Source organism: Alcanivorax sp., from assembly GCF_017794965.1.
Classification (GTDB): domain Bacteria; phylum Pseudomonadota; class Gammaproteobacteria; order Pseudomonadales; family Alcanivoracaceae; genus Alcanivorax.
Genome location: NZ_CP051240.1, coordinates 170,934 through 225,806 on the forward strand (window position 1 = coordinate 170,934; position 54,873 = coordinate 225,806).

59 protein-coding genes and 1 riboswitch (2 of these 60 running past the window's edge) are annotated in these 54,873 nt (G+C 59.5%); of the genes, 28 read left to right on the forward strand and 31 right to left on the reverse strand.

Going from position 1 to position 54,873, the window contains the following annotated elements; translation table 11 throughout:
• The 3 genes from speA to HF945_RS00800 form a co-directional block, all read left to right on the forward strand.
• On the forward strand, positions 1–1,037 hold the 3' portion of the coding sequence (gene speA / locus HF945_RS00790) for a biosynthetic arginine decarboxylase (protein ID WP_290523931.1). The gene continues 847 nt to the left of window position 1, outside the view; only the last 1,037 of its 1,884 coding nucleotides appear in the window; the start codon falls outside the window, past its left edge; the stop codon is at positions 1,035–1,037.
• Between the two features lie 425 nt (positions 1,038–1,462).
• Positions 1,463–1,807 (forward strand): Rieske (2Fe-2S) protein, encoded by a 345-nt coding sequence (locus HF945_RS00795; RefSeq protein WP_290523932.1) that lies wholly within the window; start codon positions 1,463–1,465, stop codon positions 1,805–1,807.
• Positions 1,807–2,259, forward strand: a complete 453-nt coding sequence (locus HF945_RS00800; protein WP_290523933.1) for a DUF4112 domain-containing protein — start codon at positions 1,807–1,809, stop codon at positions 2,257–2,259. The genes HF945_RS00795 and HF945_RS00800 overlap by 1 nt, the downstream gene beginning before the upstream one ends.
• A 167-nt stretch (positions 2,260–2,426) precedes the next feature.
• Here the strand turns inward: HF945_RS00800 and HF945_RS00805 are convergent, their stop codons facing one another.
• Positions 2,427–3,095, reverse strand: coding sequence for a DUF523 domain-containing protein (locus tag HF945_RS00805; protein ID WP_290523934.1), 669 nt, complete (start codon positions 3,093–3,095; stop codon positions 2,427–2,429).
• 41 nt (positions 3,096–3,136) lie between these two features.
• Between HF945_RS00805 and HF945_RS00810 the strand changes: the two genes are divergently transcribed.
• The gene (locus HF945_RS00810) at positions 3,137–4,087 is read left to right on the forward strand and encodes a 2-hydroxyacid dehydrogenase (protein ID WP_290523935.1); all 951 of its coding nucleotides are present in this window, start codon (positions 3,137–3,139) and stop codon (positions 4,085–4,087) included.
• Positions 4,088–4,269: 182 nt separating this feature from the next.
• Here HF945_RS00810 and HF945_RS00815 read toward each other — a convergent pair whose 3' ends face one another.
• A complete protein-coding gene (locus HF945_RS00815) occupies positions 4,270–5,076 on the reverse strand; it encodes an SDR family NAD(P)-dependent oxidoreductase (RefSeq protein ID WP_290523936.1) in 807 nt (268 codons plus the stop codon).
• A gap of 94 nt (positions 5,077–5,170) precedes the next feature.
• Between HF945_RS00815 and HF945_RS00820 the strand changes: the two genes are divergently transcribed.
• Positions 5,171–5,590, forward strand: coding sequence for a secondary thiamine-phosphate synthase enzyme YjbQ (locus HF945_RS00820; protein ID WP_290523937.1), 420 nt, complete (start codon positions 5,171–5,173; stop codon positions 5,588–5,590).
• 252 nt (positions 5,591–5,842) lie between these two features.
• Here the strand turns inward: HF945_RS00820 and HF945_RS00825 are convergent, their stop codons facing one another.
• From HF945_RS00825 to HF945_RS00835, 3 genes are all read right to left on the reverse strand, one after another.
• On the reverse strand, positions 5,843–6,526 hold the full coding sequence (locus tag HF945_RS00825; protein WP_290523938.1) for a DUF2057 domain-containing protein: 684 nt from the start codon (positions 6,524–6,526) through the stop codon (positions 5,843–5,845).
• Positions 6,527–6,591: 65 nt separating this feature from the next.
• Entirely contained in the window at positions 6,592–6,930 is a 339-nt protein-coding gene (locus HF945_RS00830; protein ID WP_290523939.1) for a hypothetical protein, read from the reverse strand.
• A complete protein-coding gene (locus HF945_RS00835) occupies positions 6,927–7,226 on the reverse strand; it encodes a BPTI/Kunitz domain-containing protein (protein WP_290523940.1) in 300 nt (99 codons plus the stop codon). Before HF945_RS00835 ends, HF945_RS00830 begins: the two co-directional genes overlap by 4 nt.
• Before the next feature lie 131 nt (positions 7,227–7,357).
• Between HF945_RS00835 and HF945_RS00840 the strand changes: the two genes are divergently transcribed.
• A complete protein-coding gene (locus HF945_RS00840; protein ID WP_290523941.1) occupies positions 7,358–8,038 on the forward strand; it encodes a hypothetical protein in 681 nt (226 codons plus the stop codon).
• A 147-nt stretch (positions 8,039–8,185) separates the two neighbouring features.
• On the opposite strand, the gene HF945_RS00845 is transcribed toward HF945_RS00840, so the two are convergent.
• Both HF945_RS00845 and HF945_RS00850 read right to left on the reverse strand, forming a co-directional pair.
• Complete coding sequence (locus HF945_RS00845) at positions 8,186–8,704, reverse strand: mechanosensitive ion channel domain-containing protein (protein WP_290523942.1); 519 nt, start codon at positions 8,702–8,704, stop codon at positions 8,186–8,188.
• 21 nt (positions 8,705–8,725) lie between these two features.
• Entirely contained in the window at positions 8,726–9,367 is a 642-nt protein-coding gene (locus HF945_RS00850) for an MBL fold metallo-hydrolase (protein WP_290523943.1), read from the reverse strand.
• 258 nt (positions 9,368–9,625) lie between these two features.
• Between HF945_RS00850 and HF945_RS00855 the strand changes: the two genes are divergently transcribed.
• Positions 9,626–10,456: a mechanosensitive ion channel domain-containing protein gene (locus tag HF945_RS00855; RefSeq protein ID WP_290523944.1), complete on the forward strand. Its 831-nt coding sequence runs from the start codon at positions 9,626–9,628 to the stop codon at positions 10,454–10,456.
• A gap of 144 nt (positions 10,457–10,600) precedes the next feature.
• On the opposite strand, the gene HF945_RS00860 is transcribed toward HF945_RS00855, so the two are convergent.
• Positions 10,601–11,968, reverse strand: a complete 1,368-nt coding sequence (locus HF945_RS00860) for a cytochrome P450 (RefSeq protein ID WP_290523945.1) — start codon at positions 11,966–11,968, stop codon at positions 10,601–10,603.
• A 154-nt stretch (positions 11,969–12,122) separates the two neighbouring features.
• On the opposite strand from HF945_RS00860, the gene moaB reads away from it, so the two are divergent.
• From moaB to cobU, 5 genes are all read left to right on the forward strand, one after another.
• Positions 12,123–12,635, forward strand: coding sequence for a molybdenum cofactor biosynthesis protein B (gene moaB, locus HF945_RS00865; protein WP_290523946.1), 513 nt, complete (start codon positions 12,123–12,125; stop codon positions 12,633–12,635).
• Positions 12,632–13,867: a gephyrin-like molybdotransferase Glp gene (gene glp / locus HF945_RS00870; protein ID WP_290523947.1), complete on the forward strand. Its 1,236-nt coding sequence runs from the start codon at positions 12,632–12,634 to the stop codon at positions 13,865–13,867. The genes moaB and glp overlap by 4 nt, the downstream gene beginning before the upstream one ends.
• 215 nt (positions 13,868–14,082) lie before the next feature.
• Positions 14,083–14,613: a heme NO-binding domain-containing protein gene (locus HF945_RS00875; protein ID WP_290523948.1), complete on the forward strand. Its 531-nt coding sequence runs from the start codon at positions 14,083–14,085 to the stop codon at positions 14,611–14,613.
• Positions 14,614–14,730: 117 nt separating this feature from the next.
• Positions 14,731–15,312, forward strand: coding sequence for an alkylphosphonate utilization protein (locus HF945_RS00880; RefSeq protein ID WP_290525367.1), 582 nt, complete (start codon positions 14,731–14,733; stop codon positions 15,310–15,312).
• Positions 15,309–15,833 carry a bifunctional adenosylcobinamide kinase/adenosylcobinamide-phosphate guanylyltransferase gene (gene cobU / locus HF945_RS00885; protein WP_290523812.1) on the forward strand — a complete coding sequence of 175 codons (525 nt, stop codon included), beginning with the start codon at positions 15,309–15,311 and terminating at the stop codon, positions 15,831–15,833. The genes HF945_RS00880 and cobU overlap by 4 nt, the downstream gene beginning before the upstream one ends.
• 182 nt (positions 15,834–16,015) lie before the next feature.
• Here the strand turns inward: cobU and HF945_RS00890 are convergent, their stop codons facing one another.
• Together HF945_RS00890 and cobT are read right to left on the reverse strand one after the other, a co-directional pair.
• A complete protein-coding gene (locus HF945_RS00890) occupies positions 16,016–16,612 on the reverse strand; it encodes a histidine phosphatase family protein (RefSeq protein WP_290523813.1) in 597 nt (198 codons plus the stop codon).
• Between the two features lies 1 nt (position 16,613).
• Positions 16,614–17,672 carry a nicotinate-nucleotide--dimethylbenzimidazole phosphoribosyltransferase gene (gene cobT / locus HF945_RS00895; RefSeq protein WP_290523814.1) on the reverse strand — a complete coding sequence of 353 codons (1,059 nt, stop codon included), beginning with the start codon at positions 17,670–17,672 and terminating at the stop codon, positions 16,614–16,616.
• A 172-nt stretch (positions 17,673–17,844) separates the two neighbouring features.
• Positions 17,845–18,077, forward strand: a riboswitch (cobalamin riboswitch).
• A gap of 105 nt (positions 18,078–18,182) precedes the next feature.
• Between cobT and HF945_RS00900 the strand changes: the two genes are divergently transcribed.
• From HF945_RS00900 to HF945_RS00915, 4 genes are read left to right on the forward strand one after another with little or no spacing between them, the layout of a single operon-like run.
• Positions 18,183–20,003 carry a TonB-dependent receptor gene (locus tag HF945_RS00900; RefSeq protein WP_290523815.1) on the forward strand — a complete coding sequence of 607 codons (1,821 nt, stop codon included), beginning with the start codon at positions 18,183–18,185 and terminating at the stop codon, positions 20,001–20,003.
• Positions 20,004–20,039: 36 nt separating this feature from the next.
• Positions 20,040–20,921, forward strand: coding sequence for a cobalamin-binding protein (locus HF945_RS00905; RefSeq protein WP_290523816.1), 882 nt, complete (start codon positions 20,040–20,042; stop codon positions 20,919–20,921).
• On the forward strand, positions 20,908–21,888 hold the full coding sequence (locus HF945_RS00910; protein WP_290523817.1) for an iron ABC transporter permease: 981 nt from the start codon (positions 20,908–20,910) through the stop codon (positions 21,886–21,888). The genes HF945_RS00905 and HF945_RS00910 overlap by 14 nt, the downstream gene beginning before the upstream one ends.
• The gene (locus HF945_RS00915) at positions 21,888–22,652 is read left to right on the forward strand and encodes an ABC transporter ATP-binding protein (protein WP_290523818.1); all 765 of its coding nucleotides are present in this window, start codon (positions 21,888–21,890) and stop codon (positions 22,650–22,652) included. Before HF945_RS00910 ends, HF945_RS00915 begins: the two co-directional genes overlap by 1 nt.
• A gap of 118 nt (positions 22,653–22,770) precedes the next feature.
• Here the strand turns inward: HF945_RS00915 and HF945_RS00920 are convergent, their stop codons facing one another.
• Complete coding sequence (locus tag HF945_RS00920) at positions 22,771–23,259, reverse strand: peptidylprolyl isomerase (RefSeq protein ID WP_290523819.1); 489 nt, start codon at positions 23,257–23,259, stop codon at positions 22,771–22,773.
• Positions 23,260–23,441: 182 nt separating this feature from the next.
• Here HF945_RS00920 and moaA point away from each other — a divergent pair, with 182 nt between their 5' ends.
• Both moaA and can read left to right on the forward strand, forming a co-directional pair.
• Complete coding sequence (moaA, locus tag HF945_RS00925; protein ID WP_290523820.1) at positions 23,442–24,455, forward strand: GTP 3',8-cyclase MoaA; 1,014 nt, start codon at positions 23,442–23,444, stop codon at positions 24,453–24,455.
• Between the two features lie 47 nt (positions 24,456–24,502).
• Complete coding sequence (can, locus tag HF945_RS00930; RefSeq protein ID WP_290523821.1) at positions 24,503–25,150, forward strand: carbonate dehydratase; 648 nt, start codon at positions 24,503–24,505, stop codon at positions 25,148–25,150.
• 448 nt (positions 25,151–25,598) lie between these two features.
• On the opposite strand, the gene HF945_RS00935 is transcribed toward can, so the two are convergent.
• The 8 genes from HF945_RS00935 to HF945_RS00970 all read right to left on the reverse strand — a co-directional run bounded on the left by HF945_RS00935 (position 25,599) and on the right by HF945_RS00970 (position 33,594).
• The gene (locus HF945_RS00935; protein ID WP_290523822.1) at positions 25,599–26,336 is read right to left on the reverse strand and encodes a copper resistance protein B; all 738 of its coding nucleotides are present in this window, start codon (positions 26,334–26,336) and stop codon (positions 25,599–25,601) included.
• Complete coding sequence (locus HF945_RS00940; RefSeq protein ID WP_290523823.1) at positions 26,336–28,228, reverse strand: copper resistance system multicopper oxidase; 1,893 nt, start codon at positions 28,226–28,228, stop codon at positions 26,336–26,338. The genes HF945_RS00935 and HF945_RS00940 overlap by 1 nt, the downstream gene beginning before the upstream one ends.
• A gap of 37 nt (positions 28,229–28,265) precedes the next feature.
• A complete protein-coding gene (locus HF945_RS00945) occupies positions 28,266–28,643 on the reverse strand; it encodes a hypothetical protein (protein ID WP_290523824.1) in 378 nt (125 codons plus the stop codon).
• A gap of 22 nt (positions 28,644–28,665) precedes the next feature.
• Positions 28,666–29,325 carry a LysE family translocator gene (locus HF945_RS00950; protein ID WP_290523825.1) on the reverse strand — a complete coding sequence of 220 codons (660 nt, stop codon included), beginning with the start codon at positions 29,323–29,325 and terminating at the stop codon, positions 28,666–28,668.
• Positions 29,326–29,526: 201 nt separating this feature from the next.
• Positions 29,527–30,021, reverse strand: a complete 495-nt coding sequence (locus tag HF945_RS00955; protein WP_290523826.1) for a DUF411 domain-containing protein — start codon at positions 30,019–30,021, stop codon at positions 29,527–29,529.
• Between the two features lie 68 nt (positions 30,022–30,089).
• Positions 30,090–30,452 carry a cupredoxin domain-containing protein gene (locus HF945_RS00960; protein ID WP_290523827.1) on the reverse strand — a complete coding sequence of 121 codons (363 nt, stop codon included), beginning with the start codon at positions 30,450–30,452 and terminating at the stop codon, positions 30,090–30,092.
• Positions 30,449–31,099: a class I SAM-dependent methyltransferase gene (locus HF945_RS00965; RefSeq protein WP_290523828.1), complete on the reverse strand. Its 651-nt coding sequence runs from the start codon at positions 31,097–31,099 to the stop codon at positions 30,449–30,451. Before HF945_RS00965 ends, HF945_RS00960 begins: the two co-directional genes overlap by 4 nt.
• Positions 31,096–33,594, reverse strand: coding sequence for a heavy metal translocating P-type ATPase (locus HF945_RS00970; RefSeq protein WP_290523829.1), 2,499 nt, complete (start codon positions 33,592–33,594; stop codon positions 31,096–31,098). Before HF945_RS00970 ends, HF945_RS00965 begins: the two co-directional genes overlap by 4 nt.
• Positions 33,595–33,818: 224 nt before the next feature.
• Between HF945_RS00970 and HF945_RS00975 the strand changes: the two genes are divergently transcribed.
• Complete coding sequence (locus HF945_RS00975; protein ID WP_290523830.1) at positions 33,819–34,403, forward strand: hypothetical protein; 585 nt, start codon at positions 33,819–33,821, stop codon at positions 34,401–34,403.
• A gap of 398 nt (positions 34,404–34,801) precedes the next feature.
• Here HF945_RS00975 and HF945_RS00980 read toward each other — a convergent pair whose 3' ends face one another.
• Together HF945_RS00980 and HF945_RS00985 are read right to left on the reverse strand one after the other, a co-directional pair.
• On the reverse strand, positions 34,802–35,743 hold the full coding sequence (locus tag HF945_RS00980; protein WP_290523831.1) for a hypothetical protein: 942 nt from the start codon (positions 35,741–35,743) through the stop codon (positions 34,802–34,804).
• Positions 35,740–36,393 carry an HAD family hydrolase gene (locus HF945_RS00985; RefSeq protein WP_290523832.1) on the reverse strand — a complete coding sequence of 218 codons (654 nt, stop codon included), beginning with the start codon at positions 36,391–36,393 and terminating at the stop codon, positions 35,740–35,742. Before HF945_RS00985 ends, HF945_RS00980 begins: the two co-directional genes overlap by 4 nt.
• 281 nt (positions 36,394–36,674) lie before the next feature.
• On the opposite strand from HF945_RS00985, the gene HF945_RS00990 reads away from it, so the two are divergent.
• From HF945_RS00990 to HF945_RS01000, 3 genes are read left to right on the forward strand one after another with little or no spacing between them, the layout of a single operon-like run.
• Entirely contained in the window at positions 36,675–37,220 is a 546-nt protein-coding gene (locus tag HF945_RS00990) for an RNA pyrophosphohydrolase (RefSeq protein ID WP_290525363.1), read from the forward strand.
• Positions 37,213–39,492 carry a phosphoenolpyruvate--protein phosphotransferase gene (gene ptsP, locus HF945_RS00995; RefSeq protein ID WP_290523833.1) on the forward strand — a complete coding sequence of 760 codons (2,280 nt, stop codon included), beginning with the start codon at positions 37,213–37,215 and terminating at the stop codon, positions 39,490–39,492. The genes HF945_RS00990 and ptsP overlap by 8 nt, the downstream gene beginning before the upstream one ends.
• A 2-nt stretch (positions 39,493–39,494) precedes the next feature.
• Positions 39,495–40,940 carry a M20/M25/M40 family metallo-hydrolase gene (locus HF945_RS01000; protein ID WP_290523834.1) on the forward strand — a complete coding sequence of 482 codons (1,446 nt, stop codon included), beginning with the start codon at positions 39,495–39,497 and terminating at the stop codon, positions 40,938–40,940.
• Positions 40,941–40,944: 4 nt separating this feature from the next.
• On the opposite strand, the gene HF945_RS01005 is transcribed toward HF945_RS01000, so the two are convergent.
• Positions 40,945–41,697 carry an NRDE family protein gene (locus tag HF945_RS01005; protein ID WP_290523835.1) on the reverse strand — a complete coding sequence of 251 codons (753 nt, stop codon included), beginning with the start codon at positions 41,695–41,697 and terminating at the stop codon, positions 40,945–40,947.
• A 167-nt stretch (positions 41,698–41,864) separates the two neighbouring features.
• Here HF945_RS01005 and HF945_RS01010 point away from each other — a divergent pair, with 167 nt between their 5' ends.
• From HF945_RS01010 to HF945_RS01025, 4 genes are all read left to right on the forward strand, one after another.
• Positions 41,865–42,668, forward strand: coding sequence for a sulfite exporter TauE/SafE family protein (locus HF945_RS01010; RefSeq protein WP_290523836.1), 804 nt, complete (start codon positions 41,865–41,867; stop codon positions 42,666–42,668).
• Positions 42,669–42,674: 6 nt separating this feature from the next.
• Positions 42,675–43,472, forward strand: a complete 798-nt coding sequence (gene lgt / locus HF945_RS01015) for a prolipoprotein diacylglyceryl transferase (protein WP_290523837.1) — start codon at positions 42,675–42,677, stop codon at positions 43,470–43,472.
• Between the two features lie 12 nt (positions 43,473–43,484).
• Complete coding sequence (locus tag HF945_RS01020) at positions 43,485–44,318, forward strand: thymidylate synthase (protein ID WP_290523838.1); 834 nt, start codon at positions 43,485–43,487, stop codon at positions 44,316–44,318.
• A 71-nt stretch (positions 44,319–44,389) separates the two neighbouring features.
• Positions 44,390–44,899 (forward strand): dihydrofolate reductase, encoded by a 510-nt coding sequence (locus HF945_RS01025; RefSeq protein WP_290523839.1) that lies wholly within the window; start codon positions 44,390–44,392, stop codon positions 44,897–44,899.
• Between the two features lie 409 nt (positions 44,900–45,308).
• Here HF945_RS01025 and HF945_RS01030 read toward each other — a convergent pair whose 3' ends face one another.
• From HF945_RS01030 to HF945_RS01040, 3 genes are all read right to left on the reverse strand, one after another.
• Complete coding sequence (locus HF945_RS01030; RefSeq protein WP_290523840.1) at positions 45,309–45,731, reverse strand: OsmC family protein; 423 nt, start codon at positions 45,729–45,731, stop codon at positions 45,309–45,311.
• Positions 45,732–45,817: 86 nt separating this feature from the next.
• On the reverse strand, positions 45,818–46,513 hold the full coding sequence (locus HF945_RS01035) for a hypothetical protein (protein WP_290523841.1): 696 nt from the start codon (positions 46,511–46,513) through the stop codon (positions 45,818–45,820).
• A gap of 85 nt (positions 46,514–46,598) precedes the next feature.
• Complete coding sequence (locus HF945_RS01040) at positions 46,599–47,105, reverse strand: DUF6231 family protein (RefSeq protein WP_290523842.1); 507 nt, start codon at positions 47,103–47,105, stop codon at positions 46,599–46,601.
• A 299-nt stretch (positions 47,106–47,404) separates the two neighbouring features.
• Between HF945_RS01040 and HF945_RS01045 the strand changes: the two genes are divergently transcribed.
• Positions 47,405–47,581: a hemin uptake protein HemP gene (locus tag HF945_RS01045; RefSeq protein WP_290523843.1), complete on the forward strand. Its 177-nt coding sequence runs from the start codon at positions 47,405–47,407 to the stop codon at positions 47,579–47,581.
• A 254-nt stretch (positions 47,582–47,835) separates the two neighbouring features.
• Positions 47,836–48,798: a hypothetical protein gene (locus tag HF945_RS01050; protein WP_290523844.1), complete on the forward strand. Its 963-nt coding sequence runs from the start codon at positions 47,836–47,838 to the stop codon at positions 48,796–48,798.
• Positions 48,799–49,415: 617 nt separating this feature from the next.
• On the opposite strand, the gene HF945_RS01055 is transcribed toward HF945_RS01050, so the two are convergent.
• The 6 genes from HF945_RS01055 to dapF form a co-directional block, all read right to left on the reverse strand.
• Positions 49,416–49,730, reverse strand: a complete 315-nt coding sequence (locus HF945_RS01055) for a YqcC family protein (protein WP_290523845.1) — start codon at positions 49,728–49,730, stop codon at positions 49,416–49,418.
• A gap of 8 nt (positions 49,731–49,738) precedes the next feature.
• Complete coding sequence (locus HF945_RS01060; protein WP_290523846.1) at positions 49,739–50,446, reverse strand: HAD family hydrolase; 708 nt, start codon at positions 50,444–50,446, stop codon at positions 49,739–49,741.
• Positions 50,447–50,539: 93 nt separating this feature from the next.
• Positions 50,540–51,523 carry an IS110 family transposase gene (locus HF945_RS01065; RefSeq protein ID WP_290522779.1) on the reverse strand — a complete coding sequence of 328 codons (984 nt, stop codon included), beginning with the start codon at positions 51,521–51,523 and terminating at the stop codon, positions 50,540–50,542.
• Between the two features lie 806 nt (positions 51,524–52,329).
• A complete protein-coding gene (xerC, locus tag HF945_RS01070) occupies positions 52,330–53,283 on the reverse strand; it encodes a tyrosine recombinase XerC (protein ID WP_290523949.1) in 954 nt (317 codons plus the stop codon).
• Between the two features lie 6 nt (positions 53,284–53,289).
• The gene (locus HF945_RS01075) at positions 53,290–54,015 is read right to left on the reverse strand and encodes a DUF484 family protein (protein ID WP_290523950.1); all 726 of its coding nucleotides are present in this window, start codon (positions 54,013–54,015) and stop codon (positions 53,290–53,292) included.
• 38 nt (positions 54,016–54,053) lie between these two features.
• A protein-coding gene (gene dapF, locus HF945_RS01080; protein ID WP_366492366.1) for a diaminopimelate epimerase crosses the window boundary here: on the reverse strand, positions 54,054–54,873 show its 3' portion. Its footprint extends 29 nt past the window's final position; the window shows 820 of its 849 coding nt (coding positions 30–849); its start codon lies beyond the right edge, outside the window; the stop codon is at positions 54,054–54,056.

Here is a 54,873-nt window from a genome sequence, read left to right on the forward strand (position 1 = left end):
ACGTGGGTGGCGGCCTGGGAGTGGATTATGAAGGTACCCATTCACGGTCCTACTGCTCCATGAACTATGGGGTGGCGGACTATGCCCGGCATATCGTGCAGACCCTGCAGCAGCAGTGTCAGCAGCGTGGATTGCCCGAGCCGCACATCATTTCTGAATCCGGCCGTGCGCTGACGGCTCACCATGCGGTGTTGCTGGTCAATATCACCGATCAGGAATCCCAGTCGTCGGTGACAGTTGCTGCTCCTGTCGACAGTGATGCTGCCGAGCTGCATCTGCTTTGGGGGCTGCAGCAGCAGTTGCAGGGCGACAATGCCGGCAATCTGTTGGAGCGTTTCCCTGAAGTAGTGGGTGCCTGGCAGGATATCCATCAGCGTTACCTGGCAGGGGATCTGGATCTGGATACCCGGGCCCGCGGTGAGCAGCTCTATACCAATTGTCTGTTGGCGTTGCGTGCCCGGCTCAACCCGCTGCGCAAGCAGCAACGGGAGCTGCTGGATAACCTGAATGAAACCCTGGCGGACAAGTTGTTCGTGAACTTTTCCGTGTTCCAGTCTGTGCCGGATGTGTGGGGCATCAACCAGGTGTTCCCGGTTCTGCCTTTGTCCGGCCTCAACAAGCCGGTGACCCGTCGGGCGGTACTGCAGGACATTACCTGTGATTCCGATGGTCGCATCGATCAGTTTGTGGATGGGGAAGGGGTGGAGTCGTCCCTGCCGCTGCCGGATGACATCAACGGTCATCTGGGGATTTTCATGGTGGGTGCCTACCAGGAAATTCTTGGTGACATGCACAACCTGTTTGGCGATACCGACTCGGTGGATGTGGATGTCACCGCGGACGGCCAGATCGTCCTGGATCATGCCATTCAGGGCGACACGGTGAGCTCGGTGCTGCGCTATGTGAACTATGATCCTGAACGTCTGCTGGAGACCCTGGAGCAAAACTGTCGTCAGGCGCATTTGAGCGCGGAAGAGCAGGATGGCTTCATCGAACTGGTAAGGGATGGGCTGGCAGGGTATACCTATCTGGAATGATTTCGAGCTACAAGCTACAAGCTACAAGCTACGCTTGATTCGATAGGGGGACCCGGGAAAGTTCCCGGTTCTGCTACGAAGCTGCTGTAGGAGCCTGCCTGCAGGCGATCCGAGCCTGGGCGAGGTAAGGATTCCAGAGGCGCTTATCGATTTGCGGGATCTCAGCTTGTCATGACGCTTCGAACGAGGAACGGAATCGGTCGAAGAGCGATCAGACATTTCCGGATTCGGCGGATCTTAAGGAAACAGCCTCCCTACGGTCGCCTCGCTGCGCGAGGTTCGCACCTCAAGTGGTGTATTCGCTGCGCTCACCCTTCGGGCCAGCCTGCGGCTGTTACCTCCGTTGCACTCCGGTTCCTACAGGGGGCTAGCAGCTCGTAGCTCGAAGCTCGAAGCTTATTTTTCCAGCCAGCAAGGAGAGCAAGATGCGTTACGAACTCTGTGCCAGCAATGAGATACCGGAAGGAAAGAGCAAGGCCATGCAGGCCGGTGAGACCAAGTTGGTGGTGTATCACCTCAGCGATGGTTTCTTTGCTACCCAGGCCCGGTGCCCCCATGTCTTTGCCTCTCTGGGCAAGGGCAAGATCCTGGATGACAAGTGTGTCCAATGCCCGTTGCACCGGGCGCGTTTTGATATCCGTACCGGTGCCGTGGAAGAGTGGGCCAATTTCCCGCCGGGGGTACAATTGCTGAATGTGGTGCGCGGCGAAAAGGACCTGGAAACCTGGCCGGTGAGCGAAGAAAACGGTCAGTTGTTTGTGGAGATCTGATGGCGGTCAGTGAAGAAAAGCAGCGTGCAGCGCTGGCGCGGCTGGACAAGTTCAGCCGTTTTACCGACAGCAGCATCGGTATCCCTTTCACAAAATTCCGCTTCGGTGCGGAGGCCCTGATTGGCCTGATTCCCGGGATCGGTGATGTGGCGGGCCTCGCGCTTTCCAGCTATGTGCTGATTGAGGCACAGCGGGTGGGGGCCAGTAACAAGGTCAAGTTGCGCATGGTGCGCAACATGCTTATCGATTTCGCCGGTGGTCTGTTGCCAGTGGTGGGGGATGCCTTCGATGCCATCTACAAAGCCAATACCCGCAACACCGCCCTGCTACGCCGCTACCTGGAAGAACAACTGGAAATCGAACCGCCACCCAAGCCATTCCCCTGGGGTACCCTGATTGGCCTGTCGATTTTGTTCGCCATTTTGACTGGCGGTTTGACACTGATTTTTTGAATTAATAGTTAATAATGAATAATTAGTAACGCCGCGAAACAGACCTGTTGACCATAAAGCAAAGAGGCCGCGCCCATAATCAGGGCGCGGCCTCTTGCGTTAAAAATCATGAAAAAGCGCGGATCGCGCCAGCTATTAACTATTCACTGTTAACTATTAATTGCCTTTTAGTGCATTGCTTGGCTGAGGCGGGACAGGTAATGCTGAACATTGGTTCGCAGCGGTTCATCCAGCAACTCGCTTTTTTCCAGTCGTTGCTGCAGCCAGCTACCCTGGTGATCGTTGTGATGCCATTGCTGGTAGCAGAAAACCTGCAGGACAAACTGCTGCAGGAAGGTGGGCTTTTCCAGGTCGCTTTCGTTGGCCAGGGCGATGCGCGGGTAGAGTTCGTGGAGTTTGCGGGCGAAGGCTCCGGAGCCGGTGGCAATTTCATTGCCATATTCGTCATGCAGCGGTGTGGTCAGGTGCCCACAGCTGGGTGAGCGCGCCTTGAGCACAAAGCCACACAGCGGCTCGCCCAGCCCGGCGGCTACCTGCTCCAATGCTGTGGTGTAATCCAGGCTGCTGTCTGCCACCGCCCTTACGTTCTGTTGCTCTCCCAGCTGTACCACGTGAATCGGTGGGCGCGGAATGGGCAGACCAATGCTGACCTCGGGGCAGGTTTCCCGAAAGCGCAGCAAGGGGACGAGCTGGTGCATGACGATGCCGTTGTGTTTGTGGTCACCGTCATAGCGGACCTTCTGGCCGGTGAGACAGGCGCTGACCCCGATCACCGGTTTTTGCCACTCCTGCTGTGGTGCAGGAATCCCCATTTTTTCCAGCAGATCCGTTAGCATGGGCACACCCTTTTTCTTCTTTCCGCTGAAGGACCATGATCATGCAGGGTGTTTTTCTTGACTCGGAAACCGTCAACCCCGATGAACTGAACTTCTCTGCCCTTGAGGCATTGATGTCCTGGACCTTTTTCCCCTTTACGGACCCGGCGCAGCGCGTTGAGCGTCTTCAGGGGGCGCAGGTGGTGATCACCAACAAGGTGGTGCTGGATGCCGCTACCCTGGCCGCCTGTCCGTCCCTCAAGCTTATCTGCATTTGTGCCACGGGTACCAATAATGTGGACCTGAATGCCGCCCGTGAGCAAGGCATTGTGGTGTGCAATGTGTCCGGCTATGCCCGGGCGTCGGTGGCGCAACACAGCTTGATGCTGATGCTCACCCTGGCCACGCATGGCCTCCAGTACGACCGGGCAGTGAAGCGGGGAGACTGGAGTGCGGGCCGACAGTTCTGTCTGCTGGATTATCCGATCATGGAGCTGGCAGGGAAAACACTTGGGGTGATTGGTTATGGTGATCTTGGCAGGGAGACCGCACGGCTGGCGGAAGCCTTCGGCATGAAGATAGCGGTGGCGCAATCGTTCAGCGGCAACAGCCATCAGGAACGCCTCCCGTTGAGTGAGTTGTTGCCACAGGCGGATGTGGTAAGCCTGCACTGCCCCCTTACCTCACAGACCGACAAGCTGGTGGATACTGCCTTCCTGTCGCAGATGAAACCGGGTGCACTGCTGATCAATACCGCCCGGGGCGGTCTGGTGGATGAACCTGCCCTGGCGGAGGCGCTGCGCAGCGGGCAATTGGGCGGCGCCGGACTGGATGTGCTCAGCAGCGAACCGCCACCGCGGGATCATGTGTTACTGGCCGACGACATTCCCAACCTGATCCTCACCCCGCATAACGCCTGGGGTACCCGCGAATGCAGGCAACGGTTACTGGATGGGGTAGTCAGCAATATCCGGAACTGGCAGGCGGGAACGCCGACGAATGTGGTCAATTGAGCTACAAGCTTCAAGCTGCAAGCTACAACGCGGGAGAGTTGGGTGGTGGCTCGCAGGCCCTGCCCGCGATGATGTGTTGAAATTACACCCCTCGAAATACCCCAGTCCCTTTAATCGCGGATGCTGCATTCGGGGGGCATCCAGTCTTCACCGCGTTGTAGCTTGAAGCTTGTAGCTTGCTTCTATCCCTTCTTCTTCAGCCGGCTTGCCAGCAACTGATCCATGCCCCGGAACAGGGGTTGGGGCAGTTTGGTAATGGGCCCGGGGGCGGCGGCGAGGAGGACGCTGCCCAGGCGACCCATGGGGCGGGAGATTCTTGCCGGGCGTTTCTCACAGGCTTCCACGATCCAGCCGGCGGCTTTCTTTACGTTCATCATGGGCATGTACTTGTAGATCGCCGTACGCGATGACATGGGCGTACGCACCATGGGGAAATACACCACCGTGGTGGTGATACCCTGATGGCCCATTTCCGCCTGCAGGGAGCGGGTGAAGGATTCCAGAGCGCTCTTGCTGGCCAGGTAGGCGGAGAACAAAGGGATGGGGATCTGGGTGGACAGGCTGGAGATATTCACCACATGCCCATGCCCCTGCTCCAGAAAACGGGGCAACAGTTTCAGGGTCATCGCCACCGCGCCGATATAGTTGAGCTGTACGGTACGCTGGAAATCATGCAGCCGATCCAGGGATTGTTCGATGGGGCGGCGAATGGAATGGGCGGCGTTATTCACCAGGGCGTCAATCTGTGGCTGCTCGGCCAGAATCCGGGCTGCGCAGGCTTCAATGGCGTCGTTGTCGCTCAGGTCACAGGGGTAGATGGCGGCGTAGGCGCCCTCGGCTTCCACCCGTTGTTGCACCTCTCGCAGGTGTTCTTCCCGCCGTGCCACCAGACAGAGCCTGGCGCCACGCTTTGCCATCAGGATGGCGGCTTCCGCACCGATGCCACTGGAGGCACCAGTCAGTACAATGGTCTGGCCGTTGAGTTTCATGCTTGCTCCCTGTCCTGTGATCTTGAGTCTGCCGCTGATTTTTCAGTCCGCCAAGGTCAATACAGGACGAAGCCACTGATATCAGGATAGCCACATGTGGATACAGAAAACCCTGACGCTCTCAGCAAAACGCCGTGGTTGCCATCTGGTGACCCGGGAAGTGCTGGAGCAGCTACCGGAACTTGCCGAGGTGCAGGTGGGGCTGTTGCACCTGTTTATCCAGCACACCTCCGCCTCCCTGACCATCAATGAAAATGCTGACCCGGACGTGCGTGGCGATCTGGAGCGTCATCTGAATGTGATGGTGCCGGAGAATGCTCCCTACTATGAGCATACCCTGGAAGGGCCGGACGACATGCCGGCGCATATCAAGAGCGTGCTGATCGGTCCGTCGTTAAGTCTTCCCATTACCGGTGGGCGTTTGGCGCTAGGCACCTGGCAGGGCATCTATCTCTGCGAGCACCGAGATCATGGCGGGGCGAGAAGGGTGGTGGCAACGATTCAGGGGGAGTAGAGCAGCTACGAGCTGCGAGCTATGAGCTATGAAATTCAAAGGCAGTTCAAAGTTGAAAGTTGAAACGCGGGATAGCAGGGAAGGAGCGGCCAGGCTGTGCCCACGATGCTCCTCTCTGCCTTCGGCCAGCCAGCCTGTAGGAGCTCAGCTTGCTGAGCGAAATTAGCATTCGATGACCCGATGAGCATCACCGCGAGCGGGGGGCTTCAAGGCCGCACCCGCGTGTTGCGTGAAGCGTGTCGCGTGTTGCGTCTACTCCGCTATCCACTGCAGAAATTCGCGGCGCTCTTCCGGGGTGGCCTGGTTCCATTGAGCCTTGAGCGTGTCCAGGTAGTTGGCGGCAGCGGCGGGCGCGGCGGCTTCAGCGGCGGCGGGTGCTACTGCGGTAGCAGCCTGGGGTGCCACGGTGTTGCTGGCAGGCGCGCTCAATTCTTCGCCGGTTACCGGGGCCAGAAAGCCGCGCTTGAGGATCAGTTCGGATTTCTCTGCGGCCACCTTTTCACCGGTGACGGTGTTTTCAGCCCAGCCGTTGAAGCTGTCTTCCATGGCGCGGGCGGCGTCCACGTCAGCGGGCTTTTCATAGCCCAGCACCCACATCTCTCCGGGCTTGCCATCCACAATGAAATTGGCCGGATTGGTCTTCACGATCTCGTGGTTGTCCGCATCCAGCTGCCAGAGTTCCTTGTAGTAGGCGAGAATCTCATAACGCCCCGGGGTCAGTTTCAGGTCCTTGAAGTCGGTGGCGAAAAAGGTATTCACACCTTCCACTTCCTCGCCATTGATGGTGAACACTTCCAGTTCACTGGGAACGCGCACGGTGACCACCTTGTTGTCGGACTGGGCAGGCCCGTCGTAGAGCTGGACAACGGGGCTCTGGGCACAGGCGCAAAGCAGCAGGGTGAACAGGGTGACAGCGGTCAGTCGTAACGACAGCATGGTTTCTCCTCAGTGTCGGTAGCCCGCCAGTCTGGCGGGCAAAGGTGTCGATCAGATGACAGGGATCAGAAGCCCCAGCCGTCCACATTGTTGGGGGGTACATCTCGGTTCAGGGCGCTGAGCCCCTTGGCGCAACGGATGATCCACCAGAACGTGATTACCACCATCAACAGCCAGCCAATGAAGGCCACCGTGGTAATGCCGGCGATGAACCAGTACAGCAGGCCGATCCAGAAGGTGCGGTACTGGAAGCGGAAGTGTTCACGCAGTGGCGGCGGTGCATCGCCTGCATTGATGTGAGCGATGATGACCCCGGCAATGGCGGTCAGCCCGCCGGTGATCAATCCCACCAGATGCAAGACATAGACCAGCCGGGCCAGGCCGGTGCGGGAGGTGTCGGTCATCGCGGCGCCCCTTTGCCGCTGTAGGAGGCGCTACCCTGGTCCGGACTGGCGTTACAGGTGGTGACGCATTCTTCCAGGGTCTCGAACGGCACGCTGCCCTTGCAGCCGCCCCAAATGAAGCTGTGGCAGGTGCCGCTCTCGGGGTCGTGGTAATAGCGCTGGAAAGAGGCTTTGCACATGCCGGATTCCGGCGGCTGGTAGCAGGCGTCGGGCAGCGGGCTTTCCGCATTATGGTTCTGGCACGCGGCCAACAGGCCGAGCATGGCAAAAACGACAGACAGAATGAGATAACGCATGGTGTGTCCTTTCCGAAGAAGTTCCTGTGGGGTTACTTTACCGGAGTATGACGCAGGTCGTAACTGGTGAGTGTTCTTGTCCGTAGCCCTGGTTTAGGCTGTGCAAGGATGTGAACGATCAGAGGGATGGCATGATGGGACGATGGTGGTGGCGGGTCATGATGCCCCTGTTGGTGGCGGGGCCGGTGCAGGCAGCCGATATCCAGTATGGTTTTCTTCAGGCCGGGCAGCTGCAACTCAGGGACAATGATTCCAGCCTCTATGCGGGCGATGCGGAACTGACAGGGGAGTATGACCATTTGCCTTTCTTTGCCGCCGGGGTGCAGAAAATCCTCGGCGGGGAGCGCTTGCGCTATGGCTATGAAGGGGGTGCCCTGATCAGCTGGCAGAATGATACCGTGAGCTATTCCGGCGTGGTGAATGGCGGCACAACCATCAACGTGAAAGTGGACAACGAACTGTTCGTGTTCGGTACCCAGTTAGGGGGCTACGCAGATGTGCTTCTGGGCGAACACGCCCGTGTGTTTGTGTCTGGCGGCCCCATGTTGCTGGTGGGTTCCCTGAAACAGGATCAGTCCGATCCCCGCCCCGTGCCCCTCAGCAGCACGGTGATTATCAATGGTGATGAGCGTGATACCCGTTTTGGCTATGGTGCCTACGGTTCCATGGGGCTGATCTTTTCCATGGGTAATAATGCCGAGGTGGGAGCGGTGGTACGCGAGCAGGCAGTGAAAATGGACTTCAACGATGCCATTGCCGATTTTCCCTACGAAGGCACCCTGTATATGTTGAGTCTGGGGTATCGGATGTGAGGGGGCAGCTACGAGCTACGAGCTTCAAGCTGCAACGCGGGTGAGTTCTGGTAGTAAAGAGGCCGCGCCCAAGATATGGGCGCGGCCTCCAGCGTTTCAAAATCAAATTAACCTTGCCCGCGTTGCAGCTTGAAGCTTGCTCCGGCCTCAATCCGCCCGCATGTGTTTCTGATCCCTTGGCAACGTGTCGTTCTTCAGACGGATCACGGTTTTCTGCAATAGCAGATTATTGGGCAGGGTATAGCGGTGTCCCAGTTCGTCCTGGACGGTGATGAAGATCAGGCCCATGTGACGGATCTGACCTGTGACCGTATTGTCGCCGTCAAGCAGGCGGATGCGGTCACCCACCCGGTACGGTGCGCTGAAAAACAGGATGATGGCGGCGGTAGCATTACTGAGCATGGACCAGCTGGCAAACAGCGCCACACCCAGCAGCGCCATTAGTGAGGTGGCGAACACCATCAGGCCATCGCCTTTCAGGCCCCATAGCACGCCGACGGCGATCAGGCTGATCACCAGGCAGGCGCTGTTGATCACCACCGCGGTCTGGAAAATACGCGCCCGGCTGTAGTCCCGGCGCCGCCCCAGTCGCGTGGTGATGCCCCTCAGCAGGGCAGACAGAGCCCAGCCCAATACCAGAATGACGGCGGTCAGCAGCCACTTCATGCCAATGGATTCCATCGTGTATTAACCGTGCTTACCTGAGACAAAAGGGTTGTTGGCCCGTTCATGACCAATGGTGGACATGGGGCCGTGGCCGGGGATGAAGGACACATCATCCTCAAGGGTGAGGAGTTTATCCTTGATGGCGTTGATCAGGGTATCGAAATCCCCTTTTGGAAAATCGGTGCGGCCAATGGAGCCATTGAACAGCACATCTCCCACTACCACCAGCTTGCTTTCCGGCTGGTAGAAGACCACATGGCCCGGGGTGTGGCCAGGGCAATGACGTACTTCAAACCGGGTGTCGCCCACGGTGACGCTGTCGCCGTCTTCCAGCCAGCGGGTGGGGGTGAACGGTCGTGAAGGGGGGAAGCCCATCATTTGCGCCTGTTGGGGCAGCATGTCGATCCAGAACTGGTCTTCCCGGTGGGGGCCTTCGATGGGCAGGTCCAGCTTCTCGGCCAGTTCAGCCACGGCGCCCACATGATCCAGGTGGGCATGGGTCACCAGAATTTTCTCTGGTGTGCCTCCCACTTGCTTGAGAGCGTCCAGGATCTTGTCCAGATCGCCCCCCGGATCCACGATGGCCACCTTGTCGGTGGCTTCGCATTTCAGGAAGGAACAGTTCTGCTGGAACTGGGTGACCGGAAGAATGGCGTATTTCATGGCTGTCCGTCGGGTTCTTTCAGAAAATGACTGTGTCAGCAGTATAGCGGTTCGCCCCGTGGCCCTGCATGTCCTGGCAAGAAAAAGGGCCTGCCAGAGGGCGTAAGTGGTTCCGCTTTCAGCGTGTTGCCTGTTGCATGAAGCCAGATTCGGCCGCGAGGCGGCAAATAATGGCAAATTCAGCCTGTAGAGGGGGTTGGCGGTTACCGGGGTGATGCTATTTTAAAGTTCTTCATTATTACATCTAAGGAAGGAACGATGGACATGGAGCAAATTCAGCCTTACCTGGACAAGGCAATAGAACTGGGCATGACCTATCTGCCCAAGGTGGTGCTGGCGGTCATTACCCTGATTGTTGGCTTCTGGATCATCAAGCGCATCGGTAAGGGGTTGGGGAAAGTGCTTGGTCATCAGGCCATTGATACCTCACTGCAGAAGTTTCTCACCAGCCTGGTGGATGTGCTGCTGAAGATCCTGCTGTTGGTGGCGGTGGCCGGCATGATTGGTATCGAAACCACATCCTTTATCGCCATGCTCGGTGCTATCGGTCTGGCGGTGGGGCTGGCTCTGCAGGGTAGCCTGGGCAATCTGGCCGGCGGGGTGTTGATCCTGTTCTTCAAGCCTTATCGCGTGGGGGACATCATTGAGGCACAGGGGCACATGGGCAGGGTGCATGATATCCAGATCTTCACCACCATCCTGGTGACTTACGACAATCAACGCATCGTGATCCCCAACGGGCTCATGTCCAACGGCTGCATCAAGAACATCTTCTGTGAACCGCAGCGGCGGGTGGATATCGAGTTTGGCATCAGCTATGGGGACAGCATTCAGGAGGCGCGGGCGGCCATCCAGTCGGTGATCGACAGTGACGATCGTATCCTCACGGGTGACAAGTTCGCCCCCAATATCTTTGTCTCTGCCCACGCCGACAGCAGTATCAACATGCTGACCCGGGTATGGGTGAATTCGGAAGATTACTGGCCGGTGTACTTTGGTCTGTTCGAACAGGTGAAATACGCCTTCGACAAGGCCGGCATCACCATCCCGTTCCCGCAGCGGGATGTGCATTTGTTCCAGCAATCCTGAGTTGAAAGTTCAAAGTTTAAAGTTGAAACGCGGATTAGACTGGTAGTAATTGAAAGCATCGAGGCCGCGATCATTTCTGGTCGCGGCCTCTTGCGTTATGGGTTATGAGTGATTTTCACGCGTTTTAACTTTGAACTTTTAACTTTAAACTCGTTTTTCAAGCGTTACCGGCAATCCGTCCTTTGGCATGATCAACGGCACCTGTTGGGTCGGTACTTCGTAGCCGGGTTTGACGCTGACCTTGTACTGTTTCAGGAAGTGGAACAGGAAGGTCTTGGTTTGTAGCTCGGCAAAGTTGAGGCCCAGGCATTTGTGGTGTCCGCCGCCGAAAGGAAGCCACTGGTAAAAGTGCTTCTTGTGTTCGGCGCGTTCGTCACTGAAACGCACCGGATCGAAGGTGTGCGGATGGCTCCAGTACTCGTCCATGTAATGGGTGTAGAGGGTGGAGACATTCACCAGGGTGTTGCGCGGCAGGGTGTGCCCCTTGAAGGTGACATCCTTTACGGTACGTCGGGGGAAGGTGGTCAGCGGTGGGCGCATGCGCAGGGTTTCCTTGAACACCCAGCCGGTCTTTTCCAGTTTGGCCAGATCATCGTACTCCAGCGCGTCCTTGTTCATGTCCTGCATTTCCTGATGCAGGATATCCTGCCATTCCGGATGTTTGGCCAGCATGTAGAGCACCGAACAAAGGGTGCTGGTGGTGGTGTCATGGGCAGCGAACAGCAGGAAAATCATGTGGTTCATCACGTCGCGATCGCTGAGGCCGCCTTCCTCATCGGCCGCCTTGCACAGTTCACTGAAGAAATCGCTCTGCTCGCTGTTGCGTTTCTCCGGAATCAGGCCGGTCACAAAGTCCTCAAGATAGCGGCGTCCCTTCATGCCGCGGTACCACAGGGTGCCGGGAATCTCGACGCGCAGCACGGCGAGTGAGGCTTCGGTAGCATCGATGAATGACTGGTTGACCTTGTCCGATTCCGGGCCCATTTCCAGCCCGAAGAAAATCTGTGCGCCCACATCCAGCAGCAGAGTCTTGATGTGATCCAGGAACTTGATCTCGGTGCCCGTGGGCCAGTGTTGGATCTCGCGACCAATATGGGCATTCATGCGATCCAGATAGCTGGCCAGCGCCGGTTTCTTGAACGCCTGCTGCATGATCCGGCGGTGGAATTTGTGATCGGCAAAATCACGCAGCATCAGGCCGTCAGTGAACAGCTTTTCCAGAATCGGATTCCAGGCGGCGCGACTTGAAAACACGTGCTCCGGGTCCTTGAGGACAAACTCGTTGGCTTCCGGCCCCAGCAGTGTGACGCCCCGCTGGAACAGTACCGAGCCCTTGAAGACAAGACCGTATTTTTCGGCCCGTTCGGTCACCAGCTTGTGGTAATCCTTGAGGAAGGGGATCGTTTCTCCCAACAGTGGCCAGCCATAGTCGCCAGGAATGGCCTTCAGGTTTCGCTGGGGCATGCGGGGTAGCAGGTTGGCCTCTTGCTGGGCGCTTTCCATACGGTTCATGACGATCTCCCGATAAACATAATGTATATTCTGAATTTACCCCTGCTTTACCTCTGCGAACAGTGGCCTGTCGGCCACGGTCAATTCGTGCTGTCCTGCCCAGCCGGCGGGCGACAGGCCGTGGTAGTATCAAGGCATAGAAAGGAGATGTTTTATGACCAAGCCTGCGGCAGCATTCGAGCCTCTGGCCCTGGCGGTGTTGACCGTCAGTGACACCCGTACTGCGCAGACGGATACCTCCGGCGACCTGTTGGTGGCGCGTCTGGAAGAGGCGGGCCATCGCCTGGCGCGCCGCCAGATCGTCAAGGATGATGTTTACCAGCTGCGCAAGGTGATTTCGGACTGGATTGCCGATGAAGAGATCCAGGTGATCCTGACCACCGGAGGGACCGGCTTTTCCGGCCGGGATTCCACCCCGGAAGCGCTGTCCGTGCTGTTCGACAAACATATTGAGGGCTTTGGCGAACTGTTCCGCCAAGTGAGCGTGGAGGACATCGGCACCTCCACTGTGCAGTCTCGTTGCCTGGCCGGACTGGCCAACCGCACGGTGATCTTCTGCCTGCCGGGTTCCAACAATGCCTGTGCCACCGGCTGGGATCGCATCATTCGCGAGCAGCTGGATGCGCGCCATCGCCCCTGCAACTTTGTCGGGCAGGTGCGGCGGTGAGCGTGCCGGCAACCTTGATGCCGGTCAGCGAGGCGCTGGAGCGTCTGCTGGACGCTGCGCGCCCGTTTCAGGCGGTGCACGATCTGCCGCTTGGGGAGGTTCGCGGCCAGTACCTGGCCAGCCCGGTCAAAGCCCGAGTGGATGTGCCGGCTTTTGATAATGCTGCCGTCGACGGGGTGGCCCTGCGTTATGCCGACCTGTGTGAAGCGGGGTTGACGCTGCCCATGCACCTGCGGGTAGCCGCGGGGGATCCTCCCGCCACGCTCATGCCCGGACAAGTCGCCCGCATTTTTACCGGAGCCCCGGTGCCTGACGGTGCCGATACCGTCCTGATGCAGGAGGATTGCGAGATCGCCGATGGCCGGGTGCGGCTGCCCGGGCAGGACAGTGTCCAGGCCGGCCAGAACATTCGTCCTGCGGGGCAGGATGCCCGCCGAGGCGCCACGGTGCTGGCCCGTGGTGAGCGGCTGACGCCCCAGGCATTGGGGCTGGCAGCCTCGGTGGGGGAGTCCCGGGTCACGGTCAATGCGCCACGGGTACTGGTGCTGACCACGGGAGACGAATTGCAGAGGCCGGAAGACGCGGCCCTGCCCGGGAAGATCTACGACAGTAACGGCCCCCAGCTGGAACAGCTCTTGATCGCCAGCGGCTTTCCCCATGTGTGGCGCGAGCATCTGGCGGATGACCCGGAACTGATCGGCAATACCCTGACGCGGTACCTCACCGATAGCCGCCGGCGTCCGGACGTGATCATCTCCACCGGCGGAGTGTCCGTGGGGGAGGAGGATCATCTGCGAACGGTGCTGGAGCGCCATGGCAAACTGGATTTCTGGCGGCTGGCGATCAAGCCTGGCAAGCCATTCACCTTTGGCGAGGTGGACGGGATTCCGTTTTTTGGGTTGCCCGGCAATCCGTCAGCGGTGCTGGTGTGTTACTTGCGGCTGGTGCTGCCGGTGTTGCGACGTTGCTGTGGCGCTGAGCGTGTGCTGCCGGAGCCGTTTCTGTTGCCCGCCGGGTTTTCGGTGTCGCGGCCGGGGAAGCGGCAGGAATATCTGCGTGTGCGCTGTGTGGTGAAAAACGGGCAACAGGTCCTGGAACAACATCCCAATCAGAGCTCCGGCATGCTGAGCTCCGCGGTCTGGGCAGATGGTCTGGCGGAGGTGCCGGTGGGTAAAACACTGGCCATGGGGGAGCCTGTGGCGTTCTATCCTTTTTCGGCACTACTGTTCTAGAGACAGGCCAGCCTGGGCTGGCCTGAAGCCCCTTCAGTCGTTATTTCTCCTGTCTTGTCTGAAATTGTCGTGTATGTGACAGGGTTTCCCTTCCATTGGCGTAATTTGGACCTGCCCGTAACGAATCTGATTGCGAAAGCAAGCATGGTGGGCGAGCCCTTGCAGCAAGCCGGTGGTTCGTCCTGAAAGCGTCGGATATTCAAAGGTGGCTGAAAATGAAGGGAACGATTACCCGTTGTGCCAAGGAACTGGTTGAGTCGCGGTTCGGTGCAGATCAATGGCAACAGATTCTGGACCATGCCCAGGTGGATGAAGACACCCGCTATCGTCTTGCCTATCCCACAACCGACATTGACGATGGCATGGCCAAGGATATTCTCCGTTCAACCGGTGAGGTGCTCGGCCTGACGCCGGAACAGGTGGCCGATGCGTTTGGCGAGCACTGGTGCTGTGTCTACGCGCCCAAAATCTATTCCAGTATTCTCACCCGCTTCAATTCTGCCCGGGAAATGATTCTGGGCATGGACAAGGTGCATGTGCAGCTGACCGCTACCATCAAGAATGCCCGTCCGCCCCGTTTTGATTATCAATGGACGGATGAAAATACCCTGCTGGTTACCTATAAATCATTCAGGGGCATGATCGATATCTACCGCGGTCTGGTGTTGGGTGTCGGCAAGCTGTTTAACGAGCCGCTTAGCGCCCGCAAGTTGAGCGATTCCCAGGTGGAGATTGTTTTCAGCTGACGACATGGCGGATAAACCGGAAGGTCTCCTGTCCTGGCCCACAGCTCTGACTAATGACCGCCCGCAAAGGAAAGAGATTCCGTTATAATTCGCGCCACCTTTTCAGGGAGCGGAATGATGACGATTGAATCTGCCTTGCTGGCTCGCGCGGACTCTTGCTGCGAGTTGTGTGGCGCGGGGGAAGCCCTTTCAGTGTATGCCGTGCCGCCGGAGTCGGACGGTTCCGAAGCGCAATCCGCGCTGTTGTGCGAAACCTGCCAATATCAGATCGACAATCCGGGCAATGAGGATACCAACCACTGGCGCTGCCTGAATGACAGCATGTGGAGCCAGCAGCCGGCAGTACAGGTATTGGCCTGGCGCATGCTAATCCGCCTGCGTGCGGAAGGCTGGCCTCAGGACCTGCTTGATATGCTGTATCTGGAAGACGATGTGCTGGAGTGGGCCCAGGCGACAGGTGAAGGTGTCGTGGAAGAGCAGGGCGTGCAACATCGTGACAGCAATGGCGCAGCGCTGGAGGCCGGTGACTCGGTCACCCTGATCAAGGACCTGAATGTGAAAGGCGCCAACTTTACCGCCAAACGCGGTACCGCCGTGCGCAACATTTCGCTGGTGCAGGATAACCCGGAACAGATTGAAGGCCGGGTAGAAGGTCAGCGCATTGTCATCCTGACACAGTATGTGAAGAAAAACGGATGACAAAGTCGCTGGTGCTGGGGGGCGTGCGTTCCGGCAAGAGTGCACTGGCTGAGCAGCTGGTGAGCGAACAGGCCGATCCGGTGGTTTACGTAGCCACAGCCACCATCGGGGATGCAGAAATGCACCAGCGGGTGCGCCGCCACCGCACACGCCGCCCTGCCGAATGGTCTCTGCAGGAAGAACCCTTGCGACTGGGTGAGCTGCTGAACCAGGTGGCGCGAAAAGCCCCTGCGCCTGTTTTGCTGATTGATTGCATGAGTCTTTGGGTGAGTAACCTGCTCCATGCCGACGAGGCTGTCTTCGCCCGGGAACGTGACCACTTCCTGAGTGCACTGGTTGATTATCCCGCCCCGGTGGTTGTCGTCAGTAATGAAGTGGGTTTGGGGATTATCGGCATGGATCCGCTTACCCGTCGTTTTGCCGATGAGCTGGGCTGGTTGAATCAGGCGCTGGCCAAGCGTTGTGACCGGGTGGTGTTGTCAGTGGCCGGGATTGCCCAGACGCTCAAAGGCGAGCCGTAGCGCCTGCTGTAGGAGCGTCGCTGGCGGCGCGATCACGAGCGTCAGCGAGTAACGGGTATCGAGTTTCGAAAGGCAGCCCCCTTGAAAACCTTACGGGCTGGATGTGTTGATTTTCGAAACTTGCTGCTCGAAATTCGAAACGGGTTTGTTCGCGCCTCAAGCGGCGCCTACAAAAAACTTGGCTAGCCGTGTTTTACCAGACAACTCAGCGTGCCGAATTCGGTGTGGTCCAGTCGGACCTGGGAACGGTTGGCAAAGGGGACGTGAAAACCGGCCATGGCGTTGCTTGGCGTTAGTCCGAGTACATGGCCGAGCACCATGCGGATGACTCCGCCATGACAGACCAGCAACACTTTTTTGCCGGCCAACTCCTTGCACCAGTACTGCCAGGCTTCACCGATGCGCCGGTGAAAATCCTGAATGGATTCTGCGTTGGGTGGCGGATGATTTTCCGCATCGCGCCAGAAGTTGGCTTGATGATTGCCATATTCCTGCGCCACCTGTTCGCGCGTTTTTCCTTCCCAGTCGCCAAAACTGATTTCCTTGAAACCCTCTGCGACGGTGACAGGAACATTCAATTGTGCGGAAAGCTCGCTAGCGAACTCGCGACAGCGCAGCAACGGCGAGGTGAGGATGTGATCCCACTGTTCGTCTTTGCCAATGGCATCACGCATTTGTTGCCAGCCCTGTTCGCTGAGCGGATCATCACGGTGCCCCCGGTACTTATGACCCCCTGCCGGTTCGCCGTGACGGATCAGATCGAAATAGGTGGTGGTCATATCAGTCGTTCCCGCTGTTGCTGACGCCGGCATCGGCGAAGGTGGCCATATGATTGTGCAGGGCGCAGGCGCTGCGTATCAGGGGGACGGCCACGGCGGCACCACTGCCTTCACCGAGGCGCATGCCCAGATCCAGTAGCGGTTCGGCGTTCATGGCCTGCAAGACGCGTTGATGCCCGGGTTCTTTGGAGCGGTGGGCGAAGATCAGCCAGCCGGCCAGTTCCGGGCGCAGACGCACGGCGGCCAGTGCGGCAACGGAAACAATAAAACCATCCACCAGTGCCGGGATGCCGCGAACCGCACAGCCAATCATGGCACCGGTCAGCGCGACAATTTCAAAACCGCCCAGTGATGCCAGGCAGGCGAGCGGTTCGTCACTTTCGCCATGACGCGCCAGTGCCAGCTCAATCACCTTGATCTTGTGGCGCAAGCCGCTGGCATCCAGGCCGGTGCCGGGGCCGGCCAGTTCTTGCGGTGCGGCATGTAGTAGAGCGCAGGCCAGGGCGCTGGCACTGGTCGTGTTGCCGATGCCCATTTCCCCGCCGATAAAAAGCTCGCTGCGCCGTTCGGCGGCACGGGCGGCGGCACGATCTCCGGCCGCGAGAGCTTGTTGCAGCTGCTTCTCGCTCATGGCTGCCTGGCGAGCCAGGTTGGCGGTGCCGGCAGCGATGCTTTCATCAATGACCCCCTCGCTGAGGGGCGGGGCGGAGACCGTGCCGAGGTTGACCACTTCCAGGCTGGCACCGAGTTGCTGTGCCATGACGCTGATGGCAGCGCCGCCGGTGACGAAGTTGGCAATCATCTGCCCGGTAACCGCCTGAGGAAACAGGGAGATGTCTTCAGCGCATACGCCATGGTCGGCGACGAACACGGTGATATGAATTCTGTCTGCGCAGGGGGTGTCGGTTGCCTGCAGCCCGGCCAGTTGAACGGCGATCTGCTCCAGTTGTCCCAATGATCCCGCTGGCTTGGTGAGCTGCTGCTGATGCGCCAGCGCCCTCTCATAATGCGATTCGCTGGGGGGCGCAATGGGGTGTTGCCAAGGTGGAAACGGGTCCAAGGCGGGCTCCGGTGTAGATGTGGCGACGACAGGAAAGCGGCAAATGCTCGACTCAGGCAGCGGCGCTGTCAAGGCGAATGGGGTCTTGGTATAAGCATCAAGAATCGCTCAAGTCGCCATGAAAAGCATTCAAGTAGCGGGATTCAGTTTGCTTATTGGTGCCGCCATTGGTAATTTCGCGCCACCTTTCGGTGCCTGCCCCGAACACGGGGGAGGTTAAACGGGAAGTCGGTGATGCCTGGCTGTTATGTCAGCAGGATAAATCCGACGCTGCCCCCGCAACGGTAATTGAGTCAACGACAATCGGGATGCCACTGTACGCAGGTATGGGAAGGCGATTGTCGAAAGGGATGATTTTCCCTTTGCTCATCAGCCCGGAGACCGGCCGACAGGTGAACCAGGCGTTGCGGTGGGCGATGACGGGGTAATGGCGCTCGCCGGTATCCCCTTGTCTGTCTGCTGCGGCTTAATTCATGCCGTGCGGGTGGGCACGGTAGAGGGGATCCTTTCATGTCATTTCGTTTTTTTGCTGCCGTCCCGGCGGCGCTGAGCCTGCTGCCATTGGCAGCGTACCCGGAACAACCCATTCAGGTTGCCATGCTTGACCCCGTTGTGGTCACGCCGACCCTGAGCAGTGTGACGGCAGACGCGTCCCTGTCCTCAGTAACCGTCATTGATGAGAGCACTCTGCGTGGTCAGCAGGTCGTGGAGATGCGTGATGTGTTGCGTGGCCAGCCCGGTATCGATACCTATGGCAACGGTTCCTACGGCAAGATCAGTAATGTGTCCATCCGCGGCACCTCCAGCAATGCATCGCTATTGATGATTGAAGGTGTGCGTCTGCGCTCGGCGACCACCGGTGCGCCGGCATGGGAATATCTGCCGCCGCAGATGTTCGAGCGGGTGGAGATCGTGCGTGGCCCCCGAGGCAGCCTTTACGGTTCCGATGCGGTGGGCGGTGTGATTCAGCTATTCGGTCGAGACAACGGCAGCTGGGCCAATGTGGGCGGTGGCAGTTTCGGTAGCTGGAATGTGGGGGCGGGCGCCTCCCTGAGCGAGAACAATACTTCGGTGATGGTCGGCGCCAATGTGTTTGATACCGAAGGCACCGAGATTCGCGAGCATAGCCATAATCGTGGTTTCCATAACGAGTCTGGCATCTTTCGCCTCAACCACCAGTTCGGAGAACGAGCCAGTGTGGGCCTGTTCAGGTTCAGCAGTGAGGGTGACACGGAATTCGAAGGTTCCACACCGGAGCAAAAGCGGGAGATGGAGTACCTGCTGCAGGTGACGGGGCTGAAGGGCGATGTCTGGGTGAACGACAACTGGCAGCTCAAGGCATTGATCAGTGAGGCGGAGGATGAAAGTGAGGATTTCACCGATGGCCTTACCAGCGGTGATTTCAATACTCGTACCCGCACTGCCAATGTGCAGAGCGTGGCATTGGTCGGCAATCACCAGTTTATCCTGGGGGGCGAATACCTGCGCGATGAGGTGCTCAGCAGCGTGGACTATGACGAGCCCGGTCGCGACAACAAGGCGGTGTTTGGTCAGGCACTGCTGGCATTCGGTGCGCTGGATCTGCAGGGCAGCCTGCGGCATGACGACAACGATGCCTATGGCAGCAAGGTGACCGGTGCGGGCGCGGTTGGCGTAAAGCTGAATCACCAGCATCGGGTACGGGTGAGTTATGGCACCGCATACCGTGCGCCCACGTTCAACGATCTTTACTTCCCGGACTCCCCGCCGTTCTTCTACAGCAACCCGAATCTGGAACCGGAATCCTCGGAAACCGGCGAGCTGGGAGTGCGCGGTCAGTACCGTCACTGGTACTGGGATGCAGCGTTCTATCGCACCAACATCGATGACATGATCGTGTACGATTTTGCACAGTCCACCTCCCTCAATCTGGAGCGGGCCACGGTGGAAGGGGCCGAACTGGCCCTGGGGCTGGACTGGAATCAGTGGCGTACCGGGCTGGCATTCACTGCCCTGAAACCGGAAGATCGGGAAACCGGTAATATCATTGCCTACCGGGCCCAGCGTACCGGTCGGCTGGATCTGGATCGTCGCTTCGGTGATGTGTCCGTGGGGGCCACTGCCAGCTTCCAGGGGCATCGCTACACGGATGCGGCCAACACGGATCGGCTGCCAGGTTTCGGGTTGGTGGATTTGCGAGCCAGTTGGACATTCGCGAAGAACTGGACCGGCCGGGTGGCGGTCGAAAATCTGTTGGACAAGGACTATGTCACGGCACGGAATTTTGCCGGTTGGGATTACCTCAACGCCGGGCGTGCAGTGATGGTGAACATCAGTTACGACACACAATAAGGTGCGGGCTGGGATGCCTGCCGGAACGCAGGAGAGATGATGCTGATTCGCGGGTTGCTTTTGATACTGCTGTCCCTGCTGGCGGTGGTGGGCCGTGCAGAGGTTTGTGTAGAAGATGATGCCAGCCGTAGCCTTTGCCTGGCGCAACCCGCGAAGCGCATCGTCGCCTTGTCCCCCGGGGCGACGGAAATCCTGTTCGCCGCTGGAGCCGGTGCGCACATGGCCGCAGCAGTGAGCTTTAGCGATTACCCGCCAGCGGCAAAGAAACTGCCACGGGTGGGTACTTTCAAACGCCTGGATCTGGAGGCGATTCTGGCGCTGAAACCGGATCTGGTGGTGGCCTGGGGCAGTGGTAACCCGGCTGAGCAGGTGGAGCGGCTGGTTTCGCTGGGGTTGCCTGTCTATGTGAGCGAGCCACGGCGTTTTGAGGACGTGGCCAGCAATCTGGAGCGGTTGGGGCGGCTGGCCGGTACTGATGCGGTGGCGTCGGGAGCCGCCAAGGCTTTCAGGGCCGGCGTTGCGTCCCTGCAGAGCCGGTATGCCAAGGCCTCGCCGGTGACGGTGTTCTATCAGGTCTGGGAAGAACCGCTGATGACCGTCAACAATGCCCATCTGATCAGTGAAGCCATTGGTGTCTGTGGCGGCGTGAATGTGTTCGGAGATTTGCCAGCACTGGCGCCACGCATCAGCCGTGAGGCGGTGCTGGAAAAGAATCCCCAGGTGATCGTGGCCGGTGGCATGGGCGAAGAGGATCCCCAATGGCTTAATCCCTGGAAACGTTTCACCTCTCTGCAGGCTGTAGAGAAGGACAACCTGTTCTTTATCGCCCCCTCTTCCCTGCAACGGCCTACGCCGATGATGCTTACCGGCACACGCACCCTGTGTCGGCACCTGGAAAGTGCCCGTGCCCGACACTAACTTTCGCCACGTCCTGTCCCTGGGCCTGCTGTGTCTGGCCGGCCTGATATCGCTGATCGTCGCGTTGTCCGTGGGCAGTGTGTCGGTGTCACTGACGGAACTGTGGGCGGTTATTAGCGGGCGGGGCGAGGGGTTGCATCAAGCACTGGTGTTTGAGCTCAGGGCGCCCCGGGCGATGGCCGCTTTCGCCACCGGCGGGTTGTTGTCCCTGTCCGGAGCCCTGATGCAGGTGCTTTTGCGTAACCCGCTGGCAGACCCTTATGTGCTGGGGATTTCCGGCGGCGCTGCGGCAGGGGCACTGTTGTCCATGTTGCTGGGGCTGGGCACCGTCATGGTATCCGGTTCCGCGTTCGCCGGGGCGTTGCTTTCCACGCTCATGGTGTTTGGTCTGGCCCGGGGCCGTGGCAGCTGGACACCGACCCGTCTGCTGCTCACCGGGGTCGTGGTCGCGGCTGGCTGGGGCGCCATGATTACCTTCATGCTCACCATGGGTTCCGTAGAGCAATTGCCGGGTATGTTGTACTGGCTCATGGGGGACCTGAGCTACGCCCGCACGCCCTGGCTGGCCTGGCTGGTATTGATCCCGGCGGTGCTGGTCATCTTGCCCCTGGGGCGCAGCCTGAACGTGCTGGCCCGTGGCCCATTGCAAGCTGCGGCACTGGGGGTCGCGGTCAAACCGTTGGCCTGGACAGTGTATGCGTTGGCCAGCCTGCTTGCTGCCGTGGCCGTGACCACCGCTGGCAGTGTGGGATTCGTGGGGTTGATCGTGCCGCATATGTTGCGGCTGGTGCTGGGCAATGACCAGCGTATTGTCCTGCCGGCCAGCGTGCTCGCGGGTGGCGTCCTGCTCACGGTGGCGGACACCCTGGCACGTACCCTCATGGCACCGGAGCAATTGCCGGTGGGGGTAATCACGGCCCTGATTGGCGTTCCCACTTTCCTGTTCCTGTTGTATCGGAGTCGCTGATGGCCGTGCTGGAGACCCAGGAACTGGTGATCGACATTCCTGGCCGGACAGACGGTGCGGCGCTGACCATGACCGTGGCGCCGGGGCAGTGCTGGGGCGTGCTCGGCCCCAACGGTGCGGGCAAGACCACCTTGCTGCATACCCTGGCCGGGCTGCGACCACCCCGTCGGGGCAGGGTACGACTGGACGGGGTGGCGGTGTCAGAGCTGCGCCGTCGGCAACTGGCCCGGCAGCTGGCAGTGGTATTTCAGGAGCGTCAGGACAGTTTCCCGGCTACGGTGTTTGAGTCTGTCTTGATTGGTCGTCACCCGTACCTGTCAGCATGGCAGCGGGAAACGGGTGAGGATGTTCGCATCGCCACCGATGCCTTGGAGGCGCTGGCGCTTTCTCCGCTGACGGATCGATTGGTGAATACCCTGTCCGGCGGCGAACGCCAGCGGGTGTCCATCGCCACGGCGCTATGCCAGCAGCCAGCAGTCTGGCTGGCGGATGAACCCACCAACCATCTGGATCTCCATCACCAGGTGGCCGTCATGACGTTGCTCAGTGAGCAGGCCAGACAGGGGGCGGGGGTGTTCCTGTGCCTCCACGACCTGAACCTGGCCGCACGCTGGTGCGACCATATACTGCTGCTGTTTCCCAATGGTGAACTTTGTCATGGTCCGGCAGAGACCATGCTGGTACCCGATGCACTGGAACGGTTATACGACCAGTCGCTCTTGGTTACCGAGGTGAAGGGGCGGCCATTCTTTATTCCCGAGTAGTGCGGCGCAGCTCCGACAGAAACAGCGTCAGGCATCTGGCGTCCAGCATCTGACACTCTGCGCCATAAAAAAAGGCTCCCAAATGGGAGCCTTTTTTTATGGCGCAGAGTGTCAGGGATCAGTGATCGTGACCTTCCGGACCGTGTACGTGGCCGTGCTCTTTTTCTTCAGCGGAGGCTTCACGCACTTCGGTGATTTCCACGGCGAAGTTCAGGGTTTCACCGGCCAGTGGGTGGTTGCCGTCTACGGTCACTTCATCGCCTTCTACCGCGGTGATGGTGAAGATGCGCGGGCCCGCTTCGGTCTGAGCCTGGAACTGCATGCCCGGCTGCAGGTTGTCTTCGTTGCCTTCGAAGGCGGTCTTCGGCACTTGCTGGATCAGCTGCTCGTGACGCTCGCCGTAACCTTCTTCCGGGGTGACGGTCACATCCAGCTTGTCGCCAGCCTGCTTGCCGACCAGGGCATTTTCCAGACCCGGAATGATGTTGCCGGCGCCGTGCAGGTAGGCCAGGGGTTCACCACGCTCGACAGAAGAGTCGATGGTCTGGCCGGCATTGTTGGTCAGGGTGTAGTGGATGGACACTACGGCGTTTTCAGAAATTTGCATGGAAACCCTTTTGGGGTAGATGAATTTGGAATGCTGCGACCAGAAAAGGGCCGAAACACCCGGAAAGACGCACATTCTAACAATAGCGCGCCCGGCCTGACCAACCGGGTCGGTCAGGAACCGACAAACGCAGTCAGAGCAGGGCTTGGCCTGTCTGGCCCGCAGTTTGCTAAAGTGGGGGCATGAAAAGCACAGATCAAGCCCCTCCTGCGGTATTGCAGGACCGCTTTGGGCGCACCATCGATTATGTCCGGCTGTCGGTTACCGACCGCTGTGATTTCCGCTGTGTGTACTGCATGGCGGAGGACATGACCTTTGTGCCACGGGCCCAGGTGCTGACCCTGGAAGAGATGGGGCGGCTGGCACGAGTGCTGGTGGCGCTGGGGGTGAAGCGGATCCGGCTCACCGGTGGCGAACCTCTGGTGCGCAAGGATGTGGCGCATCTTGTGCGCGATATTGGTGCCATTTCAGGGCTCGATGAACTAAATATGACCACCAATGGCTCGCGGCTGGACCGCTATGCCAACGAGTTGAAGGCCGCTGGCCTGGACCGGGTGAACATCAGCCTGGACTCCCTGAACCCGGATCTGTTTCGCCAGCTGACTCGCACGGGTGATCTCAACCAGGTGCTGGCGGGGATCGAGGCGGCTCGCGAGGCAGGCTTCCGGCGGATCAAGCTGAACAGCGTGATCCTGCGAGGCCGTAATCACGATGAGGTGCCTGCGCTGGTGAATTTCGCCCTGGAGAAGGGGCTGGATATCTCTTTTATCGAGGAGATGCCGCTGGGTCAGATCAGTGAGCACGACCGCGGGCTGGAATTCGTGTCCTCCGCGGAGCTGCGGGAAGACTTGTCTGAACGGCTCAAGCTGGTGCCGCTGGCCGAGAAGACCGGTGGCCCGTCCCGTTACTGGCAGGTGCCCGGCAGTGACAGCCGTATCGGCTTTATTTCCCCGCACTCACAAAACTTTTGCGAGATGTGTAATCGGGTGCGGGTCACTGCGGAGGGGCGTATGCTCCTGTGCCTGGGGCATGAACACAGCGTGGACCTGCGCGCGGTGCTGCGCGCCCACCCGGATGATGATGCCCCCCTGCGCGACGCCATTATCGGTGCCATGGCCATCAAGCCAGAACGCCATGACTTCAGCCTGGACCCGGGTGAGCAACTGGTACGATTCATGAATATGACTGGTGGTTAGCAGGTGCGTTGCCTGCTGCGTGAATGCGTTAACGATAGCGAGAGATCATGAAAACCCTGCCTGAACTGTTTTCCAACAATCAAAAATGGCGTGTCGAGATCGAAAAGCAGCATCCCGGTTTCTTCGAGGCGCTGGGCAAGCAGCAGAGCCCGGAGTTCCTGTGGATTGGCTGTGCGGATTCCCGCGTACCGGCCAATGAAGTGGTAGGCCTGATGCCCGGTGAGCTGTTCGTCCACCGTAATGTGGCCAACCTGGTCAACCACACCGATCTGAATCTGCTTTCCGTGCTGCAATTTGCCGTGGATGTACTCAAGGTGAAGCACATCATGGTGGTGGGGCACTACGGCTGTGGCGGGGTGAAAGCCTCCATGGAAGATGCCCCCCACGGGCTGATTGACAACTGGCTGCGGCAGGTGCGCGAACTGTACCTGCGCAACCGCAAGAATCTGGCCGAGCTGCCAGATGATCAGGCTCGCCTGGACAAGATGTGCGAGCTGAACGTGGCGCGCCAGGTCATCAACGTTGCCAACACAACGGTAGTTCAGGAAGCCTGGCGCCGTGATCAGGAGCTGACGGTGCACGGCTGGATCTATGGTATTGGTGATGGCGTGCTGCAGGATCTGGACATTCAGATTCAAGGCAACAATGAGCTGCGGACGCTGGAAAATAACGAGTACGACAGCTGCTCTGGCTGAGGCCCGTAGGGCGGAAATGCCTCAGGGCATCTCCGCCATTGAGCTACGAGCTACAAGCTACAAGCTACAAGCTACAAGCTACGCTCGATTGGATTAAGAAAGACCGAAAAGTTTCCAACTTTCCGACTTTTCTACGAAGCCGCTGTAGGAGCGAGCCTGCTCGCGATCCGAGCCCAAGCGAGGTAAGGATTCCAGAGACGATTACCGAGTTTCGAAACCCAAAAGACATCAACCAAGCAAGAAGTTTGAGATTTTGCCTTTCGCAACTTGTTACTCGAAACTGATTGCCTTGCTTGGGCTCGGATCGCTTGCAGGCAAGCTCCCACAGAAGTCGTGCATGCGGTTTGACCCTGTCTCACGCGGAAAAATCGCGGTCGCACCCGGAGGGCATAGCAAACGACCGCTCCCACAGTGAGCCTCTTCAAAGCAGGAAGGCGCTAGCGGGTTGTCAGAACCAGAAGCGAATCCCTGCCACCAGCATGCCTTCCTCGGTTTTGCCTCCCGCATTGCGGGTGTGGTCGGCGGTGTCGCCGTACTGCTTCTCCCAGTTAACGCCAATATAGGGGGCAATCTCCCTGCGGATTTCGTAGTGTAAGCGCAGCCCTGCCTCGATATCCGTCAGGCCGTCGCCGATGCCCAGTTCCTTATCCTCCTTGCCATAAAGATTGGCTTCCAGGCTGGGTACCAATACCAGTTTCTGGGTCAGCATCAGCTCGTACTCAAGCTCCACACGGAGGTTGGTGAGGCCGTTTTCGCCCACGAACAGGTTGGCGTCTACCTCGAACCAGTAGGGGGCCACGCCCTGCACACCGATGCTGGCCCAGTCCCGGTTGGGATCATCCGGTTGCCAGTCGCGGCGCGCGCCCAGTTGCCAGTCCCAGTAGGGGGCAAAGGCATGGCTCCAGGCCAGGCGGGTTTCGGCGCCTTCGGTGGCCGGGTCTTCCTCGTCTTTTTCCGGGGCCATCAGCCGCTCGCCTTCCGTGGTGAAGTAGAGCTTGTTGATATCGCCGCCGTACCAGGCACTGGCTTCCCAGCCCAGCACCCGGCCTTCGTCGGTATCGCGGACTTCCAGCTGGTCCACCAGCACACGGCTGAAACGGGCAGGGTCTTCGCCCATGGCCATCAGGTGGGTACTGGCAACGGTAAGGGGCAAGCCCAGGCTGATCACACTGATTAGCTTGTTCATTACGCGCCCTCCCCATGCGGGTGATGATTCATCATCGGAGGGGCTTCGCCCTGGCCCTTGTCGGCTACCACACGCACTTCGCGGAACATGCCGGCGGCCATGTGATAGAGCAGGTGGCAGTGATAGGCCCAGCGGCCCAGGGCGTCGGCACGGACCAGGTAGCTGAGTCTCTCGCCGGGCTTCACGGTGATGGTGTGCTTGCGAAGCAGCTTGCCGTTGCCCAGCTCCAGATCGCTCCAAAGACCATGCAGGTGAATGGGGTGGGTCATCATGGTGTCGTTGACCAGCGTGATGCGCACGCGCTCGTTGTGATATAGCTCCAGGGGTTTGGCATCCGCGAAGGGAATGCCGTTGAAGCTCCACATGTAGCGGCTCATGTTGCCGGTGAGGTGTAGCACGATTTCACGATCCGGCTGCAGGCTGTCCGGTGGCCCGCCGGCGGTTTCCATGTCGGCATAGGTGAGCACCTTCCAGTCCCGTTGGCGCAGGCCAATGCCGGGGTCAGCAAGCATTTCGCCGGGGGCCATGGCGCGCATGTCCACACCGGGGCCGTATTCGCTGTCCAGGTGTTGGGTGGCGCTTTCTCTGGGGGCCAGATCCGGGTTGTCCGGATCCATGGCAAAGGGCACCGTCTTGTCGCCATGCTGCATCTGACCGTGATCCATGCCGTGGCCCATGGCGCTGTGATCCATGCCAGACATGTCATGGTTCATGCCCTCGTGATCCATGCCGTCCCCATCCATGGCGCCATAGTTCATGGTCCCCATGCCCATTTCGGTATGGCCGAGCAGAGGCGGCTCATCCATGGCCGGGACCTCGGCGGTGTAGGCCGGGTCCGGGGTGAGGGTGCCGCGGGCAAAACCGGAGCGGTCGATGCTCTGGGCAAACAGGGTGTAGGCGCGGTCATCTTTGGGTTCCACGATTACATCCAATGTCTCAGCTACGCCCAGGCGTACCTCATGGAAGTCCACCGGCTTCACCGGCTGGCCGTCCATGGCCACCACGGTCATGTCGAGGCCGGGAATGCGGATGTCGAAGAAGGTCATGGCGCTGGCATTGATGAAGCGCAGCTTGATCCGTTCACCGGGGTTGAACTGGCAGGTCCAGTTGCCGTTTGGGCTCTGGCCATTCATCAGGTAGGTATAGGTATACCCGGTCACATCGGCCAGATCGCGGTCGCTCATGCGCATGCTGTTCCACATGTGGCGATCCTTGAGCGTCTGCATGACGCCTTTTTCGCGGATGTCGCGCAGGGTGTCGAACACGGTGCGTTCGTTGAAGTTGTAGTAGTGGCTCAGCTTCTTGAGGGTGGCGTAGATATGATTCGGGTCTGCGTCGCTCCAGTCTGACAGCATCACCACCTGCTCGCGATCGAAGGCGTGAGGATCCGGCGTTTTCGGATCGATAATGATAGAGCCGTAGATGCCGGTCTGCTCCTGAAAGCCGGAATGGCTGTGATACCAGTAGGTGCCGCTCTGCACCACCGGGAACTGGTAGGTGAAGGTCTCGCCGGGTTTGATGCCATCAAAAGAAAGCCCGGGTACGCCGTCCATCTGGTACGGCAGCAGCAGGCCGTGCCAGTGAATGGAGCTGGTTTCCGGCAGCAGGTTGGTGATCTTGAGGGTGACAGTGTCACCTTCGCGCCAGCGCAAGGTTGGGCCGGGAATGCTCCCGTTGATAGTAGTGGCCGGGCGGGGCTTGCCGGTGATGTTCACATCGGCGCCGCCCAGAGTCAGGTGAAAGGCGTCACCGCTGATGACCGGTGCGCCGGTATGCCCCTGAGTCGCGAGCAGCTGGCGCGGGTTGATGGCCATGCCCAGGCCGGCGGCACCCAGTGCCAGGCCCTGCACGAAACGTCGCCGCGGCAGGGAAAACGGATGTGGGGTGTTCATGGTCTGTCTCCTGATTGTTTGAGTGGGTAAGGCGGACTCAAACAGTCAGGGACGGGGGGCGGAACGGTAACCGGTGAATGCCCGGCGACAGATCAATCACCGCATCCGGCAGGTAGTGGCGGGCGGGGCGATCGCTGGTCGGAATAAAGCGGGTGAAGGTAATGGCGCTGGCCTGGCAAAGCGTCACACACTGACAGGCTTCGCCATCGGGACAGTGGTTGCCATCGACCTCAGCGGAGGGCATGTCGGCCATGGTCATGTTGTGGTGATGGCAGTGTTCCATGGCGCTGATGCCAGAGCCTTCGGCGGCCATGGCGCTGCTTTGCATGGCCACGGCGGTGCCGGTCACCAGCATCAGACTGGAGAGCAACAGGGCCAGCAGGGCCGAACGGTATTGGCGCCACGCACGTTTCATAGTGTCATTATCAACCTTGGGGCTACCCCATGGTCAAGGCCGGCAGTGAGGTGTCAGCTGTCAGGGCCTGAACGGCAACGCTGCAGGCGATGACCACCAGCAGCACGGCGGTGCCCCGTTCCACCCAGTGGTGGTGCTCGCGCAGCCAGGGCAGAAAGCGGCTGCGGCCCAGCATCATGGCCACCAGCACATACCAGCCACCATCAATCAGCATGGCGGTCAGTACCATCTGCGTCCGTGCCACGTTGCCCATGTCGGCAGAGAGGAACTGGCTGAACAGGGCCAGGAAGAACAGCGCCACCTTGGGGTTGAGAAACGCCACCATGAAGCCATCCCAGGCGGCGCCATGAAGTTCATTGAACTGACTGTCCGGGTCAGGCGGAGGAAGTGGGTGGCGACCGGCCTGCCAGCTTTTCCAGGCCATCCATAGCAGGAAGACCGCCCCCACCAGCGAGAAGCCGGTTTCCAGCATGGGATAACGGTGAAACAGCACAGCCATGCCGGTGACCGTGGCCGCCGCCCAGATGCCGATACCCAGGGCATGGGTGATGCCGGCCACGGCCCCGGCGCGGTGCCCGCCGTGGAGGGTATGCCGGGTAATCACCGCCAGGCTGATCCCCGGCGTCATGGCCCCCAGGGCGCAGATGCTGGCCAGCAGCAGCCAGTCATGAAGAGGAAGCATTCAGGGTCTCGTTACACGCAAAGGGAATAACTGTAGCGGGTTGCTGTGACAGGTTGAAGAGAAGAGCAGCTGCGAGCTACCAGCCTTGAGCTGCGAGTGAAAACAACAAGATCTAAAAAGCTTCAGGTTCGCGGGCAGGGCCTCGTGATATTTTTAAGCCCTTCCCGCGACTGGTAGCTGGTTGCTCGCAGCTCGCAGCTGTTAGTTGCCCGGGTGGTGGCTGAATACGGCCATGCCGTCTTCGTCAAACAGCAGTACATCATAGGTATCCACCCGGTCGCCCATTTCCATACCGGGGGAGCCCACCGGCATGCCGGGCACGGTAAGCCCCTTGCCTTGCGGACGCTCGGCCAGCAGGCGATCCACATCGCTGGCGGGCACATGGCCTTCAATCACGTAGCCGTCGATAAAGGCGGTGTGGCAGGAGCCGCCACCGGGAAGGATGCCGGCCTTTTCCTTGATGGCTTGCATGTTGTCGGTGTCATGCACTTCCACGGTGTAACCGTTTTCCTTCATATGATCCACCCAGTCACCACAGCAACCGCAGGTGGGGGATTTGTACACCTCCAGTACCTTGTCGGTGCTGGCCACCTGGGCTGCCGGCTTGTCAGCGGTGGTGGTTTCCGGTTGCGCGGGGGCGTCATCGCCGCAGGCGGCAATAAACAGGGCAGATAAAACAACCAGTAGTTTTTTCACGTTAGATCCTCATTCTTTTTTGCGTGTTGCGTGTTGCGTGTTGCGTGTTGCGTGTTTGCGGTTTGGACTCAGTCTACAATCAATCTGCCCTGATACATCTGCATCTGGCAGGTGAAACGGTATTCGCCTTCCGGCAGGTCTTGCAGGGTAACGGTTGTGACCTTACCGTTGTCGAGAAATTCACTCACGTCCAGGCCATGAAAGACCACTTGTTCGGCACAGGGGGACGGATCACGACGGTCGAAATGCAGGGTCAGGGGCTGCCCGGCACGGGCATGGACAAGCGCCGGCGTGTAGACACCATCATCCACAATGATGGTCGTTTCACTGGTGACGCTGGCGGCTTTCCGGCGCCCGGGTTGTGACAACCAGAACCACCAGATAATCAGGCCGATCAGGATGATGCCGGCAAGGTTGATCAGGATACTCATGATGGGCTCTCCGGTTTGTGGCCGGTAATGACCAGGCCGGTCTTGTGCATCATCTGTCCCAAAACGCTGGTGCTGTCTTCCGGATGGCGGGCCATGGCCAGTTGCACAAAGCCCATCGTTGCCAGGGCCTGCATCAGGTCCGGGCCTTCATAGGTCAGGAAGCCATGTTGGAAAACGGGCAAGGTGGACATGCTTTCCCGGTCCCGCAAGCCCAGGCAAAGCTGCCCGCCCGGCGCCAGGTGTCGCCAAAGCGCGTTCAGGGCCGGTGCCAGGGGCTGCCAGAAATACACCACATTGATGGCGACAATGGCCTGGTAATGATTCTCGGGAAGCGGTGCCTGGGTAATATCGCCGTGCACAAAGCGCACTTTGGGCTGCGCTTTATGCAGGCCTTGTGCGGTTTTCACCATATCCGCGGACAGGTCCAGCCCGGTGTAATCCAGTCCATCAGCTCGCGCCAGCAAGGTGGGTAAATGCCCGGCACTGCCTGGACCGATTTCAAGGACCCTGTCGCCATCCTGCAGTGCCAGTGTTCCATAGGTGTTGGCAATAATCGGTTGATTGCTCGCGTTCATGTTTTCCGCCACGCGTGCGCCTGCTTCTCCATGGGGGTGGCGTAACTGGGCAGCAAGTTGTTCGGGCGTCATGTGTTACCTCGATAGGGCTTGAAAAGTCGCAGACGGTTGGCATTGGTGACCACCGTGACCGAGCTCAGTGACATGGCAGCGCCGGCAATCACCGGGCTGAGCAAACTGCCGGTGAACGGGTAGAGCACACCGGCGGCCACCGGCACGCCGAGGCTGTTATAGACGAAGGCGCCAAACAGGTTCTGCTTGATGTTGCGCACCGTAGCGGAAGAGATGGCCATGGCGTCGGCGACGCCATGCAGGGAGCCGCCCATCAACGTGATAGCGGCGGACTCAATCGCCACGTCGGTGCCGGTGCCGATGGCGAAGCCCACATCCGCCTGAGCCAGCGCGGGCGCATCATTAATCCCGTCCCCCACCATGGCCACCACCCGCCCCTCCTGTTGCAGTGCTTTCACCTTCTCGGCCTTGTCTTCGGGCAGTACTTCCGCCATTACCTCATCCACACCCGCCTCTCGGGCGATGGCATTGGCGCTGGCCTGGATGTCGCCGGTGATCATGATCACTTTCAGGCCGGCGTCGCGCAGGCGGGCGATGGCAGCCCTGGAGTCATTCTTGATGCGGTCGGCAACGCCGATGATGCCGAGCAGTGTGTTGTCGCGGGCCAGGAACAGCGGGGTGGCGCCCTTGTCGGTAAGGGGTTTGCTGTCCAGGGTAATGGTCACCCCTTCGCTTTCCAGCCAGCGGCGATTACCCAGACGATAGCGTTGCCCTTCCACCTGGGCTGTTACGCCCTTGCCATTCAGGGCCTCGAACTGGCTGGCGTCGTGGTGCGCAAGCTCACGGCGTTGCGCTTCACGCAGTATGGCCATGGCGAGGGGATGCTCCGAACCGCTCTCCAGACTGGCGGCCACCCTGAGCACGGCGGTGTCTTCCTCTCCATCCGCGCAGAGAATATCGGTGACCGCCGGTTTGCCTTCGGTGATGGTGCCGGTCTTGTCCAGCACAATGGTGTCCAGCTTGCTGCTGGTTTGCAGGGCTTCCCCCTGACGAATCAGGATGCCGTGCTCGGCGGCCTTGCCGACGCCCACCATCACCGACATGGGCGTGGCCAGGCCCAGGGCACAGGGGCAGGCGATGATCAGTACCGTTGTGGCACTGATCAGCATATGAGTCAGGCGTGGATCCGGACCGACGTTATACCAGGCCAGGGCAGACACTACGGCAATGATCATGATGGTGGGCACGAACACTGCGGACACCTGATCTGCAAGCCGGCCAATGGGGGGCTTGCTGCCCTGGGCTTTTTTGACCAGGGCGACAATCTGCGAAAGGGTGGTGTCGCGGCCCACGGCGGTGGCCTGGTAAATCAGGGTGCCGCCTTCGTTAAGGGTGCCGGCACGGACCTTGTCGCCGGGCGTTTTTTCCACTGGCATGGGTTCGCCGGTGAGCATGGATTCGTCGATGCGACTCTCGCCTTCCTGCACCAGGCCATCCACGGCGATTTTCTCGCCGGGACGAACCCGCAGCCGGTCTCCCGTCTGCACCTGCTCCACCGGGATGTCCTGCTCTTCCCTTTGTCGGTTTGGGCCATCACGGATTACCCGTGCGGTTTTGGCGCCAAGATCCAGCAGCCGTTTCACGGCGGCACTGGTCTTGCCACGGGCGCGCACTTCCAGCGCCTGACCCAGATTGATCAGGCCGATGATCATGGCGCTGGCTTCGAAATAGACATGGCGGGCAGCTTCCGGCAACACGCCGGGCACAAGCACCACCACCATGGAATAGAGCCAGGCGGCACCGGTTCCCAACGCAATCAGGGTATCCATGTTGGCATTGTGATGGGTGAACGCTTTCCAGGCGCCGGTGAAGAAATGGCGACCGGCGGTGGCCAGGATGCCCAGGGTGGCCAGGCCAATGCCCAGCCACACCCACTGGCTGGTTTCACCGGGGCGCACCATCATGTCGCCGCCCAGCAGACCCCAGGCCATCAGCGGCACCCCAAGGCCCATCCCCAGCCACATGTGCTTGAGTAGCTGGCGGTAATGGGCCTGCTCACGGGCCTCTTGTTCACTGCCATCGTCTTCCGGGCGAGCTTCACTGGCGCCATAGCCTGCGTCTTCCACGGCCTGGATCAGTGCTTCGGCAGACGCGGAGCCGGTAATCTCTGCCGTGCGATCAGCGAAATTCATTTCCGCCTGCTCCACGCCGGCCGTGTGCCTCAGGGCTTGTTCAATGGTGCGGACGCACGCTGCGCACGTGGCGCCGGTGATGTTCAGGGTGGTGTGCGTTTTCCGGGATGCATTACCGGGGGCTGTGGGCGTGGCGCCTGTTTCAGTACTGCTCTCTTCTTTATTGGGTGCGTAGCCTGCGGTGGCGATCGCCTGGCTCAGCGTTGCTTCCGGGGTATCCGTGTCAGTGGTGATTTGGACCTGTTGCTGATCCAGATCCACGGTGGCCTTACTCACGCCAGGCACGGCGTCCAGGGCAGCGATAATCTTGCGTGCACACCCCTGGCAGGTCGCACCGGCAATCGGCAATGTGTGCAGGACCATTCTGGCCTCCTGTTAACGCAGACAACTCGTGGGATAGCATCACAGATTGTTAAACTTTAGGGTAACCCCAAGGTCAAGCGCGTGGTATAAATCTGCCCGCGCATTGAAAAACTTTAATAAAGATCCGGGTTTTCGAGGCTGTAGCACAGTCAGGTCCACCCTTGAAACAGTATAGTGATGGCGTTTTGACGAGCCGTTTCAATTTTGAAGAGGACGTATTTTTCATGTTCAAGAAAGCATTGCTTGTGTCTGGTATCGCGCTGACCGTTTCTGGTACTGCCATGGCGGAGCAGCGTACTTCTGCTGTTCGTGACAACGGTTTTTCCTACAGCTACGGTCAGCTGGCTTATGACCGCTGGGATGTGGATGGCGACTGGGACGCGGATGCGTTGAGCGCGGAAGGCAGCTTTGGCCTTGATGAGCATCTGTTTGTTCGTGGTGCCCTGCGTTTCTACGATGGTGACTATGATATCGATGGCAAACAGCTGTCCGGTGGTATTGGTTTCCACACCCCGCTGCAGCAGGGTCTGGATTTCGTCACCAGTGCGGACATCATTTACGATGATCGCGATCACCGTTTCGGTGATGACGATGATGTGGGCTTCGAGATCCGTGGTGGTGTCCGTCACGCCACCACTGACAAGATTGAGCTGTCGGGTGGTCTGACCTACCTGGATCTGTATGACGACGATCTGGGGGTTTACGGTGAAGGCCTGTTCAAGGCAACCCCTGCCGTTGATATCGGTGCCCGTGTGGTGGTGGCCGGTGATCGCGACACCATTGGCGTATTTGGTCGTTATAACTTCTAAACGGGTTATCGACGATCGTACAAAAAAGCCCGCAGGGATGACCTGCGGGCTTTTTTTGTGTTGATCGCGGATTTCCGGGAAAGCCCCCCCGCTTTTCCGTAGGGGCTTGTCTGCAGGCAGGTTATTCGCTTCGCTCCCCTTTGGGCCGCACTGCTGCGTGCGTTACTCCGCTGCGCTACGTTCCTGCGGTGGATCACTGAGACCTCTGTGGTAAAACGGGCTTTGCTGATTGTGTGGGAAGTTCAGCTTGCTGAATTTACCCCGGACATCGATCTCACTGGGCGTAGTAAAGCGCAGGAATCGCGCCGCCACCGAGCGCAGCGAAGGAACGCCTGACAAGGCGGCCCCGCAGGGTGGCGGAGCGAATAACCGACGCGCCTACGTAAAGGTGGCAGGGCTTACTCGCCATCGCCACGTAGCTGCCAGGCTTCCAGTGGCCCCCAGCCTTCCTCTGCACTGGCGGCAAGGGTGTCGAGCAAGCCGGGGCGGCTTTCATTCCAGGCACTGGCGGCGCTGTCCGGCAATTGTTCCAGTGATGCCAGCAGCCTGTCGTTGACGGTGCGGCGAACGACATCCGGAATCACCAGTTCATCATCATTCACGGCACTGCTGGCCAGTTTCTGGTGGCGCTGGATAATACGTGACAGGGCGCAATCCAGATTGTCAGCGGACACCGGAAGGGAATTGCTCAGGCTCTGATAATCCGCCACGGCCTGTTCGCCGGCCAGTTTCAGATAGCGCAGCCGTCGCGGCGCGTTATTGTCTTGCCCCTGAAAGTGATCCAGCCCGCGGAGGGCATCACCGCTACCATTGAGCACGACCAGCATGGCTGCAAAGCCGAGACTGGCCTCCGCTGCATCCGTGGCGCCGTGCTGGAGGCGCAAGGTCTTGCGATCCATTTCCAGATACGGATCGCTGATCAAACCGGACTCCGGCCATTGCGGCATGGCGTCGATGTAGCCTGGATAAAGCGGCCAGCTGTCCATGCGTTCCAGCAAGGCCTGCTGATCCAGCTGACAGGCGCGGGCATTGAGCAGCAGGGTTTGTGCGGTGAAAGTCTCATACCAGTCAGCAAGGGCGAGACGCGCCGCGTCCAGGCTGTCCTGGTCCGCTTCCTGATCCATTGTGACCAGTGCCTGCTGCCAGCGGGCAGCGGCGGCTTCGAATTGTTGGCGATGCTGTTGCTGCCAATCGCTGACGCGAATGCTGCTTTGCGCTGGCTCAGGCTGCTCTGCTTGCGGAGCCGGGGCGTCGGGGGCATCGCAGCCGGACAATGCGAGCGCCAGCAGGGCGGCAGCCATAACGGTGATGGATGCTTTCATGGCGGTTACCGGGTTCATCGCAGGCTCATGATTTGCCAGCCGCGCTCTCGGGCTTCGCGCTCCAGGCTGGCGTCCGGGTCCACTGCCACGGGGTGGTCCACCTGCTCCAGCAACGGGATATCGTTGTGGGAGTCGCTGTAGAACCAGCTGCCCTGCAGGGATTCATCGTGCTCCTTGAGCCAGTCATGCAGGCGCGTGACCTTGCCTTCCCGGTAGCTGGGAATGCCGGCCACTTCGCCGGTATAACGTTCCTTCTTGCATTCGGCCACGGTGGCAATCAGATGATCTACGCCCAGGCGATCAGCCAGTGGCGCAGTCACGAAATCATTGGTAGCGGTGATGATCATCAAGGTGTGGCCCTGATCCCGATGTTGCTGGAGCAGGGTCTCCGCCTTGGGCAACCACATCTCGTCCAGCTTTTCCGCCAGGAATTGTTCGCGCCAGAAATGCAGCTGGGCCATGTCGTTGTCGGCGAGCACCTTCAGGGAGAAACGCAGGTAGGCCATGATGTCCAGACGACCATTCTGGTAATCCACATAGAACTGGTCGTTGGTTTCCTTGTAGTGCTCGGCATCCACAATGCCCTTTTCTACCAGCCAGTCGCCCCACAAGTGGTCGGAATCGCAGCCAATCAGGGTGTTGTCCAGGTCAAAAATCGCGAGTGTCATGGCCTCTCCTTTGCTAAGCCGCTCATTCTAGGGGATGGCGGTGACAAGTTATAGCGAGCACTGGGTGCTTTCCGCGAAGGAAAGCCGGCAAAGGGTACAAAAGTTGCAGTGATTCCCGTACTCGGGAATTGATTGCAGGTTGCCGGACAAGGTTTAATGGGGCAACAGCGCCCGAAAGGCACGTAACAGTAACCCTATGAGTCATAGGGGTTTTCGGGCATTGGCTGCCCTCGCCACCTGGCCTGGCACGCAGCCCCGATTCCAGAGAGATCATGACAGGCATTATTGATGAAAAAGGGTTCCGGCTGAATGTCGGAATCATTATTGCCGGCGACGATGGCCGGGTGTTCTGGGGTCGCCGGGTAGGCAATCGTGATGCCTGGCAGTTTCCCCAGGGTGGCATGATGCCCGGAGAAACCCCGGAAGAGACCCTGTTCCGCGAACTGGAAGAGGAGGTTGGTCTGCGTGAAGAGCATGTGGAAATTATTGCCTCTACCGAAGGTTGGCTGACGTATCGGCTGCCGCGTCGTTTTCTGCGCCGGCCACGCAACAAACCCCATTGTATCGGCCAGCGGCAGAAATGGTTCCTGCTGCGACTCACCGCCAGTGAGGAATCCATAGACCTGTTTGCCAGTGAGAGCCCGGAGTTCAAGGCCTGGCGTTGGGTGAACTACTGGTATCCGATCCGCAAGGTGGTGCATTTCAAGCGGGGCGTGTATGCCCGTGCGCTGCGTGAGTTGGCGCCGGCGCTGAAAAAGGAGGTGGGCACGCTTGCTTCCGGGCGGGCCGCTGATCCGGCCCGGACGGGAGGCAGTAACGATGCTTGATACCCTGCGCCGCATTGTTCAGGAGGTGAACAACGCCCCGGATATCCGAGCGGCGCTGGATCTCATGGCCAAGCGTGTGCGGGATGCCATGGGCACCGAAGTGTGCTCCATCTACCTGCGGGACGAAGAAGACCAGCGTTATGTGCTGATGGCCTCAGAGGGCCTCAAGCAGGAAGCGGTGGGAAATGTGAGCCTGGGACTGGCAGAAGGTCTGATTGGTCAGGTGGGGTTGCGCGAGGAACCGGTCAACCTGGAAGACGCGTTCACGCATCCCAAGTTTCATTACCTGGCGGAAACCGGGGAAGACCCTTTCCATGCCTTCCTGGGTGTGCCGGTGATGCACCACGGCAAGGTGCTGGGCGTCATGGTTGTGCAGCAACGGGATGTGCGGCGTTTTGATCAGAGTGAAGAAGCCTTTCTGGTAACCATTTCTGCCCAGTTGTCCGCAGTCATCGCCCATGCACACGCTTCCGGCGTATTGTTCGATCAGCTGGAAGCCGGTGTGGATGGCTCGCTGCCCAGTTTCTATGACGGTTTGCCCGGCTGCCCCGGCGCCGCTATCGGCTACGGTGTGTTGTTGTTCCCGGAAGCGGATCTGGCGTCCGTGCCGGATCGGAACGTGGACGACGTCGGTGATGAAATTGCCCGGCTGGATGATGCGCTGGTACGTACCCGGCAGGAAGTGCGGGACCTGGCCGAGCGGGCCTCCAAGTCCCTGGGGGCTGAAGAGCAAGCATTGTTTGATGTGTATCTGCGCATGCTGGATCGGCATGCCTTGCCGGCGGAGGTCATCGCCCAGATTCGTGAGGGGCAATGGGCCCAGGGGGCCTTGCGTGATGTGGTGGACACGCATGTGCGCAACTTCGAAATGATGGATGATCCCTACCTGCGCGAGCGGGCGGCGGATGTTCGGGATCTTGGCCGGCGAGTGCTGGCCCAGCTGCAGAGTCAGACCCGCCGTCATGTGATCTTTCCGGATGAATGTATCCTGCTTGGTGAAGACATTTCGGCGCCCATGCTCATGGAAGTCCCCCGTGAGCGTATTCGTGGCATCGTCACCACTCGCGGCTCGCGTAATTCCCACATGGCCATTGTGGCGCGGGCCATGGGCATACCTACCGTGGTGGGTGCCCAGAATCTGCCGCTCAAACAGATGGACGACAAGGAAATCATTGTGGATGGTTTCCGCGGCCGGGTGGTGGCCAATGCGTCTGCGGAGCTGAAAGCGCAGTTCGAAGAGATCATCCGTGAAGAAGCTACCCTGCAGGCCGGACTGGAGCGTCTGCGGGATCTGCCTGCGGAAACCGAGGATGGCAACCGGATCCAGCTGCAGGTGAATACCGGGCTGATGACCGATATCAGCCGGTCGCTGGAGCGGGGCGCAGAAGGGGTGGGGCTGTACCGTACCGAAATTCCCTTCATGGTGCGCGACCGCTTTCCCTCCGAGGAGGAGCAGCGGGTGATTTACCGGGAGCAGCTGGCGGCGTTTGCTCCCCACCCGGTGACCATGCGCACCCTGGATGTGGGCGGGGACAAGTCTCTCAGTTATTTTCCCATCGAAGAGGACAACCCCTTCCTGGGCTGGCGGGGGCTGCGAGTCACTCTCGATCACCCGGAAATTTTCATGGTGCAGTTGCGCGCCATGCTCAAGGCCAGCGAGGGGCTCAACAATCTGCGCATCATGCTGCCTATGGTGACCAGCGTGATCGAGGCAGAGGACGCCCAGCACTTTATTCACCGGGCCTGGCTGGAAGTGCGAGAAGAAGGCCTCGACATTCCCATGCCGGAAGTCGGAGTCATGATCGAGGTGCCTGCGTCGGTCTATCAGGCAAGGGCGCTGGCCCAGCGAGTGGATTTCTTCTCCATTGGCACCAATGACCTGACCCAGTATCTGCTGGCGGTGGATCGCAACAACCGCCAGGTGGCCTCACTCTACAATTCCTATCACCCGGCGGTGCTGCACGCGATCCTGCATGTGGTGGAACAGGCCCGGGAAGAGGGAAAGAAAGTCTCGGTGTGTGGCGAGATGGCCGGTGAGCCGGCAGCGGCCCTGCTGCTCATGGCCATGGGGGTGGATGCCCTGTCCATGAATGCGTCCAACCTGCTGAAAGTGAAGGCGGCCATTCGCCAGGTGAAGATGTGCTTTATCCGCAAACTGCTCAGTGAAGTGTTGGCCATGGATAATGGCGAAGTGATTTCGGCCTACGTGGATCTGCAGCTGGACAAGGCGGGTCTCGGTGACCTGCTGCGAAACCGCAAGGCGATCAACTGATCATGTCTGGCCGATTGCTGGCCCGACTCGGTGTCCTGTTCGTGCTGTTGCTGGCGGGACTGCTGGCGGTGATGGTGAGCCGCACCTTATTGCTGGCCCCGCAGGAACGCAAGGCCGTTGCCCTGCCGGCACTGGCTGAATCCAGTGATGAGCCCGCCATGGTGGCTCGACTGTCACGGGCCATTACCTTTCCTACCCTTACCGGCAATGATGCTGCCTTTGATGACTTCCATGCATTCCTGCGTGATGCCTTTCCCCTGGTGCATGCTTCACTGTCATTAAAGATCTTCGGCCATAGCCTGTTGTTTCACTGGGACAGCGGCCAGGGCTGCAAGCCCACTCTTCTGCTGGCCCATCAGGACGTGGTACCGGTCTCATCACCGGAAGACTGGCGCTATCCGCCGTTTTCCGGGGTGAATGAGGAGGGATATATCTGGGGGCGGGGTGCCATGGATGACAAGGTTTCGGTCATGGCTATCCTCGAAGCCGTGGAGGGGATGCTGGCGGCGGACCAGCAACCGCCCTGTGATGTCTGGCTGGCTTTCGGTCACGATGAGGAGACCGGCGGGGTGCATGGCGCTGCCAGAATGGCGGCCTGGTTACTGTCGCAAGGGCTGCAGTTCGAACTGGTGCTGGATGAGGGAGGCATGGTGTTGCCGGGCAGTACCCTGGGTATCAGCGCGCCGGTGGCGCTGATCGGTATCGCCGAGAAAGGCTATCTCAGTGTGGTTCTGAGGGCCCATGGGGAGCCGGGGCATTCATCACGGCCGCCGGCGAAGACCGCAGTGGGCCAAGTAGCCGCTGCCATTCAGACGCTGCAGTCGCATCCTCGCCCGGCGTCCCTGGGGATGCCGGTGCGGCAGATGCTGGAACAGGTGGCGCCCTGGCAACCGTTTGCCAAACGCATGGTCTTTGCCAATCTGTGGCTGTTCGAGCCGCTGGTACTGCAACAGCTTGCCAGCAAGCCGGAGACCAACGCCTTGATCCGAACCACCCAGGCACCCACCATGCTCAACGCCGGGGTGAAGGACAATGTGCTTCCTGCCACGGCGGAGGCGGTGGTGAACTTCCGCCTGTTACCCGGCGAGAGCCGAGACAGCATTCTCGGTTGGCTGGAGGCTATCCTGCCGTCGGACGTGCAGGTCACTGTAAAGGACGGTTTCTTTGCGGAAGCCTCGTCGATCTCGCCGGCCCACTCCGCTGCGTTTGAACGGGTGGCGGGGCTGGCGGCGGCCTTGCCGGACGAACCGGTGCCGGCCCCCTTTCTGATGATTGCCGGCAGTGATGCCCGGCATTATCAGGCCTTGTCGGAAAATGTGCTGCGCTTTCTGCCGGTGTCACTGCAGCAGGAAGACATCGCTCGCTTTCACGGGCCCAATGAGCGGCTGGCCCGTGACCAGTATGCCCTGATGGTCCGCTTTTATGCGGGCGTGCTGCAGAGCAAGTAGGGCTTCAGCGGGAGCCGCTGGCTACAATCGGCCCGGCGGTCTGCCCATCCGGTTGCCAGCCCTGTTCCAGCATCGCCGGGCCGTTGCTCCTGTCCAGAATCACTGCGCTGCTGGCGCGTGTGCCGTAGGTGGGGGACTGGATAAAGACCGGCGCCACCAGTCGCTCCAGGTCCAGCCCGACACCGGTATCAGGCAGTTCGTCATCGGCGGGTTGGTGACGGTCGTTGACCACGTCCAGAAGCTGTTCCAGTGCCCCCCCCTGTGCGATGACCTCCTGCATATGCCGTTTGGCCCGTTGTACCTTGGGCCAGGGATCATCCATGAGCCCGTTGCTCAGGCCATGGATGCCCGGTGTGACTGGCTGCGGCGGGGCGCCGCGGTTGCCCAGGTACCACAGGCTCTCCGGCGTGCCCAGCAACAGGTTAAAGGCGCCATAGTGGTGTTGCTCGCCAGCCAGTTCCCGGGCGAACTGTTCCGGGCTGGCGCTGGATTCCAGGAAGGCGCTGGGTAGCAAGCCGCGGGAGCGCTCCCCGGGCTGGCGGTCGGTGACCGGTTCGCGGTAGTTGGTGACCACCGCAAAACGGCCGTTGCGGTGAATACCGAGCCAGGTGCCGCCGGCGGTCAGATCAATGCCGCAGAAAATATCTCCCCGCCAGCGCGCCGGCTCTGCGGGCCGGGCATGGAACTCATCCCGGTTCGCTGCCACCCGTAACGGGGTGTCAGACTCCGGCTGCCAGTCCAGCAATACTATACACATTGGGTCTTCCTTTTCTTTTTACACGCCTGAAGTCATCAACGTAGCAGGGCTTGTGCTCCAATGCTCAGATGCCCGATGGCTTTTAGCGTCAGGCATCGAGCGTCCGGCGTCAGGCGTCCACCCGTGCTAGCATACCTGCCTTGCGGTGGTCTGTGTCGGGAGTCGGTGTGCTGGAACTGTTTGTCATCTGTCTGGGTGTGGGCGTCGGCGCCGGGTTGCTGGCCGGGGCGCTGGGTCTGGGCGGTGGCGTGGTGATCGTACCCGCATTAATTTTCCTGTTTCATGGACTGGGTTTTGCGCCGGACCTGGTGGCCAAGATGGCGGTGGCCACCTCCTTGAGCACCATCATCATTACCTCCATCAGCGCGGTACGCACCCATCACAAGGCCGGCTATGTACGCTGGCCGGTGGTGTTTCGGCTGGGCGCGGGCATTGTGCTGGGCGCCTTCGCGGGCGCGTTTATTGCCGATGCCATGAACGGTGAACTGCTGACCCGGTTGTTCGGTCTGTTTGCCATGATCATTGCCCTGCAGATGCTGCTGGCGGGACAGAAAGCATCACGGCCCGGCGCAGAGGAGCGTTTGCCCGGGGCTGCGGTGCTGGGGCTGGCCGGGGTGCTGATTGGTACCGGGTCCGCCATTTTTGGCATTGGTGGTGGGTCGCTGACGGTGCCTTTTCTAAGTTGGTGCCGGTTGAAAATGCAGCAGGCCGTGGCGATTTCCTCGGCCTGTGGTCTGCCCATTGCGGTGGCCGGCACGGTGGGGTTTGCGGTGGCTGGCTGGGATGAATCCCGTCTGCCGGATGGGGCGATGGGCTATGTGTTTTTACCGGCTACAGCCGGTATAGTGCTCACCAGTTTTCCGTTTGCCCGCCTTGCGGCCAGCATCAGCCATCGTTTGCCCTCTGTCACTCTCAAGAGGGTTTTTGCCGGGGTGCTGTTCCTGCTTGGGCTGAAGCTGTTTTTTGGATAGAACGTTATGGAATTTCCTGTGATTGATCCGGTGGCCATCGCTATCGGTCCGCTCAAGGTGCACTGGTACGGGCTGATGTACATGATCGGCTTTGCCGGGGCCTGGTGGCTCGGTACCGTGCGGGCAAGCAAGCCGGGCTCCGGTTGGACCCGGGAGCAGGTCAGTGATCTGATCTTCTACGGGGCCATGGGGGTGATCCTCGGTGGCCGTCTGGGCTATGTGTTCTTCTACAACTTCAGCAAGTTTCTCAGTGACCCGGTCTGGCTGTTCCAGGTCTGGGATGGGGGCATGAGTTTCCATGGTGGGGCCATTGGTGTGCTGGTGGCCTTTGCCCTGTTTGCCCGCAAGACCGAGAAGCGTTACTTCACGGTGGCAGATTTCATGGTACCCATGGTGCCCATTGGTCTGGCGACTGGCCGATTCGGTAACTTCATCAATGCCGAGCTGTGGGGGCGCACCAGTGACGTGCCCTGGGCGATGGTTTTTCCCACCGATCCGCAACGCTTGCCGCGTCATCCTTCCCAGCTTTACGAATGCCTGCTGGAAGGGGTGCTGCTCTTCATCGTGTTGTGGGTGTATTCCGCCAAACCACGCCCGGCGGGAGCGGTAACCGGCCTGTTTGGTGTGGGCTATGGTGCCGCGAGAACCTTTGTGGAATTCTTCCGCGAGCCGGATGCCCATATCGGCTATCTGGCCGGTGGCTGGCTGACCATGGGCATGCTGCTGAGTATCCCCATGATCATTCTGGGGACCGCCATGATGGTATGGGCGTATCGCAACGATGAACGCCAGGCAACAGCGTAAAAAGGTGAGGGCATGAAGCAATATCTCGATCTACTTCGTCATGTGCGTGAACACGGCACCTTCAAGGAAGACCGGACGGGCACGGGCACCTATGCGGTATTCGGCTACCAGATGCGCTATGACCTGAGTGAAGGCTTCCCCATGCTCACCACCAAGAAGCTGCATCTGCGTTCTATCATCCACGAGCTGCTGTGGTTCCTGTCCGGCGAGACCAACATCCGTTACCTGAAGGAAAATGGCGTTTCCATCTGGGACGAGTGGGCTACCGAAGACGGTGAGTTGGGCCCGGTGTACGGCGAGCAATGGCGCAGCTGGAAAACCCCCGATGGTCAGGTCATCGACCAGATCACCCAGGTGCTGGACGAGATCAAGCGCAATCCGGATTCCCGCCGTCTGGTGGTGAGTGCCTGGAATCCGGCGGTGCTGCCGGATCCGTCCATTTCGCCGGATGCCAATGCGGCGGCGGGCAAGCAGGCGTTGCCGCCCTGTCACTGCCTGTTCCAGTTTTATGTGGCGGACGGCAAACTGAGCTGCCAGTTGTACCAGCGCAGCGGCGATATCTTCCTCGGCGTGCCGTTCAATATTGCCTCCTATGCGCTGCTGACCCTGATGATGGCGCAGGTGTGCGGTCTTGAACCTGGTGACTTTGTTCACACCCTGGGCGATGCCCACCTGTATTCCAATCATCTGGAGCAGGCGGACACCCAGCTGGCCCGCGAGCCCCGTTCGCTGCCCACCATGACCCTGAATCCGGAGGTGAAGGACCTGTTTGCCTTTACCTTCGATGATTTCACCCTGAGCGATTACGAGCCCCACGCCCACATCAAGGCGCCGGTAGCAATATAGAGACGCAACACGCAACACGCTTCACGCAGCACGCGTGGGGCATGGTGCGTGGTGCGTGATGCGAGGTTTAGATGTCCATTCGACTTTCCATGATGGTGGCCAAGGCCAGTAATAATGTGATCGGCCGGGACAACAAGTTGCCCTGGTATCTCCCCAATGACCTCAAGTATTTCAAGCAGGTCACCTTCGGCAAGCCGGTGATCATGGGACGCAAGACCTGGGAGTCCCTCAAGGGGCCGTTACCGGGCCGTACCAATATTGTGATTACCCGTCAGGCGGATTACGTGGCCGAGGGCGCCAAGGTGGTGACGACCCTGGATGAGGCGGTGGAGATGGCCCAGAACGTGGCGTTCATCGAAGGTCAGGAAGAAACCGTGATCATGGGCGGGGCGGAGATCTATCAACTGGCGCTGCCAAAGGCGGATCGCCTTTACCTCACCGAAGTGCATGCAGAGGTGGATGGCGACACCTTCTTCCCGGATTACGACGCCACCGAGTGGAACGAGATCGGGCGCGAGGACTTCGCCGCCGAAGGCCCAAACCCCTACGATTATTCGTTCGTGGTTTACGAGAGAAAATAGAGAATAGCTACGAGCTACGCTTGATTCGATAGAGGAGCCCTGAAAAGTCCCGAGCTTCTGCATTGCTACGAAGCCGCTGTAGGAACGTAGCGTAGCGGAGTAACGCACGGAGTGCGGCCCCGAAGGGGTGAGCGTAGCGAATAACGAGCCTGCTCGCGATCCGAGCCCAAGCGAGGTAAGGATTCCAGAATCGCTGTTCGATCTGTAGGAGCACCGTTCAGGGTGCGAACCGAGCTCCAGCGAGGCAAGCGGTGCTGCTGGCCGCCCTGATGTCAGGATGGATATTGCCACCGCCGTTCGGCCAACATGTTGGCTCTCCAGCAGCTTAAGCAGGCGCGGGGAAAACGCTGCTCGTTTGGCTACAAGTCAAATTCGCGTTGCTGCTTGTAGCTTGAGGCTTGCAGCTGATTCACCCCCGCGGCTCGATGATCACTTCACTCTTTACGGATTGGGCAATAAAACACTTCTCGTGTGCACGTTGATGAAGCGCCTGGATCTGACCGATGTCGGGCTGCTGGCCGTTGAAGGTCACCAGTGGCTGCAGCTTGATCTGCTTCACGAAGATTCTGGCCTGGTCGTTCTGGCCCAGTACCGCAGAGGGATCATCATCGTAGCTGGCCACGGAAAGTCCTTCCCGGGCGGCTTCGGTCAGGAAAGACAGCAGGTGGCAGCTGGCCAGGGCCGCGATGAAGGCCTCTTCCGGCTCCATGAATTCCTGTTGCCCATGCTGGCCATCCACCACGCGTACTTCGTTGCCATCGGCCAGGTGCCACAGGTAATGATCCTGGTTGCCATGGGCTGTCCAGCTCAGGTGCATGGTATGTTGCGGCACAGCATATCCCCCGGTTTGATTCCGTTGTTGTGGCTTCAGTATGCCATTTATCGGCGCCTTTGCCATTGCAGGATGTAACCGGTTGTTCAGGGCTGGTCCTGGTCCTGGTTCGGGCTCCCGGCCAACTCCCAGAAGCGGAAGATGGCCACGTTGTTAAGGATGGACAGTACGCTGATGGGCAGGGCAATCAGCAGGCTCGCTGCCATGATGTTGGGCACGGCGGTGCTGATGAGACTGGCCAGCATGCTGCTGATCAGGGTGTAGGTCAGGAACACCAGCACAATCACCAGCAGCAGTGGCCACTGTTGCGATTCGGTCATGGTGAAAGACTGGCGGATAGCACGCAGCGGGTTGTGGCGATGCAGCACAACCAGATAGGGCGCGAAGCTGAGCCGGGTATAGACCCAGAGCGCAGGGAAAAAGAACGCCAGCCAGCCGAGAGCAACGCCCATGGCAATGATGGCGTACGTTGCCAGCAGGGCCGGGTACATCAGTAGTGCGGGCGCCATGCAGGCGAGCAGGCCGGCGGGTTTTCCGCCACGGCTTGCAGCCAGCTGGGTGATCACCGTGCCTTCCGCCAGGGGGCGGAGCAGCATGATCAGTATCAGGCTGGTGGTGCTGAAGGTGATGCTGCCGTTCGGGTCGTCGGGCAGGGCGATGGCTGCACCAAAACCCCATTGCAATAACTCGGTGGTCAGGGCAAAGGGGGCGGAAACCAGAAACAGGGGGCCGAGGTAGCGCCACCAGAAGTAGAGGATTTCGCGAAAACGTTGACCGATCATGGCGTTGCCGACAGACAAGAAAGTGACGCAACCTTACGTCAGCACCGCGGGATTTTCCAGCCGGGAAGTGTCCGGCTGAACCGGTTCACCACCAGTACTTGCCCCAGTTTTCCGGATTGGCCCAGAACCGTGAATTATTCCAGCTGCGCTCGAAATTGTAGTTGTCGAGATCGTAGCTGTAGATGTCCAGGCTGCGCCCGTCGTGACTGAAATGCCCTTGCTCCCGGCAGCCCAGGGCCAGAAAACCGTTGCTGGGCCAGCGCAGGGTCTGGGGGGCCAGCTTGGGCTGGTAAACCGCCACAACCGAATCGGTATGCAGGTTGCGCAGCAGCCCCATCAGGGCTTCGCCGTCACGGTGGGTCATGTATTCCAGCTGGTCCGCCACAATCGCCATGTCCACACGCTCAATCTCTTCAAGCGCAGCAAAGGGCGTGGGGGACTGGATTTCGTGGAGTTTGCAGTCGTGGTCCTTGCACCACTGACTGACCACCGGGATGGGATTGAGGCTTACTGCCAGAACGGAACGGGGCTGGTGGCTGTCCAGGATAGCGGCCAGACGTTCCTGGGGGGACTCGGTCATTGGATGTGCCATCGCAGTATTCATGGTTTCAGTCTAACCCCATTACAGGGAACTTTTCGATAGCGGAAAGTAAAAAGCTGTGTGGTTCGGTGAAGGGGAAGATTGAAGCAGGTCCCGGTTCAACGGGAGTGCTAGCGATGTGTTGCTGATGACGGTTTCGATTGCCCGCCTGCTCTTGCGATGGCTTGTGTCTTCGTCAAAGGGGGTTGGCAAAGGTTGAATCGTGATGCTGTTCAGATAATCGCAAAGAGGCGTTGACGAATGTCTAATCAATAATGATAATGATTCTCATTTAAGACATGGAGGCCAGCATGACACAGCTAAAGAAGACCGTTACCTCGTCCCCGCGCCGGGTGTCCATCAATGCGGAGAGCAGTGTGGCAAGTTCCCTGTTGCTGAACCACCAGGGCAAGCTCTGGATTGAGCATGCCGGTGAGCGTTACCTGCTTCGGCGCACGTCCAACAACCGATTGATTTTAACGAAGTGACGCTGCACGCAACACGCTTCACACACCAACGCGAAGCAAGGTTCTCATTCCTGAAGTTCCTGTGCCAAACGCGGTAACGTTTTTATCGCGGCTCAAGACTTTCAAGCACGGATAGCCTTTCCCCGCGTTGTTGCGTGCAGCATGTTGCTTGTTGCGACTCTCTTTCTCCCTGACGTGGATCGCCAGCCGCCGCCAGCTTTCCACACCTAATACTGACGCACCGGGAGGTCTGGTGCGTAAGACCTGGAGGCATTATGTCTGTCATGGCATGGCCCTCGGCACCGGCGGCATCTCCCCTGCTACGGCAATGCGGGGCAGCACTGGGTGACCGGGTCCTGCGACTGCAGGATGAGCCGCTGGCTATTCTCAAAGGGCTCTACCGTCTTGGCTCACTGGTGGTGACCACCTTCTCTTCCGGCTCGAAAGTGTCGCAGAGCATGCGCTACCCGACCCTCAATGATGGGGAATGGAGCCTGGAATCGGTGGGTGAGCGCTGTCGTCTGCGTCAGAATTTGCTGGTGGCGCAATGGCACTCGGTGCTGGCGGTGCTGGAGCCCACCGGGTCGTTGCCGGCACGCAGCCTTCTGTTTCTGGATCGCCATGGTCAGCCTTTGCAGCAAATGGCGGTGGCGCCGGACAGTGGCGGGCTGGCATTTGAGGAGCTGGTCTGTGCCATGTTGCATCCGGACCAGCAGGCACTGGATCTGCCACGTCCGTGCGGGGTCTCGCTCCGGGGTGTTGGCCATTCCCTCAATGAGATGGAAAGGGTGTGGAGCGGCAGTCGCGATGATGACGATTTTGCCAGCCTACTGGCCGGCTACCCCGGCACCCGTTCCAGCTTGTACGCCTCAGTGCGTGACAGCTTTGCCTGCCAGGTACGCCCGGAAACCCTGCCGGTGGTGCTGGCCGAATCTGCCTGTCAGGATGCGGCGACCACCCTGTGTGTCGGCAATCAGGGGGTGCGACTGTGCATGACCGCGCCCTGGTCATCTCCCCGCTGGCAGAACAGCCATTGCCACCTGGCCCACAACGGCGCCCTGGTCTCCCTGGATATGTCGAAGATGCATAGCCTGTGGCGGCTGCGCAAACCCGGAGACGGGCAGGTAGTAACGGCCCTGGAAGCACTGGATGAAAACGGTGATTGGCTTTGGACGCTGTCAGCGGGAGAGGATGAACAACATTGGCGTGATTTATTGAAGGGGGCGGTGATTCGATAGTTGTGAGCTACGAGCTACGAGCTACGAGCTACGAGCTACGAGCTACGAGCTACGAGCTACGAGCTACGAGCTACGAGCTACGAGCTACGAGCTACGAGCTACGAGCTACGAGCTACGAGCTACGAGCTACGAGCTACGAGCTACGAGCTACGCTCGATTGGATAGGGAAACCAGGAAAAGTTCCCGAGCTTCTGCATTTCTACGAAGCCGCTGTAGGAGCGGTCGTTCGACCGCGATCCGAGCCCAAGCGAGGTAAGGATTCCAGAATCGCTGTTCGATATGTAGAAGCACCGTTCAGGGCGAACCGAGCTCCAGCGAGGCAAGCGGTGCTGCTGGCCGCCCTGATGTCAGGATGGATATTGCCACCGCCGTTCGGCCAACATGTTGGCTCTCTTGCAGCTATTAGCAGGCTCCTGACTCGACAGGTCGCTAAGAATAACCTCCCTTCGGTCGCCTCGCTGCGCTCGGTTCGTCCCCTGGAAGGGAACTCCTACAGCGCCGATCTGAGGTCGGGCTGGCAAGTAAGGGCCGAGCGACGATAAGTGATTTTCGAAAGGCAAAACCGGTTTTGATCTTCGAAACTCGCAGATTGCGGCACGTCACTCGCCTCAGCGATTTTAAAAATGCTCGTCGAACGCCTTCAGCAAGCTAATGATTTCCGTCATATCCTGCTCCATTTCTTTCAGTGCCTCTTCTGCCATGGGGGCCACATCGCAGCTGCCGGGCAACGGGGCGCCGGCATCCATCATGGCGCGAAACCGTGCCACGAAAACCCATTGCAGCCACTGGCTGAAGTCCATGGTGTCCGCAAAAAACGGTGTCTGGCTTTCAAAGGCTTTGGGGGCAGGAGGGTGGGTTGCCCAGAGGCCCTGATTTTCCATTTCGGTTTGCAGGTCATCCAGGATGGCAGCGAGGGCGTTATGTTTTGTCATCAGGCCGGTTACTCATCAAACAGGGGTATCAAATCAGGGATTTCCTGAAGGTTATGGATGTGGTGGCGGGGTTTTTCGAGTTCATCCGGCCAGTCCAGATCCACCAGGTTGGCCCATACTGCATGCATGCCATGCTCGCGGGCGGCATGCACGTCTTCCAGCGGATGATCGCCGATATGCACTGCCTGATCGGCGCCGACGCCGGCATCTTTCAGTGCGGCGGCGAACATGTCCGGGGCCGGCTTGCGCTTGCCGATGGTCTCCGCGGAGTGGTGAAAGGCAAACAGGTCATCAATGCCGATCATTTTCAGATCCGCATTGCCATTGGTCAGCGCGCCAAGGGTGTAGCTGTCCGCCAGTTGCTCCAGTACCGTCCGGGCACCGGGAAAAAAACTCACCTGATTGCGGGCGCCATGGAATACCTTGAAGGCATCCAGGGCAATACGGCGGGCTTCGGCTTCGCTGAAACCGTGCTCCATGAAGGCCCGGCTCATGGCGTCCTGGCGCAGGGCGGTGAGATTGTCCAGGTACTGGGGCTTTTCCTTAAGCAGGGCCGTGCGCACCGCCCGTACCCGCTCCGCGCTCAGGGCTGCTGACGCGTCCGGGTGGTTATTCGCAATCCAGTCACTGCAGGTCTTCTCCGCATGACGAATCACTTCGTCCACCGGCCACAGGGTGTTATCGAGATCAAAGGTGATCAGCTTGAGTTTGCTCATGGGGGTAGTGTAGCGCATGCCCAGAATTTAGGCCCGGCTATGGCTACAAAGCCGCTGTAGATACCGTCTCTCTCCATACCCTGCAAGCCGTCTCTATGCGACTTGTGGGGTATATTTCTTTTGGTGCTTGATTACCCCATAGGCGATTTGCACCAGCTTGCGCATTGCTGCCACCACAATCACTTTACCTGTCTTCCCCCTGTCTTCCATGCGCCGTCTCAGTGCCCGGATATCGGGGTTGTGGGTGCATGCTGTGACTGCTGCCATGAACAATTTTCCCCGTACGTTGGCGCGGCCACCTTTGCGGATCTTTGTCGGCTTTCTGGAGTCGCCGGATTCATTGTGCACCGGCGTAATGCCCAGGAAGGCGGCACATTGCTTGGCTGACCGGAAGTCCCGACTGTGTATTAGCGACAGCAGCTCTCGGGACATCACATCGCCTACCGCAGTGATGCTCTCCAGCAGTGAGCGGTCCTGTTTCAGTTCAGGATGGCCATCAATGTGGTCATCGATGTCCTTTTTGAGCTTGCGGATCTCCTCATTCAGTGTCGCGATCATGTCCTGTATAGAGGCAATGACTCGCTCGCTTGACTGGTTGAATTCCGCTTTCTCAAGCCGGTTTTCTTCCCGCTGACGGTCTTTCTCCAAGGCCTCCAGACGAGCACCAAGCGCTCGTAACTGCCTGATCTCTGGCGCTTCCGGCTGCCATTTATGTAGTCGCTCATGCTTCTCTTTCACGTAGAGAGCCAGGCACAGCGAGTCGAGCTTGTCTGTCTTGCTTGAGAACCCTTCACTCTTGGCGAAGTCCCTGGTGCGCGCCGGATTGGCCACATACACCTGCAACCCAGCTTCATGGAGTGCGTAGGTCAGGTTCTCGTGATAAATACAGGTGGCTTCCAGCACCACATGAATCTCGGACGGCTCAGCACCGGTCTGCTTGAGCAGCCACTGCGCAACCTCGTGCTCCTTCCCGCGCCGATTCTGGAAAACCCGTGTTTTTACCTTCCGGGGATTGGCCTGGCGCAGCCAAAGTGTATCGAGGCTCTTTTTGCTGACATCAATTCCAACGAAGTGCATCTCTCGTGTCTTCCCTTGCTTATACGGCTTCATCCCGCGGAGGGGAGAGCCCGGATACCGTTCAGATTTAAGAGAATGGGTCGGAGCCAGGATCTACGTCACAGGGTCTATGCCCTCAGGAGCTTGTCAGGCTTTAACCCGACCCGTGAGTGCTGGTAGCTAATCAGCACTCGTGGAGAGATACAAGGAGCTTGCCTGCAAGCGATCCGAGCCTGAGCGAGGTAAGGATTCCAGAGGCGCTGAGGGGTAGCACTCTCGAGGGGCGAACCTGAGGTGATTGTGGAGCCCTCCTGTGTGACTTGGCATCTGCTGATATGTCATCGCACTATGACAGGTGCGTGTCCTCGCCGGACGGGCCCAAAGGGGTGTAACGCGACACCCCTCTGGACTCCCCCGCGCCCCGACTCCGTTCGGCCTGCTTCGCAGGCACACTCCGGTACTCGCCCTGTGACGGACGCAAAAAAGACTCGCTCCGCTCAGACAGGTTTTTTGCTCTGCGCCGTCACAGGGCTGCGTTCCTCGACTCACTCTAACGGGGACAATGCCGTACTGATGGGGTTGGCGTTCTTTTATTGCGCCAACGCTGAGGATTGCTGTAGGCACCATTTGGGGTGCGAATCGAGCGACAGCGAGGAACTGAGATGCAGCTGGCACCTGTCTTCGTTAGAACCCGTAGGAGCCTGCCTGCAGGCGATCCGAGCCCAAGCGAGGTAAGGATTCCAGAAACGTTATATGTGCTGGCTGTAGAAGCGCGGCTCGTAACTCGTTACTCCGCTACGATACGTTCCTGCAGTTAAAGGCTGGAGTCAGGAAGATTCTTCATCATCCTTGCCGCGACGCTGGGCTCTGGGATGGGCGCCGTCGTAAACCTGGGCCAGATGCTGGAAGTCCAGATGGGTGTAGACCTGGGTGGTGGCCAGGTCAGCGTGGCCGAGCAGTTCCTGCACGGCGCGCAGGTCGCCGGAGGATTCCAGCAGGTGGGTGGCAAAGGAGTGTCGCAGCTTGTGAGGGTGCAGGTGATCATCCAGGCCGCGTTTCAGGGCCTGTTGCTTGAGTCGCTTCTGTACACTGGATGCGGAAAGGCGTGTGCCGTTTTTGCTCAGGAAAACCGCTTTTTCGGTGTTGTCCTTGACGAACAGGGGGCGGGCCTTGAGCCAGCGTTTGAGGGCGGTCATTGCCGGTTTGCCCATGGGCAGTTGCCGGGTCTTGTTGCCTTTACCGGTGACCAGTAGCTGGGCGGCGGGCAGATCGATGCAGTCCGTATCCAGGCTGAGGAGTTCGGCCAGACGCAGACCGCAGGCATAGAACAACTCCATGATCGCCTGATCACGGAGGCTCAGCGGGTCGCCCCGGTCGGTGCCCGCATCCAGAAGTTGCGATACCTGGTCTGCATCCAGCGCCTTGGGCAGGCGCTTGCCGCTCTTGGGGGCGCGCACATCTACCACCGGATTATCCTTGGCGATGCCCTCGCGCATCAGGTAGCGGTAAAAAGTACGCAGGGTGGAAAGCAGCCGGGCAATGGTCTTCCCCCCCTTGCCCTGGCGGTGCAGATTGGCCACCAGTGAGCGAATGTCATGCACGGTAACTCCCGCCCAGTCCCGCTCTCCCAGCACCCGGCGGGCTTCTTTCAGATCACGCTGATAATTGCTGACGGTATGCGGCGAAAGGCGCCGCTCAGATTCAAGATAGGTAAGAAATGAATTAATAATTAATAGTGAAGAATTAATAACGTCAGAAGCGTCGTTCTTTTCACTATTCATTATTCATTATTCACTATTAATTGATTTTTTCGCTGCCTGATGCGGGTACTGGCGCAGCACTTCGTGCAGGCGGCGGCTGAGGATCTGGCCGATGTGGGTGATGAACAGCGTGCCCAGAGAGCTACGGAAATGCATGGCACTCTTGCTGCCAATGGCCAGCAGGCCCAAACGGCCCTGAAATTCCAGCGGGACCATGGCGGCGGAGCGGATGTCGGTGGCGTGCTCCTTGAACAGCGCTTCCATTTCCTCCTGACGCATGGCGCCACAGACGGCCTTGCCGTTACGCAGCAGATGGTTCAGCGCCGGCGGCAGCGCGGTGCTGTCCACGCAGCGGATCTGGTTGCGCAGATCGCCCAGGATCGGCACCTCACGGTCGTAGAGCATCAATGAAACGCGGTCACTGCGAAAGTCATCGGCCAGGCTGGTGAGCAGGTTGCGGAACAGTTTTTCTGCGCTGCGGGCTTCCAGCAGGCCCAGGGTCAGCTTGCGGGTCTTGTCGAACAGGTGGTCGTTCTCGCGGGCCACATCCAGCAGGCCGTTGAGGCGATCACGCAGTTCAGTATTGCGCTCGCGCAGGATCGAGGCCTGACGTTCCAGCAGGGAAACGGCTTCCCCCTTTGAATCGGGCAGCCGTAACAGTTCCAGTAACTCTGGACGCTGTTCGAAAAATTCCGGGTTGTCGCGCAAATAGGCGGCCACCTGATCGGCGCTTACCGGGCTGTGATCCGTCATCTGTCTTTCCTGTGCTGGTGGGATCCGTCTGTGCGGATTCAGTCAGTCTTGATCTCAATGCTGCCATCATAGACACGGCTGGCGGGCCCTGTCATCCGAATGCCGCCGGTTCCGGCATATTCAATCTGCAGGCTGCCGCCGGGCAGGTGCACGGTGACCTGCTCGTCCAGCCAGCCGCGACGCTGGCCGATTACCACTGCGGCGCAGGCGCCGGAGCCGCAGGCCAGAGTCTCTCCGGCACCGCGTTCGTAGACCCGCAGACGGATTTCGCCGCGGCTGACAATTTGCATGAAGCCTACGTTCACCCGTTCCGGGAACTGCTCATGGCTTTCCAGCATCGGGCCTGTGGTTTCCACCGGCGCGGTATCCACGTTCTCTACCAGCAGGGTGCAGTGGGGGTTGCCCAGCCCCACTGCACCGACTTCCCAGGCCTGGGAGCCGGAGACCAGAAAATAGCTGTCGGACTCTGCCTTGGCGGTCATGGGGATCTGTTCGGGAGCCCAAAGCGGTGCGCCCATGTCCACTGTGACCTGGTCGTCTTCAGTGAGGTTCAGGGTCATCTGTCCGGCAGCAGTCTCTACCCGGATTGACTGCTTATCAGTGAGTCCTTGCTCACGCACAAAGCGAGCGAAACAGCGGGCGCCGTTGCCGCATTGGCTGACTTCCGAGCCATCGGCGTTGAGGATGCGATAGCGAAAATCCGCATCGCCGCGGGCCGGCTGTACGATCAGCATCTGGTCAAAGCCCACGCCGAAGTGGCGACTGCCCAAACGGCGGATTTCGTCTGCCGGGAACGGCAGGCCGTCCTCCGGCAGCGACTGACTGATGCCGTCGATGACCATGAAATCGTTGCCAAGG

Excerpts from the sequence above, each read along its gene's own strand:
- HF945_RS00795 (WP_290523932.1), top strand. The coding sequence starts at position 1,463 with ATGCGTTACGAACTCTGTGCCAGCAATGAGATACCGGAAGGAAAGAGC.
- HF945_RS00800 (WP_290523933.1), top strand. The coding sequence starts at position 1,807 with ATGGCGGTCAGTGAAGAAAAGCAGCGTGCAGCGCTGGCGCGGCTGGAC.
- HF945_RS00805 (WP_290523934.1), bottom strand. The coding sequence starts at position 3,095 with ATGCTAACGGATCTGCTGGAAAAAATGGGGATTCCTGCACCACAGCAG.
- HF945_RS00810 (WP_290523935.1), top strand. The coding sequence starts at position 3,137 with ATGCAGGGTGTTTTTCTTGACTCGGAAACCGTCAACCCCGATGAACTG.
- HF945_RS00815 (WP_290523936.1), bottom strand. The coding sequence starts at position 5,076 with ATGAAACTCAACGGCCAGACCATTGTACTGACTGGTGCCTCCAGTGGC.
- HF945_RS00820 (WP_290523937.1), top strand. The coding sequence starts at position 5,171 with ATGTGGATACAGAAAACCCTGACGCTCTCAGCAAAACGCCGTGGTTGC.
- HF945_RS00825 (WP_290523938.1), bottom strand. The coding sequence starts at position 6,526 with ATGCTGTCGTTACGACTGACCGCTGTCACCCTGTTCACCCTGCTGCTT.
- HF945_RS00830 (WP_290523939.1), bottom strand. The coding sequence starts at position 6,930 with ATGACCGACACCTCCCGCACCGGCCTGGCCCGGCTGGTCTATGTCTTG.
- HF945_RS00835 (WP_290523940.1), bottom strand. The coding sequence starts at position 7,226 with ATGCGTTATCTCATTCTGTCTGTCGTTTTTGCCATGCTCGGCCTGTTG.
- HF945_RS00840 (WP_290523941.1), top strand. The coding sequence starts at position 7,358 with ATGATGGGACGATGGTGGTGGCGGGTCATGATGCCCCTGTTGGTGGCG.
- HF945_RS00845 (WP_290523942.1), bottom strand. The coding sequence starts at position 8,704 with ATGAAGTGGCTGCTGACCGCCGTCATTCTGGTATTGGGCTGGGCTCTG.
- HF945_RS00850 (WP_290523943.1), bottom strand. The coding sequence starts at position 9,367 with ATGAAATACGCCATTCTTCCGGTCACCCAGTTCCAGCAGAACTGTTCC.
- HF945_RS00855 (WP_290523944.1), top strand. The coding sequence starts at position 9,626 with ATGGACATGGAGCAAATTCAGCCTTACCTGGACAAGGCAATAGAACTG.
- HF945_RS00860 (WP_290523945.1), bottom strand. The coding sequence starts at position 11,968 with ATGAACCGTATGGAAAGCGCCCAGCAAGAGGCCAACCTGCTACCCCGC.
- moaB (WP_290523946.1), top strand. The coding sequence starts at position 12,123 with ATGACCAAGCCTGCGGCAGCATTCGAGCCTCTGGCCCTGGCGGTGTTG.
- HF945_RS00875 (WP_290523948.1), top strand. The coding sequence starts at position 14,083 with ATGAAGGGAACGATTACCCGTTGTGCCAAGGAACTGGTTGAGTCGCGG.
- HF945_RS00880 (WP_290525367.1), top strand. The coding sequence starts at position 14,731 with ATGACGATTGAATCTGCCTTGCTGGCTCGCGCGGACTCTTGCTGCGAG.
- cobU (WP_290523812.1), top strand. The coding sequence starts at position 15,309 with ATGACAAAGTCGCTGGTGCTGGGGGGCGTGCGTTCCGGCAAGAGTGCA.
- HF945_RS00890 (WP_290523813.1), bottom strand. The coding sequence starts at position 16,612 with ATGACCACCACCTATTTCGATCTGATCCGTCACGGCGAACCGGCAGGG.
- HF945_RS00900 (WP_290523815.1), top strand. The coding sequence starts at position 18,183 with ATGTCATTTCGTTTTTTTGCTGCCGTCCCGGCGGCGCTGAGCCTGCTG.
- HF945_RS00905 (WP_290523816.1), top strand. The coding sequence starts at position 20,040 with ATGATGCTGATTCGCGGGTTGCTTTTGATACTGCTGTCCCTGCTGGCG.
- HF945_RS00915 (WP_290523818.1), top strand. The coding sequence starts at position 21,888 with ATGGCCGTGCTGGAGACCCAGGAACTGGTGATCGACATTCCTGGCCGG.
- HF945_RS00920 (WP_290523819.1), bottom strand. The coding sequence starts at position 23,259 with ATGCAAATTTCTGAAAACGCCGTAGTGTCCATCCACTACACCCTGACC.
- moaA (WP_290523820.1), top strand. The coding sequence starts at position 23,442 with ATGAAAAGCACAGATCAAGCCCCTCCTGCGGTATTGCAGGACCGCTTT.
- can (WP_290523821.1), top strand. The coding sequence starts at position 24,503 with ATGAAAACCCTGCCTGAACTGTTTTCCAACAATCAAAAATGGCGTGTC.
- HF945_RS00935 (WP_290523822.1), bottom strand. The coding sequence starts at position 26,336 with ATGAACAAGCTAATCAGTGTGATCAGCCTGGGCTTGCCCCTTACCGTT.
- HF945_RS00940 (WP_290523823.1), bottom strand. The coding sequence starts at position 28,228 with ATGAACACCCCACATCCGTTTTCCCTGCCGCGGCGACGTTTCGTGCAG.
- HF945_RS00945 (WP_290523824.1), bottom strand. The coding sequence starts at position 28,643 with ATGAAACGTGCGTGGCGCCAATACCGTTCGGCCCTGCTGGCCCTGTTG.
- HF945_RS00950 (WP_290523825.1), bottom strand. The coding sequence starts at position 29,325 with ATGCTTCCTCTTCATGACTGGCTGCTGCTGGCCAGCATCTGCGCCCTG.
- HF945_RS00960 (WP_290523827.1), bottom strand. The coding sequence starts at position 30,452 with ATGAGTATCCTGATCAACCTTGCCGGCATCATCCTGATCGGCCTGATT.
- HF945_RS00965 (WP_290523828.1), bottom strand. The coding sequence starts at position 31,099 with ATGACGCCCGAACAACTTGCTGCCCAGTTACGCCACCCCCATGGAGAA.
- HF945_RS00970 (WP_290523829.1), bottom strand. The coding sequence starts at position 33,594 with ATGGTCCTGCACACATTGCCGATTGCCGGTGCGACCTGCCAGGGGTGT.
- HF945_RS00975 (WP_290523830.1), top strand. The coding sequence starts at position 33,819 with ATGTTCAAGAAAGCATTGCTTGTGTCTGGTATCGCGCTGACCGTTTCT.
- HF945_RS00980 (WP_290523831.1), bottom strand. The coding sequence starts at position 35,743 with ATGAACCCGGTAACCGCCATGAAAGCATCCATCACCGTTATGGCTGCC.
- HF945_RS00985 (WP_290523832.1), bottom strand. The coding sequence starts at position 36,393 with ATGACACTCGCGATTTTTGACCTGGACAACACCCTGATTGGCTGCGAT.
- ptsP (WP_290523833.1), top strand. The coding sequence starts at position 37,213 with ATGCTTGATACCCTGCGCCGCATTGTTCAGGAGGTGAACAACGCCCCG.
- HF945_RS01000 (WP_290523834.1), top strand. The coding sequence starts at position 39,495 with ATGTCTGGCCGATTGCTGGCCCGACTCGGTGTCCTGTTCGTGCTGTTG.
- HF945_RS01005 (WP_290523835.1), bottom strand. The coding sequence starts at position 41,697 with ATGTGTATAGTATTGCTGGACTGGCAGCCGGAGTCTGACACCCCGTTA.
- lgt (WP_290523837.1), top strand. The coding sequence starts at position 42,675 with ATGGAATTTCCTGTGATTGATCCGGTGGCCATCGCTATCGGTCCGCTC.
- HF945_RS01020 (WP_290523838.1), top strand. The coding sequence starts at position 43,485 with ATGAAGCAATATCTCGATCTACTTCGTCATGTGCGTGAACACGGCACC.
- HF945_RS01025 (WP_290523839.1), top strand. The coding sequence starts at position 44,390 with ATGTCCATTCGACTTTCCATGATGGTGGCCAAGGCCAGTAATAATGTG.
- HF945_RS01035 (WP_290523841.1), bottom strand. The coding sequence starts at position 46,513 with ATGATCGGTCAACGTTTTCGCGAAATCCTCTACTTCTGGTGGCGCTAC.
- HF945_RS01040 (WP_290523842.1), bottom strand. The coding sequence starts at position 47,105 with ATGGCACATCCAATGACCGAGTCCCCCCAGGAACGTCTGGCCGCTATC.
- HF945_RS01045 (WP_290523843.1), top strand. The coding sequence starts at position 47,405 with ATGACACAGCTAAAGAAGACCGTTACCTCGTCCCCGCGCCGGGTGTCC.
- HF945_RS01050 (WP_290523844.1), top strand. The coding sequence starts at position 47,836 with ATGTCTGTCATGGCATGGCCCTCGGCACCGGCGGCATCTCCCCTGCTA.
- HF945_RS01055 (WP_290523845.1), bottom strand. The coding sequence starts at position 49,730 with ATGACAAAACATAACGCCCTCGCTGCCATCCTGGATGACCTGCAAACC.
- HF945_RS01060 (WP_290523846.1), bottom strand. The coding sequence starts at position 50,446 with ATGAGCAAACTCAAGCTGATCACCTTTGATCTCGATAACACCCTGTGG.
- HF945_RS01065 (WP_290522779.1), bottom strand. The coding sequence starts at position 51,523 with ATGCACTTCGTTGGAATTGATGTCAGCAAAAAGAGCCTCGATACACTT.
- xerC (WP_290523949.1), bottom strand. The coding sequence starts at position 53,283 with ATGAATAGTGAAAAGAACGACGCTTCTGACGTTATTAATTCTTCACTA.
- HF945_RS01075 (WP_290523950.1), bottom strand. The coding sequence starts at position 54,015 with ATGACGGATCACAGCCCGGTAAGCGCCGATCAGGTGGCCGCCTATTTG.